General features: G+C 68.5%; 61 protein-coding genes, 4 tRNA genes and 2 pseudogenes (2 of these 67 only partly in view). 27 read left to right on the top strand and 40 right to left on the bottom strand.

Going from position 1 to position 54700, the window contains the following annotated elements:
- Positions 1 to 117 carry the beginning of a helix-turn-helix domain-containing protein gene (locus BW730_RS05400; RefSeq protein ID WP_077685362.1) on the bottom strand. 1425 nt of this gene lie to the left of the window's left edge, so 117 of the gene's 1542 nt are visible here — the first part of the coding sequence; the start codon lies at positions 115 to 117; the stop codon falls past the left edge of the window.
- A gap of 91 nt (positions 118 to 208) precedes the next feature.
- Here BW730_RS05400 and lpdA point away from each other — a divergent pair, with 91 nt between their 5' ends.
- Together lpdA and BW730_RS05390 are read left to right on the top strand one after the other, a co-directional pair.
- Positions 209 to 1609: a dihydrolipoyl dehydrogenase gene (gene lpdA / locus BW730_RS05395; protein ID WP_077685361.1), complete on the top strand. Its 1401-nt coding sequence runs from the start codon at positions 209 to 211 to the stop codon at positions 1607 to 1609.
- 97 nt (positions 1610 to 1706) lie between these two features.
- A complete protein-coding gene (locus BW730_RS05390; RefSeq protein WP_077685360.1) occupies positions 1707 to 2060 on the top strand; it encodes a Cif family virulence factor in 354 nt (117 codons plus the stop codon).
- Here BW730_RS05390 and BW730_RS05385 read toward each other — a convergent pair.
- Positions 2057 to 2698, bottom strand: a complete 642-nt coding sequence (locus tag BW730_RS05385) for a DUF1801 domain-containing protein (protein WP_077685359.1) — start codon at positions 2696 to 2698, stop codon at positions 2057 to 2059. The two genes, BW730_RS05390 and BW730_RS05385, sit on opposite strands and share 4 nt — an antisense overlap.
- A 47-nt stretch (positions 2699 to 2745) precedes the next feature.
- Between BW730_RS05385 and BW730_RS05380 the strand changes: the two genes are divergently transcribed.
- Positions 2746 to 3699, top strand: coding sequence for an aldo/keto reductase (locus BW730_RS05380; RefSeq protein WP_077685358.1), 954 nt, complete (start codon positions 2746 to 2748; stop codon positions 3697 to 3699).
- Positions 3696 to 4397, top strand: coding sequence for a tetratricopeptide repeat protein (locus BW730_RS05375; RefSeq protein WP_077685357.1), 702 nt, complete (start codon positions 3696 to 3698; stop codon positions 4395 to 4397). Before BW730_RS05380 ends, BW730_RS05375 begins: the two co-directional genes overlap by 4 nt.
- Before the next feature lie 463 nt (positions 4398 to 4860).
- On the opposite strand, the gene BW730_RS05370 is transcribed toward BW730_RS05375, so the two are convergent.
- Entirely contained in the window at positions 4861 to 5304 is a 444-nt protein-coding gene (locus BW730_RS05370; RefSeq protein WP_077685356.1) for a PTS sugar transporter subunit IIA, read from the bottom strand.
- A gap of 35 nt (positions 5305 to 5339) precedes the next feature.
- A complete protein-coding gene (locus BW730_RS05365; RefSeq protein ID WP_077685355.1) occupies positions 5340 to 5543 on the bottom strand; it encodes a hypothetical protein in 204 nt (67 codons plus the stop codon).
- A 203-nt stretch (positions 5544 to 5746) separates the two neighbouring features.
- On the opposite strand from BW730_RS05365, the gene BW730_RS05360 reads away from it, so the two are divergent.
- From BW730_RS05360 to BW730_RS05345, 5 genes are all read left to right on the top strand, one after another.
- Positions 5747 to 6406: a tyrosine-protein phosphatase gene (locus BW730_RS05360; protein WP_077685354.1), complete on the top strand. Its 660-nt coding sequence runs from the start codon at positions 5747 to 5749 to the stop codon at positions 6404 to 6406.
- Between the two features lie 41 nt (positions 6407 to 6447).
- A complete protein-coding gene (locus BW730_RS05355) occupies positions 6448 to 7428 on the top strand; it encodes a class I adenylate-forming enzyme family protein (RefSeq protein ID WP_158522481.1) in 981 nt (326 codons plus the stop codon).
- Positions 7428 to 7577 (top strand): hypothetical protein, encoded by a 150-nt coding sequence (locus BW730_RS18435; protein ID WP_158522480.1) that lies wholly within the window; start codon positions 7428 to 7430, stop codon positions 7575 to 7577. The genes BW730_RS05355 and BW730_RS18435 overlap by 1 nt, the downstream gene beginning before the upstream one ends.
- 175 nt (positions 7578 to 7752) lie before the next feature.
- A complete protein-coding gene (locus tag BW730_RS05350; RefSeq protein WP_077685352.1) occupies positions 7753 to 8445 on the top strand; it encodes a DUF937 domain-containing protein in 693 nt (230 codons plus the stop codon).
- A gap of 96 nt (positions 8446 to 8541) precedes the next feature.
- Positions 8542 to 9744, top strand: a complete 1203-nt coding sequence (locus tag BW730_RS05345) for a hypothetical protein (protein ID WP_077685351.1) — start codon at positions 8542 to 8544, stop codon at positions 9742 to 9744.
- Positions 9745 to 9760: 16 nt separating this feature from the next.
- Here the strand turns inward: BW730_RS05345 and BW730_RS05340 are convergent, their stop codons facing one another.
- The 4 genes from BW730_RS05340 to BW730_RS05325 all read right to left on the bottom strand — a co-directional run bounded on the left by BW730_RS05340 (position 9761) and on the right by BW730_RS05325 (position 12109).
- Positions 9761 to 10381, bottom strand: a complete 621-nt coding sequence (locus BW730_RS05340; protein ID WP_077685350.1) for an L-threonylcarbamoyladenylate synthase — start codon at positions 10379 to 10381, stop codon at positions 9761 to 9763.
- Between the two features lie 30 nt (positions 10382 to 10411).
- The gene (locus BW730_RS05335) at positions 10412 to 11299 is read right to left on the bottom strand and encodes an aldo/keto reductase (RefSeq protein ID WP_077685349.1); all 888 of its coding nucleotides are present in this window, start codon (positions 11297 to 11299) and stop codon (positions 10412 to 10414) included.
- An 11-nt stretch (positions 11300 to 11310) separates the two neighbouring features.
- Positions 11311 to 11754 (bottom strand): TadE/TadG family type IV pilus assembly protein, encoded by a 444-nt coding sequence (locus BW730_RS18430; protein WP_077685348.1) that lies wholly within the window; start codon positions 11752 to 11754, stop codon positions 11311 to 11313.
- A gap of 85 nt (positions 11755 to 11839) precedes the next feature.
- On the bottom strand, positions 11840 to 12109 hold the full coding sequence (locus BW730_RS05325) for a hypothetical protein (RefSeq protein ID WP_077685347.1): 270 nt from the start codon (positions 12107 to 12109) through the stop codon (positions 11840 to 11842).
- Between the two features lie 154 nt (positions 12110 to 12263).
- On the opposite strand from BW730_RS05325, the gene BW730_RS05320 reads away from it, so the two are divergent.
- Entirely contained in the window at positions 12264 to 13484 is a 1221-nt protein-coding gene (locus tag BW730_RS05320; RefSeq protein WP_077685346.1) for a pyrophosphate--fructose-6-phosphate 1-phosphotransferase, read from the top strand.
- Between the two features lie 751 nt (positions 13485 to 14235).
- Here the strand turns inward: BW730_RS05320 and BW730_RS05315 are convergent.
- The 13 genes and pseudogenes from BW730_RS05315 to thrS form a co-directional block, all read right to left on the bottom strand.
- Positions 14236 to 15435 carry a YhjD/YihY/BrkB family envelope integrity protein gene (locus BW730_RS05315; RefSeq protein WP_077685345.1) on the bottom strand — a complete coding sequence of 400 codons (1200 nt, stop codon included), beginning with the start codon at positions 15433 to 15435 and terminating at the stop codon, positions 14236 to 14238.
- 27 nt (positions 15436 to 15462) lie between these two features.
- A pseudogene (locus BW730_RS05310) lies at positions 15463 to 16004 on the bottom strand (MerR family transcriptional regulator).
- 165 nt (positions 16005 to 16169) lie between these two features.
- Entirely contained in the window at positions 16170 to 16640 is a 471-nt protein-coding gene (locus tag BW730_RS05305; RefSeq protein ID WP_077685343.1) for a bifunctional nuclease family protein, read from the bottom strand.
- 15 nt (positions 16641 to 16655) lie between these two features.
- Complete coding sequence (gene ftsR / locus BW730_RS05300) at positions 16656 to 17333, bottom strand: transcriptional regulator FtsR (RefSeq protein ID WP_077685342.1); 678 nt, start codon at positions 17331 to 17333, stop codon at positions 16656 to 16658.
- Positions 17333 to 17824: an FHA domain-containing protein gene (locus BW730_RS05295; RefSeq protein WP_077687534.1), complete on the bottom strand. Its 492-nt coding sequence runs from the start codon at positions 17822 to 17824 to the stop codon at positions 17333 to 17335. Before BW730_RS05295 ends, ftsR begins: the two co-directional genes overlap by 1 nt.
- Positions 17825 to 17913: 89 nt before the next feature.
- Complete coding sequence (locus tag BW730_RS05290; protein ID WP_077685341.1) at positions 17914 to 18717, bottom strand: DUF881 domain-containing protein; 804 nt, start codon at positions 18715 to 18717, stop codon at positions 17914 to 17916.
- Complete coding sequence (locus BW730_RS05285; RefSeq protein ID WP_077685340.1) at positions 18710 to 19042, bottom strand: small basic family protein; 333 nt, start codon at positions 19040 to 19042, stop codon at positions 18710 to 18712. Before BW730_RS05285 ends, BW730_RS05290 begins: the two co-directional genes overlap by 8 nt.
- Before the next feature lie 10 nt (positions 19043 to 19052).
- Positions 19053 to 19823 (bottom strand): DUF881 domain-containing protein, encoded by a 771-nt coding sequence (locus tag BW730_RS05280; RefSeq protein WP_145952735.1) that lies wholly within the window; start codon positions 19821 to 19823, stop codon positions 19053 to 19055.
- Positions 19807 to 20400 carry a CDP-alcohol phosphatidyltransferase family protein gene (locus BW730_RS05275; protein WP_077685338.1) on the bottom strand — a complete coding sequence of 198 codons (594 nt, stop codon included), beginning with the start codon at positions 20398 to 20400 and terminating at the stop codon, positions 19807 to 19809. The genes BW730_RS05280 and BW730_RS05275 overlap by 17 nt, the downstream gene beginning before the upstream one ends.
- Before the next feature lie 9 nt (positions 20401 to 20409).
- Complete coding sequence (locus tag BW730_RS05270) at positions 20410 to 21456, bottom strand: glycosyltransferase family 4 protein (RefSeq protein ID WP_158522479.1); 1047 nt, start codon at positions 21454 to 21456, stop codon at positions 20410 to 20412.
- Positions 21453 to 22274, bottom strand: a complete 822-nt coding sequence (locus BW730_RS05265) for an LpxL/LpxP family acyltransferase (protein WP_077685336.1) — start codon at positions 22272 to 22274, stop codon at positions 21453 to 21455. Before BW730_RS05265 ends, BW730_RS05270 begins: the two co-directional genes overlap by 4 nt.
- A gap of 1 nt (position 22275) precedes the next feature.
- Positions 22276 to 22821 (bottom strand): HIT family protein, encoded by a 546-nt coding sequence (locus BW730_RS05260; protein ID WP_077685335.1) that lies wholly within the window; start codon positions 22819 to 22821, stop codon positions 22276 to 22278.
- Positions 22814 to 24850 (bottom strand): threonine--tRNA ligase, encoded by a 2037-nt coding sequence (thrS, locus tag BW730_RS05255; RefSeq protein ID WP_077685334.1) that lies wholly within the window; start codon positions 24848 to 24850, stop codon positions 22814 to 22816. Before thrS ends, BW730_RS05260 begins: the two co-directional genes overlap by 8 nt.
- A 134-nt stretch (positions 24851 to 24984) precedes the next feature.
- Between thrS and BW730_RS05250 the strand changes: the two genes are divergently transcribed.
- Entirely contained in the window at positions 24985 to 25767 is a 783-nt protein-coding gene (locus tag BW730_RS05250; RefSeq protein ID WP_077685333.1) for an enoyl-CoA hydratase/isomerase family protein, read from the top strand.
- Positions 25764 to 26597: an SDR family oxidoreductase gene (locus BW730_RS05245; protein WP_077685332.1), complete on the top strand. Its 834-nt coding sequence runs from the start codon at positions 25764 to 25766 to the stop codon at positions 26595 to 26597. The genes BW730_RS05250 and BW730_RS05245 overlap by 4 nt, the downstream gene beginning before the upstream one ends.
- Positions 26598 to 26632: 35 nt before the next feature.
- Here BW730_RS05245 and BW730_RS05240 read toward each other — a convergent pair whose 3' ends face one another.
- The 5 genes from BW730_RS05240 to BW730_RS05220 form a co-directional block, all read right to left on the bottom strand.
- The gene (locus BW730_RS05240; RefSeq protein WP_077685331.1) at positions 26633 to 26917 is read right to left on the bottom strand and encodes a GNAT family N-acetyltransferase; all 285 of its coding nucleotides are present in this window, start codon (positions 26915 to 26917) and stop codon (positions 26633 to 26635) included.
- A gap of 9 nt (positions 26918 to 26926) precedes the next feature.
- Positions 26927 to 27412, bottom strand: a complete 486-nt coding sequence (gene ybaK / locus BW730_RS05235) for a Cys-tRNA(Pro) deacylase (RefSeq protein WP_077685330.1) — start codon at positions 27410 to 27412, stop codon at positions 26927 to 26929.
- A gap of 10 nt (positions 27413 to 27422) precedes the next feature.
- Positions 27423 to 28268 carry an EamA family transporter gene (locus BW730_RS05230; RefSeq protein WP_226997082.1) on the bottom strand — a complete coding sequence of 282 codons (846 nt, stop codon included), beginning with the start codon at positions 28266 to 28268 and terminating at the stop codon, positions 27423 to 27425.
- Between the two features lie 130 nt (positions 28269 to 28398).
- Positions 28399 to 30405 (bottom strand): DUF5979 domain-containing protein, encoded by a 2007-nt coding sequence (locus BW730_RS05225; RefSeq protein WP_158522478.1) that lies wholly within the window; start codon positions 30403 to 30405, stop codon positions 28399 to 28401.
- Positions 30406 to 30719: 314 nt separating this feature from the next.
- Positions 30720 to 31508 (bottom strand): hypothetical protein, encoded by a 789-nt coding sequence (locus BW730_RS05220; protein ID WP_145952734.1) that lies wholly within the window; start codon positions 31506 to 31508, stop codon positions 30720 to 30722.
- A gap of 414 nt (positions 31509 to 31922) precedes the next feature.
- Here BW730_RS05220 and BW730_RS05215 point away from each other — a divergent pair, with 414 nt between their 5' ends.
- The 4 genes from BW730_RS05215 to BW730_RS05200 all read left to right on the top strand — a co-directional run bounded on the left by BW730_RS05215 (position 31923) and on the right by BW730_RS05200 (position 34047).
- On the top strand, positions 31923 to 32204 hold the full coding sequence (locus tag BW730_RS05215) for a hypothetical protein (RefSeq protein WP_077685327.1): 282 nt from the start codon (positions 31923 to 31925) through the stop codon (positions 32202 to 32204).
- Between the two features lie 73 nt (positions 32205 to 32277).
- Entirely contained in the window at positions 32278 to 32712 is a 435-nt protein-coding gene (locus BW730_RS05210; protein WP_077685326.1) for a hypothetical protein, read from the top strand.
- A 246-nt stretch (positions 32713 to 32958) separates the two neighbouring features.
- Positions 32959 to 33384, top strand: coding sequence for an SRPBCC family protein (locus tag BW730_RS05205; protein ID WP_077685325.1), 426 nt, complete (start codon positions 32959 to 32961; stop codon positions 33382 to 33384).
- A gap of 18 nt (positions 33385 to 33402) precedes the next feature.
- Positions 33403 to 34047, top strand: a complete 645-nt coding sequence (locus BW730_RS05200; RefSeq protein ID WP_077685324.1) for a TetR/AcrR family transcriptional regulator — start codon at positions 33403 to 33405, stop codon at positions 34045 to 34047.
- 345 nt (positions 34048 to 34392) lie between these two features.
- Here the strand turns inward: BW730_RS05200 and BW730_RS05195 are convergent.
- From BW730_RS05195 to BW730_RS05185, 3 genes are all read right to left on the bottom strand, one after another.
- Positions 34393 to 34464: transfer RNA gene (locus BW730_RS05195), tRNA-Val, on the bottom strand.
- Position 34465: 1 nt separating this feature from the next.
- Positions 34466 to 34536: transfer RNA gene (locus tag BW730_RS05190), tRNA-Cys, on the bottom strand.
- A gap of 48 nt (positions 34537 to 34584) precedes the next feature.
- Positions 34585 to 34657: transfer RNA gene (locus BW730_RS05185), tRNA-Gly, on the bottom strand.
- Between the two features lie 270 nt (positions 34658 to 34927).
- Here BW730_RS05185 and BW730_RS05180 point away from each other — a divergent pair.
- The 6 genes from BW730_RS05180 to pdxY all read left to right on the top strand — a co-directional run bounded on the left by BW730_RS05180 (position 34928) and on the right by pdxY (position 39105).
- A tRNA-Val gene (locus BW730_RS05180) sits at positions 34928 to 34999 on the top strand.
- Between the two features lie 100 nt (positions 35000 to 35099).
- Positions 35100 to 35873: a sirohydrochlorin chelatase gene (locus BW730_RS05175; RefSeq protein WP_077685323.1), complete on the top strand. Its 774-nt coding sequence runs from the start codon at positions 35100 to 35102 to the stop codon at positions 35871 to 35873.
- 35 nt (positions 35874 to 35908) lie between these two features.
- Positions 35909 to 36328 (top strand): peptide-methionine (R)-S-oxide reductase MsrB, encoded by a 420-nt coding sequence (gene msrB / locus BW730_RS05170; RefSeq protein WP_077685322.1) that lies wholly within the window; start codon positions 35909 to 35911, stop codon positions 36326 to 36328.
- Between the two features lie 56 nt (positions 36329 to 36384).
- Positions 36385 to 36963, top strand: a complete 579-nt coding sequence (locus tag BW730_RS05165; RefSeq protein ID WP_226997081.1) for a DUF3000 domain-containing protein — start codon at positions 36385 to 36387, stop codon at positions 36961 to 36963.
- Entirely contained in the window at positions 36963 to 38174 is a 1212-nt protein-coding gene (locus tag BW730_RS05160) for an HRDC domain-containing protein (RefSeq protein WP_077685321.1), read from the top strand. The genes BW730_RS05165 and BW730_RS05160 overlap by 1 nt, the downstream gene beginning before the upstream one ends.
- 79 nt (positions 38175 to 38253) lie before the next feature.
- The gene (gene pdxY / locus BW730_RS05155) at positions 38254 to 39105 is read left to right on the top strand and encodes a pyridoxal kinase PdxY (protein ID WP_077685320.1); all 852 of its coding nucleotides are present in this window, start codon (positions 38254 to 38256) and stop codon (positions 39103 to 39105) included.
- A gap of 1 nt (position 39106) precedes the next feature.
- Here pdxY and dxs read toward each other — a convergent pair whose 3' ends face one another.
- Both dxs and BW730_RS05145 read right to left on the bottom strand, forming a co-directional pair.
- Positions 39107 to 41023, bottom strand: a complete 1917-nt coding sequence (gene dxs / locus BW730_RS05150) for a 1-deoxy-D-xylulose-5-phosphate synthase (RefSeq protein ID WP_077685319.1) — start codon at positions 41021 to 41023, stop codon at positions 39107 to 39109.
- Between the two features lie 60 nt (positions 41024 to 41083).
- A complete protein-coding gene (locus tag BW730_RS05145; RefSeq protein ID WP_077685318.1) occupies positions 41084 to 41473 on the bottom strand; it encodes a hypothetical protein in 390 nt (129 codons plus the stop codon).
- Between the two features lie 207 nt (positions 41474 to 41680).
- Here BW730_RS05145 and BW730_RS05140 point away from each other — a divergent pair, with 207 nt between their 5' ends.
- Positions 41681 to 43033: an MFS transporter gene (locus tag BW730_RS05140; RefSeq protein WP_077685317.1), complete on the top strand. Its 1353-nt coding sequence runs from the start codon at positions 41681 to 41683 to the stop codon at positions 43031 to 43033.
- An 83-nt stretch (positions 43034 to 43116) separates the two neighbouring features.
- Here BW730_RS05140 and acnA read toward each other — a convergent pair.
- From acnA to BW730_RS05125, 3 genes and pseudogenes are all read right to left on the bottom strand, one after another.
- Positions 43117 to 45791 (bottom strand): annotated as a pseudogene (gene acnA, locus BW730_RS05135) (aconitate hydratase AcnA).
- A gap of 112 nt (positions 45792 to 45903) precedes the next feature.
- Positions 45904 to 47031, bottom strand: a complete 1128-nt coding sequence (locus tag BW730_RS05130) for a class I SAM-dependent RNA methyltransferase (RefSeq protein ID WP_077685316.1) — start codon at positions 47029 to 47031, stop codon at positions 45904 to 45906.
- Positions 47028 to 49022 (bottom strand): APC family permease, encoded by a 1995-nt coding sequence (locus BW730_RS05125; protein WP_077685315.1) that lies wholly within the window; start codon positions 49020 to 49022, stop codon positions 47028 to 47030. Before BW730_RS05125 ends, BW730_RS05130 begins: the two co-directional genes overlap by 4 nt.
- Before the next feature lie 50 nt (positions 49023 to 49072).
- Here BW730_RS05125 and BW730_RS05120 point away from each other — a divergent pair, with 50 nt between their 5' ends.
- Positions 49073 to 49765: a potassium channel family protein gene (locus BW730_RS05120; RefSeq protein WP_193432363.1), complete on the top strand. Its 693-nt coding sequence runs from the start codon at positions 49073 to 49075 to the stop codon at positions 49763 to 49765.
- A 10-nt stretch (positions 49766 to 49775) separates the two neighbouring features.
- On the top strand, positions 49776 to 50459 hold the full coding sequence (locus BW730_RS05115; RefSeq protein ID WP_077685313.1) for a potassium channel family protein: 684 nt from the start codon (positions 49776 to 49778) through the stop codon (positions 50457 to 50459).
- A 26-nt stretch (positions 50460 to 50485) separates the two neighbouring features.
- Here BW730_RS05115 and BW730_RS05110 read toward each other — a convergent pair whose 3' ends face one another.
- Genes BW730_RS05110 through BW730_RS05095 form a run of 4 tightly spaced genes read right to left on the bottom strand, consistent with a single transcriptional unit; the run spans position 50486 to position 52460 of the window.
- Complete coding sequence (locus tag BW730_RS05110; protein WP_077685312.1) at positions 50486 to 50839, bottom strand: OB-fold nucleic acid binding domain-containing protein; 354 nt, start codon at positions 50837 to 50839, stop codon at positions 50486 to 50488.
- Between the two features lie 3 nt (positions 50840 to 50842).
- Positions 50843 to 51565: a DUF3710 domain-containing protein gene (locus BW730_RS05105; protein ID WP_226997080.1), complete on the bottom strand. Its 723-nt coding sequence runs from the start codon at positions 51563 to 51565 to the stop codon at positions 50843 to 50845.
- On the bottom strand, positions 51562 to 52017 hold the full coding sequence (dut, locus tag BW730_RS05100) for a dUTP diphosphatase (protein ID WP_077685311.1): 456 nt from the start codon (positions 52015 to 52017) through the stop codon (positions 51562 to 51564). Before dut ends, BW730_RS05105 begins: the two co-directional genes overlap by 4 nt.
- Complete coding sequence (locus BW730_RS05095) at positions 52014 to 52460, bottom strand: DUF3093 domain-containing protein (RefSeq protein ID WP_077685310.1); 447 nt, start codon at positions 52458 to 52460, stop codon at positions 52014 to 52016. Before BW730_RS05095 ends, dut begins: the two co-directional genes overlap by 4 nt.
- 62 nt (positions 52461 to 52522) lie before the next feature.
- On the opposite strand from BW730_RS05095, the gene BW730_RS05090 reads away from it, so the two are divergent.
- A complete protein-coding gene (locus BW730_RS05090; RefSeq protein ID WP_077685309.1) occupies positions 52523 to 52816 on the top strand; it encodes a DUF4235 domain-containing protein in 294 nt (97 codons plus the stop codon).
- 65 nt (positions 52817 to 52881) lie between these two features.
- On the opposite strand, the gene BW730_RS05085 is transcribed toward BW730_RS05090, so the two are convergent.
- Entirely contained in the window at positions 52882 to 53178 is a 297-nt protein-coding gene (locus BW730_RS05085) for a DUF4193 domain-containing protein (protein WP_077685308.1), read from the bottom strand.
- A gap of 178 nt (positions 53179 to 53356) precedes the next feature.
- Here BW730_RS05085 and sepH point away from each other — a divergent pair, with 178 nt between their 5' ends.
- On the top strand, positions 53357 to 54307 hold the full coding sequence (sepH, locus tag BW730_RS05080) for a septation protein SepH (RefSeq protein ID WP_077685307.1): 951 nt from the start codon (positions 53357 to 53359) through the stop codon (positions 54305 to 54307).
- A gap of 154 nt (positions 54308 to 54461) precedes the next feature.
- On the opposite strand, the gene BW730_RS05075 is transcribed toward sepH, so the two are convergent.
- On the bottom strand, positions 54462 to 54700 hold the final stretch of the coding sequence (locus tag BW730_RS05075; protein WP_237268021.1) for a thymidine kinase. 382 nt of this gene lie beyond the right edge of the window; only the last 239 of its 621 coding nucleotides appear in the window; its start codon lies off the right edge, out of view; its stop codon occupies positions 54462 to 54464.

Below are 54700 nucleotides of genomic sequence, written 5' to 3'. Positions count from 1 at the left end.
CCGGTGCACCGCGCTCTGGGCAGTGCCCAACTCCTCAGCCAGCCTCTTCTGCGACCAGTCCCGCGAGGTGCGGGCGTCGCGAATCATCCGTCCGATGGACTCACTTGTAGCACTCATCCGGTAAGCCTATCTCATGTGTGAGATGAACCAACCATTCTTGCCCTCTTCGTGTGTCGTCAGGGGGGAGTTGGGGGATAGAGTGTGAGCCATGAGCTCAGAATTTGACGTCGTTGTTCTCGGCGCCGGTCCTGGTGGCTATGTCGCCGCCATCCGCGCCGCCCAACTCGGCCTGAAGGTCGGGATCATCGAGAAGCGGTACTGGGGAGGTGTCTGCCTGAACGTGGGCTGCATCCCGACCAAGTCGCTGCTGCGCAACGCGGAACTGGCCCACATCTTCAACCACGAGGCCGACACCTTCGGCATCGAGGGCGACGTGACCTTCAACTACGGCAAGGCGTTCAGCCGCAGCCGCACCGTCTCGGACCGGATGACCAAGGGCATCCACTTCCTGATGAAGAAGAACAAGATCACCGAACTCGACGGGTGGGGCACATTCATCGATGCCAACACCATCGAGGTCGAGTCCGATTCGGGCGAGAAGCAGCAGGTGCGCTTCACCAACGCGATCGTCGCGGCCGGCGCCACGACCAAGATGCTGCCCGGCACGCAGCGCTCCGCCAACGTCGTCACCTATGAGGAGCAGATCCTCTCCGACGCCGTCCCCGGCTCCATCATCATCGGCGGCTCCGGCGCGATCGGCACCGAGTTCGCCTACGTGCTCAGCCAGTTCGGCGCCGACGTCACCATCGTCGAGTACCTCGATCGGATGGTCCCGACGGAGGACGCCGAGATCTCCGCGGAGCTCGCGAAGGCCTACAAGAAGCTCGGCATCAAGGTGCTGACCTCGACGAAGGTCGAGTCGATCGAGGACACCGGATCGGGCGTGCGCGTCACCGTCAGCCCCGCCAAGGGCGGCGACCAGCAGGTCCTCGAGGCCGACCGGTTCCTGTCCGCCGTCGGCTTCGCGCCGCGCGTCGAGGGCTACGGCCTTGAGAAGACCGGAGTCGCGCTGACCGAGCGCGGCGCCGTCGCCATCGATGACTTCATGCGCACCAACGTCGGCAACATCTACGCGATCGGTGACTGCACCGGCAAGATGATGCTGGCCCACACCGCGGAGGCGCAGGGCGTCGTCGCGGCCGAGGCCATCGCGGGCGTCGAGACGCACCCGATCAACTACGACATGATCCCGCGCGCCACCTACTGCCAGCCGCAGGTCGCCTCGTTCGGCTACACCGAGCAGCAGGCCAAGGACAAGGGCTACGAGGTCAAGGTCTCCAAGTTCCCCTTCGCCGCGAACGGCAAGGCCTGGGGCCTCGGCGAGGGCGTCGGCTTCGTCAAGATCGTCGCCGATGCGCGCTACAACGAACTGCTCGGCGCCCACATGATCGGCCCCGACGTCACCGAACTGCTGCCCGAGCTCACCCTGGCGCAGGCCTACGACCTGACGGCAGAGGAGGTCGGCCACAACATCCACGCGCACCCGACCCTCTCCGAGGCCATCAAGGAGGCCGCCGAGGGCATCGGCGGCAAGATGATCAACTTCTGACCCGGCTCTTCGCGGACGGCACGGCTCCCTCGGGGCCGTGCCGTCGTCGTTTCCCCGAAACCCGATCTCCGGCATCGGCCGGGGTTAGCGTGGGGTGATGAGCACCGCAGCCCACGAGTTCTTCGAAAGTTACGCCAAGTCGCTGCTGGCCCGGGACGCCGACGCCATCGCCGACAGCTACGCCGTCCCGGCCCTGATCCTGTTCCCGGGCCGCTCGATCGCCGTGTCGGACAGGGCCCAGACCCGCGACTTCTTCACCGCCGCGTTCGCGCAGTACGCAGGGGTCTCGGAGGCACGCCCCGAGGTGGAGTCTGTGGCGGCCACAGATCACAGCATCTGGGCCGACGTCACCTGGCATTACGACACGCAGCCGCCTGAGCGGAACATGTACCAGTTGATCGCCGACGGCGACACCTGGAAGATCGCGGTCCTGACGCCGCTGACGCTCTAGGACTCCCAGGCGTTGCGCACCAGGTCGCGCAGAACGTCCTGGTCGAGACGGTCGAGTCGCGTGAGGTAGAGGCAACTGACGCCACGCTTGTGCGGGCCGAGTCGCTTCAGCAGGTCCTCGACGCCGGGCGAGATCACGTACAGGACGAGGTTTGCCGCGCGCGGGCTGAAGCCGGTGCGCATCGAGTCGCCCTCCCGGCCCGACTCGTAGACGTAGTGCTGGTGGCCGTAGCCGACCATGCTCGGCCCCCACATGGCGGGCCTCTCGCCGGTCACCTCGCCGAAGAGTTTCAGCATCGCGCGGCCCTGCTCAACCTGGCGCGGCGTCGGCAGCGACTCGACCCAGGCCTCGGGTGAGACGTCGGTGACGGTGGTGGCGTTGTCGTTGCGGCCCGTGCCGCGGGCACCCTCGACGACCCCGCCTGGTGCGGCGCCGACAGTCGGGTCGTCGTCGGCCAACGCCCACCCGTGCTCGGTCATCGCGAGGCGCAGCGCCCGGATCGCGCGGGGGCCGACGCCGTGCAGCGCCAGAAGCTCCGGCATCGAGACGCCGTCCAGTGCCGAGAGGTCGTGGTATCCGGCGGCCCGCAGCGCCGCGAGCGCAGGCGCGGACGTGCGGGGAAGGGGGACAGACTGCATGGGCAGAACCTACCGCCTGCGTGGGCTTGTCGCACTAGGGTTTGGGCATGGAATCTCGCATGGTCGGCACCTCCGATCTCGTCGTCAGCGTCGTGGGCATGGGCTGCAACAACTTCTCTCGGCCGCGCACCGACACGGAGACGCAGCAGGGCAGCACCGCGGTGATCCGCGCCGCCGTCGACGCCGGAATCACCTTCTTCGACGGTGCCGACATCTACGGGTCGGAGCCGGGTCGCAGCGAGGAGTTCATGGGCGTCGCGCTGGAGGGCATCCGCGACCAGGTGGTGCTTGCCACCAAGTTCGGCCATCGGGGCGTCACGTTTCCTGGGTCTGATGGTTGGGGCGCGAAGGGCGGGGACCGCTACATCCGTTCCAGCGTCGAGGGCTCGCTGCGGCGGCTCCGCACGGACCGGATCGACCTGCTCCAGATGCACACCCCGGACGAGGCGACCCCGATCGAGGAGACCCTGGCGGCCCTGACGCGCCTGGTCGACGAGGGGAAGGTGCGCCACATCGGGCACTCCAACTTCGACGCGGCGCAGGCAACGGAGGCCGCGGCCGTCGCCGAGCGGGATGGGCTGGCGCGCTTCGTTTCTGCCCAGAACGAGTACTCGCTGATCTCCCGCGGCGTCGAGTCGGACCTGCTGCCGGTCGCGCAAGACCTTGGGCTCGGCGTCTTCCCGTACTTTCCGCTCGCCAACGGCCTGCTGACGGGCAAGTACACCCGCGGCGGCGGGGGAGAGGGGCGGCTCAGCAAGCTGAAGCCGGCGCTGCTGGACGCCACCGACTGGGATCGGCTCGAGGCGTACCAGCGGATCTGCGACGGTGCTGGCGTCACGATGCTTGAGGCGACTCTCCAGTGGCTGCTTGCTCAGCGGCCCGTCTCCTCGGTGATCGCCGGGGCGACGACCATCGCGCAGGTCGCACAGAACGCGGCAGCGGGCGCGGCACCGGTGCCCGCAGAGGTGATCGCCGCAGTGGACGAGTTGTTCCGGCCGTGACCAGCCGGATCCCGGCGGGGGAGTTGCAGCCCTACTGGGGCGATCCCGCGACGTTCGAGGCGACGCTGCGCGCCAGGCGCGACGAGTCGTCGGGGCCGCTGCGCGACGAGTTCACGACCCAGGTGGCCCGCGCCCTCGGGCTGCAGGGACGCTTCGACGAGGCGTCGGCAGAACTCGATTCCGTCTCCTCGGACGATCCGGTGGTTGCTCAGCGGGTGGCGCTCGAGCGGGGCAGGATCCTCAACTCCTCGGGCGACGCGGAGGCGGCGGTCGCCCCGTTCACCGCCGCCTTCGAACTGGGCGCCGACGAGTTCCTTACGGTGGACGCGCTGCACATGCTGGCGATCACCGACCGGGACAACTCGGAGGAGTGGACCCGCCGCGGGCTGCGGATCGCGATGACAAGCCACGACGCCGACGTGGAGAGGTGGCAGGGGAGCCTGCTCAACAACCACGCCTGGAACCTGGCCGACGCGGGCCGCGAGTCGGAGGCTCTGACGGTGTTCGAGCGGGCCGACGAGTGGTTCGCCGAGCGCGGCACCCCGGTACAGCGGTCGCGGGCACGGTGGGCGGTGGCGCACCTGCTGCGCCGCACCGGCGACAACGCGGGCGCCAGGGAGATCCTGGGGGCACTGCTCGCGCAGGACCCCGGTGACACGGCGGCGGCCGCCGAACTGGCCCTCCTGCCGCGTTCCTGAGCCACGCGTCACACTGCCGTTCCTGAGCCGGCTGCCTGCGCCGTTCCCTGAGCCGGGCGCCTGCGCCCCAGTCGAAGGGTCCGATACCAAGAACTCACCGGCCGGTGCCCGACCGTGCAACCACGGAGGCTTCGACAAGCTCAGCCAACGTCGCCGACGCGCACGCGACCCTCGGAGGCTTCGACAATCTCAGCCAACAGTTCACGCCGTTCCCTGAGCCGGGCGCCTGCGCCCGAGTCGAAGGGTCCGCAACCAAGAACTCACCGACCGGTGCCAGACCGTGCACCCTCGGAGGCTTCGACAAGCTCAGCCAACGTCGCCGATGCGCAACGCGACCCTCGGAGGCATCGACAAGCCCAGCCAACGGTTCGGCGCCGTTCCCTGAGCCGGGCGCCTGCGCCCGAGTCGAAGGGTCCGCAACCGTCGTCACACGCCGCAGAAGAGCATCGCCCGCCAGCGCGGCCTAGTTGCTGAACAGTGCGGCCCCGGTCGACACGTCGGCGCCGATCACGTCAGAGGTGATGGTGTCGGGCGCCTGGTCCATCAGGACGACGATCACGGTGCGATCCATGGCGGGATCGGTCAGCGTCGCGGGATCCCACGACACGATGGGCGTGCCTTCGGTCACGTCCTGGCCCTGTTCGGCGAGCACCTCGAACAGGCGTCCCTCGAGGCGGACGGTGTTGATGCCGACGTGCACGAGCACCCCGACCGCGCCGTCGACCAGCAGGATGAAGGCGTGCGGGTCGACCTTCAGGAGTTTGCCGTCGGCCGGCGCGACCACGGTCTGCATGCCGTCGGGTGGCACGATTCCGACGCCTGGACCCACCAACTGCCCGGAGAACGTCGGGTCGTCGACGTCTGCCAAGGCGATGACCCGACCGTCGCACGGAGCGTAAACCTGCATCTGTTCTCCCAACCTCATCGTTGTGTTTTCAGACCTTATCGTGCCGCTATCAAGCGGCGCACACCGCCGGCACCGTCCTCGGTCGGCCACAGCCCGATCAGGTCGGCGAAGCTGTCCACATCGACGGGCACGACGCCACCGTGGCCGAGGGCTAGCTTGACGTCTCGACGCGACGGCGCGGCGGTCACGCCGGTGCGTATCGTCCCATCGGGTGCGACGCCTTCGAGGGGATCGGGCATCGACGTCCACCACCTAGACAAGGAGTTCAGAACACGTGAGGGGCAAACCCACCCAAACGCCACTCGCCTCCCGCCTGATGCCATGTCCGATAAGCAACATTATGTCATTATGCGAACCGGTTGTGTGTCAGGGTGCGCCTCTCCCGCTTCCAGGCCGAGTCCGTCGCCAAGGACCAACCGTGGCCCCTCCTAGACTCTCGCCCATGCGCAACCTTGCTTGGGACGGTTACCGCAACGCCCGCGACCTCGGAGGGCTACCGACACCGGCGTCGAAGACCGGCGCCACGGTCTTTGGCCGGGTCGCACGCGGACCTCGTCGCGAACTGTTGACCGAGACGGGATGGCAGGACGCCCAGCGCTGGGGCCTCGCCACGGTTGTCGACCTGCGATGTGCCCACGAGATCGGTCCTCGGGCGGGAGATCCTGTCGTCGACGCCAGAGCATCCGCTGCCGTATCCATCGTGAATGCCCCGACCGAGGACCAGGACAACCCGGAGTTTCGCGAGACCTGCTTCCCGATCCTGGACTCGCCTGAGTACTGGCGGCATAACTGGCGAATCCTGCCGGACCTCGTTCTCGGCGCGTTGAGCGCGATCGCCGCAGCCCCCACGGGAATCCTCGTTCAGTGCAGCGCAGGACGTGACCGGACCGGCATGATCAGCACGCTTCTTCTGAGCAATGCGGGTGTCGACCCGGCAGATGTCGCCGACGACTACGCCGAGTCGGTCAGGGCCATGGCAGGCACGCTGACCCACTCCCCAACGGCAGACCGGCAGTCCACCTGGGGGCCGGATGACGTGACCGCAAGATCGCCCCCGTACCAACCGATGATCCAAGGATCCTGCGCTGGTCCGAGTTCATGAAGGCCGGCGCGCGGCCGCGTCCGTACGAACGCTCGACAGGCGTGGACGACAGCGCGGTGGTCCTCTTCAGCGGCGGCACGAGCAGCCTGCCGAAGGGCATCGAGCTGTCGAGCGCCAACTTCAACGCGCTCGCCGTCTCGATGGGTGCCATCACGGGATTCTCGGCAGGCGAGTCGGTCCTGGCGATCCTTCCCGTCTTCCACGGCTTCGGGCTCGGACTCTGCGTCCACACGGCGCTCACGGTCGGGGCCCACTCGATCCTGGTTCCTGAGTTCAGCGCCGCCATCTACATCGACAACCTCCTCAAGTACTCGCCGTCGTTCATCGCGGGAGTGCCGACGCTCTTCCAGGCGTTGCTGCAGCACCCCAAGTTCGCGAAGGTGCGCTTCGACACCCTGCGTGGCGCCTACTGCGGTGGCGACAGCCTGACCAGCAGCCTGAAGCATCGTTTCGACGCCGCCATGCAGTCGCAGGGCGGAACCGTCGAACTGATGGAGGGCTACGGGTTGACCGAGTGCGTCACGGCCTGCACCGTGTCCCCCGCCGACAACTACCGGGAGGACTCGATCGGCATCCCGATCCCCGGCATGCGGCTCAAGGTCGTCGACGCTGACACCGCCGAAGACCTGCCCCCGGGCGGCGAGGGCGAGCTGTGCGTCACCGGTCCCACCCTGATGCTCGGGTACCTGAACGATCCCGAGGCGACAGAGGTGACGCTGCGCACCCACCGGGACGGGTTGCTGTGGCTCCACACCGGAGACATCGGGACGATGGACGAGGACGGCTTCTTCTACTTCAAGGGCCGCCAGAAGCGCATCATCAAGGTCTCCGGCGTCTCGGTCTTCCCCGCGCAGGTCGAGCAGGTGCTCGAGGCACACCCGGGTGTCCACAGGGCGTGCGTGATCGGCACCCCCGACGAGTACCAGATGACCTCCGTCAAGGCCTTCGTCGTACCGGGCGGCGGCCAGACCGACACCCCGAGTTCCGCGCAGACCTGGCGGCTCACTGCCGCAGGCACCTGATGAAGTGGGCCGTGCCGAGGGGGGTCGAGTTCCGCACCGAGCTGCCCACCACCCTGGTCGGCAAGATCGCCTACACCCAACTCGAGCAGGAGGAGTCGGCCAGCCTGTCCGGGGCGGCCTCCGACGAAGGGCGTCCCGGTCCCGGTTGAGGCGTCCCGCCCCACTCCCCGATACGGCGTCCAGGGCCGGCTCTCCACACCGCCTCGCGGGCGGACAGCGCCTCCCGCCCGCAATTAGGCATTCGGCCCCACATGTCGCCGGCCGGCGCTAGCGTTGTCCCGTGCGCCGACCGGCGCTAGTGATTTCGTGAAGGAGTTCACATCCATGTCTGAGATTCAGGACATCCTCAACCAGCTTCCCATCGACCAGCTCGCGCAGCAGGTCGGCGCGAGCCCCGACGAGGTCGAGAGTGCCGTGCGTCAGGCCGTCCCGGCGCTGCTGATGGGCATGGACGCCAACGTCCAGGACCCCGCCGGAGCCGACTCGCTGCTCGGCGCCCTCGGGCAGCACTCCCCCGGCCTCATCGCCGACGGCGTTGACGTCTCGCAGATCGACCAGGCCGACGGCCAGAAGATCACCGCCAACATCTTCGGCTCCAACGAGGACGCTGTCGTCAGCCAGCTCGGCGGCGCGGGCGGCGGCGGCGCGCTCATCAAGAAGCTGATGCCGATCCTGGCCCCCATCGTGATGGCCTGGCTCGCCAATAAGCTCATGAAGGTCGACCAGGGACAGGGCCAGCCGCAGACGCAGTCCGCCGGCGGCGGTGGCATCCTCGGCGACATCCTGGGCCAGGTGCTCGGCGGCGGCTCAAGCGCCCCCGCGACCCCCACCTCGACGACACAGTCGGGCGGCGTGTTCAAGGACCAGGCGGGCCCGGCGGCCGACTCGTCCACTCCCCAGATGCAGTTCCCCGACCAGTCGCAGCAGACCCAGCAGCAGGAGTCGTCCGACCCGGGTCTGGGCGGCGGCATCCTCGGCCAGATCCTCGGCGGCCTGCTCGGCGGCGGAAAGCGCTAGTCACAGCCCAAGTCGACGGAGGGCGTCCCGCATCGCGGGGCGCCCTTCTTCGCGCCCCGAGGGCGCTAGCCTTGACCGGGTCCGATGGAGGTGACAGTGGCGCGAGGAACCGACACCCAACTGCTCGAGCAGGAGCAGTGGCTGCGCGCCAACGGGCTGCCGCTGGTCGTGCCGCCCGCCAGGCGCCTGCGTGGCCTGATTCCCCGGACGGTTCCGCTGCTGGTCACGTTCGCGTTCCTGGCGATCGGGCTGGTGATGGTCGATGCGGCGGTGGCCGATGAGGGGAGCGTCGAACTCCTGGACGTCCTGCGACGACCGGCGCAGCGCACCACCCTGATCGTCGCGGGCATCGTGTTCCTGCTCGCCATCCCGCTCGGCATGGGTTACGCCTGGCTGCAGCGGCGCATGACTCCCCTGCTCCGGCTGATCGTCGGGGTCGTCATCATCGTCTTCTGGCTCGGCGGCCTGAGCCTCATCGCGGCCCTCACGCACGCCACCGGCGGCCTGCACATCGACATCGTCAGCCGCCTGCTGCTGCTCCTGCTCGCCGCGCTGATCGGCTTCTACGGGTTGGGCAACATGCTCCGTTGGGCGGGAAAGCGGGGCGCCAAGGAGTTGACGGTGACCGTTCCGGCTGTCGCACGGATCCTGCCGCTGCTGCTGCTGACCGTCCTGCTGGTGTTCTTCACCAACGAGTTGTGGCAGTTGGCCGGCACCATGACGCAGCCGCGCATGACGCTCCTCGCCGCGTTCCTGATCCTGATGATCGTGCTGATCGTGCTGCCCGCCACGTTTGACATGATCGACGACGAGAAGGACGACGACACGGAGGAACCGCTGCTTGAGGCGACCCCGTTCAGCGGCCTGCAGGCGCGCCGTTCGAAGCTGTCCTCTGGTGAGAGGTTCAACCTGATCGCCGTGTCCATGACGGTGCAGTTCGTGCAGATCACCATGTTTGTCGCCGTCACGTTCGCCGTCTTCGCGGTCTTCGGGGCGATCTCGCTGACCGACGAGTTGATCGCCACCTGGACGGGCGAGGCGGCGCGCGACCTGGTCATCCTTGGCGTCAGGATGCCGATGGAGGCACACATGTTCCGGGTGTGCATGATCCTGGCGCTGTTCAGCGGCATCTCGTTCGCCGCGTCGACGCTGCAGGACTCCATGTACCGGACGCTGTTCCTCGACCGGGTCGCCGAGGATGTGCACCGCAACCTGGCGGCGCGGCACCGCTACCGCGCGACCCTGGTCGCGCACGGCACCGCGCCGCAGCGCTGGTTGAGCCTGGCCGACGACGACTGACGCGTCTGCCCGCGGCCTACTCGAACGGGGTCGGGTCGCCAGCGCCGAGCCGCTCGATGACGGGCTCGTCGCCGGTCAGGTCGACGACCGTTGTCAGCTCGGTTCCCGCGTCCCCGGAGTCGAGGACCGCGTCGATCTGGTTGTCGAGTTCCTCCTTGATGGCCCACCCGTCGGTGAGCGGCTCGTCGACGCCGGGCAAAAGCAGCGTCGACGACATCAGCGGGGCACCGATGGTCTCCAACAGCGCGAGCGTCGTGCGGTGATCGGGAATCCGGACGCCGACCGTGCGCTTCTTCGGGTGCTGCATCACCTTCGGCACCTCGCGGGTCGCCTTGAGGATGAACGTGTACGGCCCCGGCGTGGCCGCCTTCACTGCACGGAAGATCCAGTTGTCCATCTCGACGAACTGGCCGAGCTTGGCGAACTCGTCGACGACGAGCGTGAAGTGGTGTTTGTCGCTCAACTGGCGGATCTTGCGGATCCTCTCCAGCGCCTCGCCGTTGCCGAGCATGCAGCCGAACGCGAAGCCGAGGTCGGTCGGGTACGCGATCAGTCCGCCGCCCTCCAGGATCCGGGCGACCTGGTTCAGGGCGCGGGGCTGCGGGTTGACGGGATGGACATCGAAGTATTGAGCCATCGCTCAAGGCTAGTCCAGCCCGGCCCCCAGTTACAGGAGCGCGCTCGACAAGGCCGCGACCTCGTCGTCGGAGAGCGCCAGCGACATGGCCAGCGCCGAGTCGGTGATCGACTCCGGCCTGGACGCGCCGGGGATCGGGATGACGTGGCTTCCGAGCGCCAACTCCCAGGCAAGGGTGACCTGCTGGACGCTGACGCCATGCGCCTCGGCGACGCTCAGGATCGCCGGGAACCTCTCCCCCAACCGCTTCGCGCCGCCGCCGGTGCCGCCGAGCGGCGACCAGGGCAGGAACGCGACCCGGTTCTTACCGCAGTACTCCAGTTCGTCCTTGGAGGTGTGGTTGAACCTGGGCGAGAACTCGTTCTGCACTGCGGCGAGGCCCGATTCCCCCAGCACGTCGACGGCGATCTCGATTTCTTCGACGTTCGCGTTGGAGACGCCGATCTCCGCGACGAGGCCCTCCTGCTTCAGCACGGCGAGGTTCTCGATCGCCTGCGAGTAGAGGATGGAACGGTCGGGACGGTGCAGGTAGAGCAGGTCGAGGGTGTCGACGCGGAGGTTCCGCAGCGAGGCCTCGACGCGGCCGCGGAGGTAGTCGAGCGTGGCGTTGCGGCCCCAGGTCTCGCCCGCTCCGCGTGTGATGCCCGCCTTGGTGGCGATCACGATCGGCTCCCTGTCGCCTGACCAGCCCGCAAGCGCCTCGCCGACAAGCGCCTCGTTGTGCCCCATGGCGTCCCAGGACGGCGCGTAGATGTCGGCCGTGTCGATCAGGGTGATGCCCGCGTCGAGGGCCGCGTGCACCGTCGCGATGCCCTGCTCGCGCTCGGGGACCGGCGAGTCGCTCATGGACACGGGCATGGCGCCGTAGCCGATCGCGGAGACGGTGAACTGGCCGAGCCTGCGCTGTGGTGTGGTCATGAAACCCCACCCTACTTGCCCCGCAGCGGGTCCACGGGCGAGGTTCGCTCAGCGGTGACGTCGAGGCTGCCAGGGATGAACGGCAGCGTCACGTCCGAGAGCCGAACGGCGCAGGTGAGCCGAACCGACACGACCCCGTACTGCCCGACGGGCCGCGACGCCTGCGCGGCGTCGATTTCGACGGTGGTGGCGTCGCATGCCAGGCCGCGGCGCTGCATGGCCGCGTCGACCGCGTCTGAGGCGGCCGCCCGCGCCCGCGTGCTCGAGCGCTCCAGGGAGGCGGCGCGTGCACCTGCCGCGGCGGCCGCGCCGATGTGCTGGTCGGCCAGGGCGAGCCGGGCGAGGCTGATCAGCAGGCCGATGAACAACACGATGGCGGGCAGCACGACGGCGGCCTCGACGGAGATCGCGAGGCCGCGTTGGTCGCGCCTGGTTCGCCTCGGCCGCCGTGTCACGATCCCGTCAGCCTCTCGTTGGGAACCACGACGGTCCTGCTGATCCGTCCGGGCCATAGAACCGCGTTGCTGGTGCCGGACACCGTCACCGTCGAACCGCCCGCCCGGCGCTCGACCGAGACCCACACGTCGGACAGCGCCCCTCCCCAGCGGCCTCCTGCGCCGCTAGCCTGCCGTCCGACTCGGTGCCACCATGGACCGCGGTGACGGCCGCCCCGTGTTCTGCTGCTGCGAGCGCGACGGCGTCGGCCCAGGCGAGCATCGACCACTGGACAAGCAGCAGGAAGATCCCGAGCGCCGCGGGCAGCAGGATCACCGCCTGCACCGATCCGCTCATCCCCCGTTGCCGCCCCATCGCGCCATCTTCGCAACCAAACGGCCTCGCCGGAGCGATTTGGTCAGGTCTGTGGACAGCCACTGCCTCGGCCCCCCATGGGCCCAGGGCGGCGCGGTGCAATAGGCTGGGGCCGACGCGCGTCCCGCGTCGGAGAATTCATGAAAGGACACTCATGGTCAAGAAGGTAGCCATCCTCACGGCCGGCGGCTTCGCCCCCTGCCTTTCCGCCGCGATCGGTGGGCTCATCGAGCGCTACACCCAGGTCGCTCCGGAAGTAGAGATCATTGCCTACCGCCACGGGTACCAGGGCCTGCTGAAGGGCGACTTCCTCGTCGTCGACGACACCGTCCGCGCCAACGCCGGCCTGCTCGACAAGTTCGGTGGCTCGCCCATCGGCAACTCGCGCGTCAAGCTCACCAACGCCAAGGACCTCGTCAAGCGGGGCCTGGTCGCCGAGGGTGACAACCCGCTCAAGGTCGCCGCGGACCGCCTCGTCGCCGACGGCGTCGACGTTCTACACACCATCGGTGGCGACGACACCAACACCACCGCCGCCGACCTCGCCGCCTACCTGGCCGAGCACGACTACGGCCTGACCGTGGTGGGGCTGCCGAAGACGATCGACAACGACGTGATCCCGATCCGTCAGTCGCTGGGCGCCTGGACCGCCGCCGAGCAGGGCGCGATCTTCGCCGAGAACGTCGTGGCAGAGCACAACTCCGGCTCCCGGATGCTGATCGTGCACGAGGTCATGGGTCGCCACTGCGGTTGGCTAACCGCAGCCACGGCCCAGAAGTACCGCGAGTGGGTCGAGGGTCAGCAGTGGCTGCCCGAGATCGGCCTCTCCAAGGCCGCGTGGGACATCCACGGCGTCTACGTGCCCGAGGGCGAGATCAACCTCGCCAAGGAGTCGGAGCGCCTCAACGCGATCATGGACGAGGTCGGCAACGTGACGATCTTCCTGTCCGAGGGCGCAGGCCTCGACGCGATCGTCGCTGAGATGGAGGCCGCGGGCGAAGAGGTCCCCCGCGATCCGTTCGGCCACGTCCGCATCGACCAGATCAACCCCGGCAAGTGGTTCGGCTCGAAGTTCGCCGAGAAGCTCAACGCCGAGAAGGTGCTGATCCAGAAGTCGGGCTACTTCGCCCGCTCCGCCGCGGCCAACGACGCCGACCTGGCGCTCATCAAGCAGTGCACCGACCTCGCGGTCGACTCGGCCCTGCGCGGCGAGCCCGGCGTGATCGGCCAGGACGAGGAGAACGGCGACGTGCTCACGGCCATCGCTTTCGACCGGATCAAGGGCGGCAAGCCGTTCGACATCGATCAGCAGTGGTACAAGGACCTGCTGGCCTCCATCGGCCAGGAGTTCCCGAACAGGATCGCCGCTCACTGACCTGAGCAACCGACGCCGGTCGCCCCGTAGGGGGGCGGCCGGCGTCGCTGCGTTCGCGCTGGTTGAGCCGAGGCGACGCTGGTTGAGCCGACGGCCGGGCCCCGCTGGTTGAGCCGACCGTCGGGGCGTAGCCCCGCGCGCGTCGCGTCGAAACCTCCCGCACCCGAACGCAGTCCCTGCCCCGCTGGTTGAGCCGACCGTCGGGGCGAAGCCCCGCGCGCGTCGCGTCGAAACCTCCCGCACCCGAACGCAGTCCCTGCCCCACCCCACGAAGATTTCGACGCAGCGGCGGGCGACTGCGTCGCCGCGGCTCGCTCAATCAACGGGTCCGTCGCCGCGGCTGGCCCGCTGGTTGAGCCGACCGTCGGGGCGAAGCCCCTCGCGCGTCGCGTCGAAACCTCCCGCACCCGAACGCAGTCCCTGCCCCACCCCACGAGGATTTCGACGCAGCAGCGGGCGACTGCGTCGCCGCGGCTGGCTCAATCAACGGATCCGTCGCCGCGGCTGGTCCCAATCAACCGGGCCGTCGCCGCGGCTGGCCCGCTGGTTGAGCCGACCGTCGGGGCGAAGCCCCGCGCGTCGCGTCGAAACCTCCGGCACCCGAACGCAGTCCCTTGCCCCATCTCACGAGGATTTCGACGCAGCAGCGGGCGACTACATCGCCGCGGCTGGCTCAATCAGCAGCTTCCTGCCCCATCTCACGAGGATTTCGACGCAGCAGCGGGCGACTACGTCGCCGCGGCTGGCTCGATCAGCGGCGGGTGAAGATCTTCTTGGCGATCGCGACGATCAGCGCGCCGACGCCGAGGCCGGTTGCCGCTCCGACGCCGTAGCCGAGGCCCAGGTTGATCCGCATCCCTCGGGCCGCGACCTTCTGGCGCACGAACTCCCCCTCGGGTTCCGGCAGCGTCTGGTCGGCGCCCCGCAGGTCGTCGAGCGACTTCGTCGCGGCCCACCGGCCAGGCACGACCGGCTGAGGCTTCGGCGCCACCACTACCGGCGGCTCGACCTCCCCCGCGGCCTTCTTCGCCTCGGCGTCCAGCCGCTCCTGCTTCTCAGCGATCCGCTTCGCCCGCTCCTCGCGCCACTCGTCCGAGGAGCCGACCCATGCCGCCGCCATCAGGATGATGGTCGCGATGATGTTGAACAGCAGCATCAACACGATGGCCGAGCCGAAGATCCCTGCCGCCCGGTTTCCAGACAGCAGCCCGACCAGCCGGCCCGCCAACTGCTGGATCGCCGTCAGCGCGACCGCGCCGATCAGCGTCCCCACCAGCCACGGCCGGGGCCGCGCTGGCTGGTTCGGCATCACGATGAACAGGAAGGCCATCAGGATCCAGCTCGCCACGAACGACAACCCGATGGCGAGCAGCGCGAACAGGAAGCCGATGCCTGGCACCTCCGACCAGCCGAGCCAGTCGAGCACGGTGCGGGAGAAGGTGCTGCCGATCGTCGCGACGCCGACGCTGAAGACGATGCACACCAGCAGCCCCACGAAGGTCAGCAGGTTGAGGCCCAACTCGACGAAGAAGTTCTTCTTCTCCGCGGCGTCCTCGAAGTCCTTTGACCACATCACGCGGATCGCCCGCTTGAGGTTGCCGACCCAGTTGGAGCCGGAGTAGGCCGCCGTCAACAGGGCGACGACGCCGACAGAGGCCCAGCCTTGGAACAGGCCGACGACGGCGTCCTTGATCTCCTTCGACATCTTCGCGTCGGTGAGGCCCTTCTCGATGTAGTCGAGCACGACGTCCATCAGTTCGGGGCGGATCACCGTCAGGGTCATGCCGAGGGCCGCGAACGAGAACATCAGGATCGGCACCATGGAAAGCACCGAGAAGTAGGTGATGCCCGCCGCGAACTGCGGGCCGAGGCGCGAGTTGTAGCGGTCGTTGGCCGCCAGCGCGTGCGCGACGGCTGGCTTGTTCATCACCCGGTCGATCCAGTCCTTCACGACCCCGACCCTACCGGGAGAGATGTGTCAGACGGCGCGGGCGCGGCGACGCGCGGCGAGCTCGTCGCCAGGATGGGGCTCCTCGACGGCGGTGCGCTCCCCGGCAGCGAAGACAGCGTGCCCTCAAGCTCGCGCCAGACGCTGCTGACGGAGATCATGAACATGCCCTGGCCGCCGCGGGTCAGGTCGAACAGTTCGTTCGCGGAGGTGACCTCATAGACGCTGAAACCGTCGCTGACCAGCGTCAGCTCGGTGAGGTCGTCGACGCCGCGGGCGTTGAGGTGGTCGATGGCGACGCGGATCTGCTGCAGCGAGATGCCGACGTCGAGGAAGCGCTTCACGACCCGCAGCAGCAGGATGTCGCGGAAGGAGTAGAGGCGTTGGGTTCCGGATCCCTCGGCGTTGCGGATCGACGGAACCACGAGCCCCGTGCGGGCCCAGTAGTCGAGTTGGCGGTAGGTGATGCCCGCGACGCGGTGCGCGATGGGGCCGCGGTAGCCGGTGTCGCTGGGCACGGGCGCGAAGTCACCGTCAAAGAGCACCTCTTGCAGCGCTGGCTTTTCGGACACTGTGCCTCACTTCATCTCTACTCGCCGGGGAAGCCGACCCCCTGACGCTAACCTCCGGCGTGCTTCAGGGTCAACGACACGCCCAAGCCAAACCCGAAACGCGGGCCGCCATTTCACCCGATGGGGCGTTGGGTACCCGAACTCCCGACGGCCATTCGCGGTTGACTACGGGTTATCATCCTCGAAGTCGTCCGCGTTCACGCTGTCGAGGAACGCCCTGAAAGCCTCAACCTCGTCGGTCGACGCCGCCTCAACCTCAACCCCGACTTGATCCATCAGTTCCTTGGGGCACTGGATCGGCCACCCGAGACGCAGGGCCACGGCCACGCAGTCGCTGGGCCGGGCGTCGATGATGTTGCCTCCGGCGTGCAGTTCGGCCTCGTAGACGCCCTCGTCCATCCCGGAGATGAGCACGAGGCCCATGTCGGGCTCGACAAGGGTCAGCACGGCGGCCAGCAGGTCGTGCGTCATCGGGCGCTCCGGCACCTCGTCCTCCAGCGCGGCGGCGATCGCGGCCGCCTCCTGGTTGCCGATCCAGATGGGCAGGCAGCGGGTTCCGTCCTGCTCGCGCAGCAGCAGCACGGGTGGGTCCTCAGGGGTCAGCAGCCTGATGCCGATGACGTCGAGTCCGATCATGAATCCAAACTTAGCTCAGTGGATCTGGCCGTGCAGCAGCCCGGCGTGCGCCTGCATGACGACGCGGTACAGGTCCGCCACGACCTCGGGCGGCGGGCCGGTGCGGCGCCGGTACTGTTCGAGCGCCTGTTCGACCAGGGCGGCCTCCATGGTGGCGGCCTGCTGCAGCACGCGCATCTGCCGAAGGTCGACGCCGTAACTGGCGAGCCGGCGCGCGGCGGCGGCGATCGCAACGGCCTCCTGGCCGTACAACTGGGAGCCTCGACGCGGCTGGATGATGCGCAGCCGCTCGAGTTGGATCAGCGCGGCCTCCCCCAGCCCCGAATCGTCGAGGACCTGACGGCGGGTCATCAGGGACTGTCCGCCGCCGTGCCCCCTCGGCGCCTGGCGGGGCTCCGGGGCAGGTTCCTCTTCGGTGGGGGTGTGCGCGGGGAGCTGTTCGCCGCGGTCGAGGGCCTCGAGTTCCTCGCGGATGACCTTCAGAGGCAGGTAGCGGTCGCGTTGCGCACGCAGCACGTACAGCAGTCGGTCGACGTCCTCCTGGCTGAACCGGCGGTAGCCGGACGGCTGCTGCCGATCGGGGGCGATGAGCCCTTCGGTCTCGAGATACCTCAGCTTTGATACGGAGATGTCGGGAAACTCTGGGCGGATCATCTCCAGTACGCGGCCGATGGTGCGCGCCGCGCCCGGCATCAGTTCGTTCCGGGCTCGCTCAGCGAGATGGTGGCGCGGTACTTGCCGATCTGAATCTCGTCGCCCTCCCGCAGCACCGTCCGGCCGTCGAGCAGCGTGCGGTTGACGTAGGTGCCGTTGAGGCTGCCGAGATCCTCGAGGTACAGCTTGCCCGCGCTGCGCACGAACTTGGCGTGGTGGCGGCTGACGGTGATGTCGTCGAGGAAGATGTCGGACTCCGGGTGGCGACCGCCATTCGTGATATCGGCGTCGATCAGGAAGCGGTTCGAGTCGCCGGGGCCACGGTTGACGATCAACAGCGCGTTGCCTGGGGCGAGTTCCTTGACGGCCTCGAGTTCCTGGTCGGTGAGTTCGACGGACTCCCGCTCGTCGGAGGCGACCGGGATCATCGTGGTGGTGTCGCCGGTCGGGTCAGTGAGCGAAGTCCCGCACACACTGCAGAAGCGCGCCTCGGCAGGGCTCTCGGATCCACACTTGGGACACTTCATCATCTTCACTTCCTGGTCGGCATCGGCTGGAAATCGCGGTCCGCGTGCGGACAACGCTACCTGAGAGAACTTATCACCCGCCATCAAGCGGGCTAACGCGGACGGGCGAACTCGTTTTCGGGTGGCGTGACGGTGGTGGAGATCTCCACTGACTGGACCTGTTCGATGGTGACTGTTCCGCCGACCCGCTCGCCCTCGACCTCGCTGACGAGGCCGCCACGGAACCGCGCGCCCGCCTCGAGCGTCGCGGGGTCGCCGATGGCGTCGATCACGTAGGGGGCCTCAAGGACGGTGCCGTCGGCGGTGATCCGGCCCTGCTCGTCGGTCGAGAAGTAGGAGCGCATCACGAGTCGCACGGAGTCGTTGAGTTCGATCACCTCGGCGCCGGCGTCGCGCAGTTCCTCGATCGCGTCGAGGAGCAGTTCCGCGCTCACCCGGCCCTCAGGGTCGTTGATCTGGATCCGCACACCCGGCCCGACCGCAGGGACGGTGCCCGCGATGATCTGGGCCTGCTGTAGTCGACGCTCGGCCTCCTCGCGGGCTGCCTGGTCGCGATCCGCGCCGCTGATCAGCTCGTTGCGGGCATTCTCGAGGTCGCTGACCTCCCCCTCGAGTCGGCGGGTCTCCGCCGTCACGCTGTCGAGCAGTTGGATCAGGTCGGCCTGGCGGACGTTGGCGAACTCGGGCTGCGCGGCCTGCGAGCGGAGCGTCATCACGACGATCAGCGCGGTGAGGAACAACGCGACGCCGATGACGAACTGGCCTCGACTCGGCCTGAAGAAGGCCCGCAGCAGGCTCCCCTTCGGCGCGTCGACCGCGCGACGCGGCGCGTCCTCGTCCGCCTCGACCCCTGCGATGTCGGGCGTCTCGGGGGTCTCCCGCTCCGGCTCAGGCATGCAGCAGCGCCCTCCGGATGGCGGCGGCGTTGGTGAAGATGCGGATGCCGAGCACGACGACCACACCGGTCGACAGTTGCGAGCCGACCCCGATCTGGTCGCCGACGAAGACGATGAGGCCTGCGATGATGACGTTCGACAGGAACGAGACCAGGAATACCCGGTCGGAGAAGATGCCCTCAAGGTAGGCGCGGGTGCCGCCGAGGATGGCGTCGAAGGCCGCGACGATCGCGATGGGAAGGTAGGGGGCGAGCACGGGCGGCAGCGTCGGCTGCAGGATGATTCCGGCCACGATCCCCAGGATCAGGCCAAGCACGGCGAACACCGGTTCCCTCCTATCCTGGTTGCGCGTAGCGCAGGGTCATGCCCGCGTCGGAGGGAAGGTTGAGGTCCTTCTCAGCCTGCGAGATCGACATGGTCACACCGTAGTTCTGCGCCAGGAAGTGCCACCAGACGGCGCCCGGCGTCTCGTTGAATCTTGCCTGAAGGTTACTCGCATCCCCGATGACCTCAAGCCGGTAGGGCGGCGACAGCGACACGTAGTCGACGGTGATGGCTGCCCCTGCGGAGCGGATCGGTGTCAGCGTGGTGAGGCGCCGTCCGTTGATGGAGATCGCCTCGGCGCCGGCCTGCCACAGCCCGTTGACGAGCCTGGTGATGTCCCCGTCGAGGATCAGCCCCGTGGTGTTCTTCGCATCGGGCGCGTCGTTGACCACCACGACGATGCCCGGCCCGCTGACGGCCGAGGCGCCCGTTGCTGTCTCCAACTGTCGCAGTTGCTCGCGCTGGGCCGGATCGCCGAGGGCGTCCTGCCCCAGCGCTCGCACCTCGTCGTCGAGGCTGGCCGCACGGTCGGCCAGCTCGCCCTGCCTCTCCCGTGCCGCGCCGATCCGGTCGAGGAGTTCCTGGCGTTGGGTTGCGGCGGTGCCCGCCCCGCGGGTGGTTTGGAGCACGGCAAAGGTGAGCAGGATCGCCAGCAGCGCGACCGCCACCACGAGCACAGGTCGACTGGTGCGGCGATGCGTCGTCGAGCGGTACTCCGGTTCGAGCGCCCCCTCCGTCAAGTCGGTGAGGATGCTCATGCTCGCGTCAGGTCGCCTCGCCACGCCCAAGCCTCACAGCCTCGCGCACGTAGAGCAGGCCAGCCACCCAGTAGGCGACGGCGCCGACGCCGCCGAAGATCCAGCCGGCCCAATGCGCCCACACCCAGCCGAGCGAACTCGGTGAGCCGAGCAGGATCAGCGGCAGCGCGAGCAGGATCAGGAAAGTCCCCGTCTTGCCGATCCAGTTGACCGGGAGGGCAACCATGCCGTGCCTTTTCAACTGCGGCAAGGTGAGCGCGAGCATCACGTCGCGCGCGAGCAGCACGACCACGAACCAGATGGGCACGATGCCGCGCACCAGGAGCGCGACGACGGCCGCGAGGATGTAGAGGCGGTCGGCCACCGGGTCGAGCTTGGCGCCGAGCGCGGTGCGCTGCTTGAGGCGGCGCGCCAGGAAGCCGTCGACCCAGTCGGTCGCGCCGAACGCGGCGAGCAGGATCACGGCGGCCACGTCATGGCCGAGGATGATCAGGACGCTGAATGCGGGCACGGCAAGGAGCCGCACGAATGACACGACATTGGGGATGGTGAGCACGGCATCGGTGTCATACTCCTGCGGGGGTACGAGTTGGGCGTGCACATCACCAGACTAGGACATGTACGAAGTCCGGTGCCGCATCTGGGCCGCGCGTCGGTACGCGTCGATGACCCGAGGACCCACCACGTCCCAGCCGAACCGGGCGACGCTCCCCCATGCCACGGCAGCGTCGACCGGAGCGGCGAGGCGCCTCGCGACCAGGGTCGCAGCAGTCACCGGGTCTCCGACCGGGAAGAACGCGGCGACGTCGTCGCGGTCGGCGACCGCACGGAAGGAGGGCAGGTCGCTCGCCACGACGGCGGCCCCTCGGCTGAGCGCCTCGATCAGCACCATCCCGAACGACTCCCCGAACCGGTTTGGCGCCACCAGCACCGACGCAGCGGCGAGCCACTCCCCGACCGCGGCGTCGCTGAGGGCGCCGAGTTCACGCACGCCGTGGGCTCCACTTCCGCCGGGGCCGATGGCAACGAAGTCCGCGCCGTCGACGCGGCCGGCGATGTCGACGAACGTGTCGTAGCCCTTGCGTGGCTCGTTGAGCCTGCCGAGGAAGGCGACCACCGGTCGGCCGGCCGGGCGACCTGTCGGGGGCGGGGGCAGCGCGATCGCGTTGGGCACCACGTCCGGGGAGGCCCCGGTGACGCTGGAGACGAGGGCAGCGGCCGCGTCGGAGACGGCGAGCGTGACGCGCGGCGGCAGGGACGAGGCGCGTCGACGCAGCGCGGCGGCGACGAGCGGCGAGGCGGCGAAGGCCGCGTGGTGGGTGACGACAAGGGACTCCGCGCGCCGGGCGGCGGCGTACCCGATGCCGGGCGTCAGGGGTTCGTGGACGTGGACCACGTCGAACCCGCGCACGGCCTCGATGGCACTGCGGGCCTGGAGAGGGCTAAGCGCCAGGTGGGCGACGGAGCCGTTGAACGGCAGCGCCACGGATCCGCCGAGCCGGATGACGGGTACCCCGAGGTCGGCGTCGCCGGTTCCGGGGGCGATGACGGTCGCGTCGTGGCCCTCCTGTCGCAGCCAGCGGGCAAGCCCGAGGGCGTGCGTGGCGACACCGCCTGGCTGGTCGAGCGAGTAGGGGACGACGAGGGCGACCCTCACAGGAACTGCTTCCGAAGCATCAGCCAGTTCGTCGGCGACGCCTCGACGGCGGCGGCGAACTCGGAGACGACGCCCTGCATCATGTCGGCCGGGCGGCCCTGGGCGATCGGGTCGGAGACGGTGATGCGCAGCCTGCTGCCCTCGTAGCGGGCCGTCGCGACCCGCAGGTCGGCACCGGTGCGGCGGGCGAGCAGCGCTGGGCCTGCGGGCACCTTCACCGTCCCTGCCTTCCCCCACTGCGCCTCGATGCCGCGGCTCGACAGGTCGCGGTCGCTCAGCAGGCACACCAGTTTCCCGGCCCGGATGTCGTCGGCGAGGGCGCGCATCAGGTCGGGCTGGTCGACGGGGTAGATGTCCATGCCCATCCCCGCCCGTGCGTCGCGGAACAGGTCGTACAGGCCGGCCGGGAGGCGCTCTGCGACGGAGATGACCTTGATGCCGACCCGGGCGCACCAAGCCCCCGCGAAGTCCCAGGACCCCATGTGCGGCAGCGCGAGCACGAGGCCTGGGCCCGCCAGCGAGGTCCGGAGCTTGCCGAGGTCGGCGTCGGTGATGTCGACAACGCTGAGCACCTCGTCGTCGTCCCAACGCGCAAGGCTGAGCGACCACAGGTTGTTGCGGATCCACACCTCGACCAGCGCCCTGCGCTCGCGCCGCGTGATGGGCCGGCCGACGGCGCGCGCCGCGGTCTCCTCCCATGCCGTGACGGCGGGCAGCGGCAGCAGCGCGACCGCGGGGGCCAGGATTCTGGCGAGCGCGTCACCGACCCGTCGCGGGATGCGCCCGCCGACGGCCCACGCGAGGCCGATCAGCGACATCTCAGTCCTGCCACGCCTCGGCGAGCAGGGCCCGCGCGTCCCCGAGCAGTTGCGGCACCGCCCGAGTCTGGCCGATCACCGGCATGAAGTTCATGTCGCCCGACCATCTGGGCACGATGTGCTGGTGCAGGTGCATCGAGATGCCCGCCCCGGCGACGGCACCCTGGTTCATGCCCAGGTTGAAGCCGTCTGGGTGCGAGACGCGGCGGACGACACGCATCGCCTGCTGGGTCAGTTCCGCCACCTCGCGCGTCTCGTCCGCCGTCAGGTCGGTGTAGTCGGCGACGTGCCGGTACGGGCACACCAGCAGGTGGCCGGGCGAGTACGGGAACAGGTTCATCACGACGTAGGCGTGCTCGCCCCGCGCCACCACCAGGCCGTCCTCGTCGGAGCGGGTGGGCGCGCTGCAGAAGGGGCACTCCCCCGCGTGCTTCGGCTTGCCCTCACCGTTGATGTAGACCATCCGGTGGGGCGTCCACAGACGCTGGAACGCGTCCGGGACGCCCGCGAGGGTGTCGCTCGACTCAGTCTCCTGCGCGTCAGGCATTGGCAGTCGGCGACTCGTTCGAGCGTGACGCGATGAACGCCGCGATCTCCTCGACCGCCTCGTCGACGGGAACGCCGTTGCGCTGCGAGCCGTCGCGGAACCGGAAGGACACGGAGCCCGCGTCCCGGTCGTCGCCTCCGGCGATCAGCACGAACGGCGCCTTGTGCTTGGACGCGTTGCGGATCTTCTTGGCGAACCGGTCGTCCGACTCGTCGAACTCGACGCGCACCCCACGGGAGCGCAGCGCGTCGACGACGCCCCGCAGGTACTCGTCGAACTCGGCGGCGACCGGCACCGCCGTCACCTGGACGGGAGACAGCCACGCAGGGAAGGCGCCCGCGTAGTGCTCGATCAGCACACCCATGAACCGCTCGATGGAGCCGAACTTGGCGGAGTGGATCATGACAGGCTGCTGACGGGTGCCGTCGGGAGCCGTGTACTCGAGGCCGAAGCGCTCGGGCTGGTTGAAGTCGTACTGGATGGTCGACATCTGCCAGGTGCGCCCGATGGCGTCCTTGGCCTGGATCGAGATCTTCGGACCGTAGTAGGCGGCGCCGCCCGGGTCGGCGACCACGGGAAGGCCTGACTCGTCGGCGATCTCCTGCAGGATGGCCGTCGCCTCGGCCCACTGCTCGTCGGAGCCGATGAACTTGTCCTTCTTCTTGCCGTCCTCGTCGCGGGTGGAGACCTCGAGCGCGACGTCGGTCATCCCGAAGTCGGTCAACAGCGACAGGACGAAGCGCAGCAGGTGGCGCACCTCGTCGGGTGCCTGCTCCTTCATGACGTAGCTGTGCGAGTCGTCCTGAGTGATGGAACGCACCCGGGTGAGCCCCTGCACCACGCCGGACTTCTCGTCGCGGTAGACGGTGCCGAACTCGAAGAAGCGCAGCGGCAGTTCGCGGTAGGAGCGGCCACGCGAGGAGAAGATCAGGTTGTGCATCGGGCAGTTCATGGCCTTCAGGCGGTACGCCTGGCCCGCCTTGGTCACGTTGCCCTGCTCGTCGCGTTCCACGTCCTCCAGGAGGGGCGGGAACATGCCCTCGGCGTAGTACGGCAGGTGCCCGGAGGTGTAGAACAACTCCTCCTTGGCGATGTGGGGGGTGCCGACGTAGTCGAAGCCCTCCTCGATGTGGCGGGCGCGGACATAGTCCTCCATGACGCGCTTGATGACGCCACCCTTGGGGTGGAACAGCGGGAGGCCGGAGCCGACCAGTTCGTTGAAGCTGAACAGGTCGAGTTCGGTGCCGAGCCTGCGGTGGTCGCGCTTGGCGGCCTCCTCGAGGCGCGTCTTGTAGGCCTGCAGTTCCTCCTTGGTGGGCCACGCGGTGCCGTAGACGCGCTGCAGGCCGGCCTTGGACTGGTCGCCGCGCCAGTAGGCGGCAGACGTGCGGGTCAGCGCCCAGCCGTTGCCGAGGTAGCCGGTGTTCGGCACGTGCGGGCCGCGGCAGAGGTCCTTCCAGGCGACGCTGTCGTCGCGGCGGAGGTTGTCGTAGATCGTCAGGTCGCCTGTGCCGACCTCGACGGAGGAGCCGTCGTCGTCTGATGCGCTGCCCTTGTCCTGGATCAGTTCGAGCTTGAACGGCTCGCCCGCGAGCTCCGCGCGTGCCTCGTCGTCGGTGACGACGCGGCGCACGAAGCGCTGCTTCTCCTTGACGATCTGACCCATCCGCTTCTCGATGGCCTTGAGGTCCTCGGGTTGAAGCGGTTCGGTCTGGAAGTCGTAGTAGAAGCCGTCGGCGATGGGCGGGCCGATGCCGAGCTTCGCGTCGACGTGCAGGTTCTGCAGTGCCTGCGCGGTCACGTGGGCGGCCGAGTGGCGCAGGATCGACAGGCCCTCCGGCTCGTGGACGGTGATGGGTTCGACGACGTCGCCGTCCTTGACCTCGCGCTGCAGGTCGAGCGACTCGCCGTTCACGCGCATCGCGACGACGGCGCGGTCCTGGCCGAACAGGTCGAGGCCGGTCGTCGTGGTAGTCAGCTCCACCTGTTCCGCGTCGTCGTTTCGGCGGATGGTGATGACTCCACTCATCGGATTCTCCTGTTACTTCAAGGTCGGCTGGATTGCCAGCGTCCATTGTGCCGCGTCGGTGACCGGGGAGCCAGCGCGGACCACCCCAACCTCGGCGGCGCTAGGGTTGTGGCAGCCAGTTCAAGGGAGAACCAATGACGCTCGACGACGCCACCGTCCGGTTCGAGGTGGTTGACGGCCTCGGCCTCATCACCCTCAACCGACCAAACAGGCTCAACGCCTTCGACGCCGACATGGCACATGCCTGGGCACATGCATGCAAGGCCGCCACGACCGATCCACAGGTCCGCGCCATCGTCGTGCAGGCGGAGGGACGGGCCTTCTGCACCGGCGGCGACGTGCAGGCCATGGCCTCGGGCGGGGTCGACGCCGACGGCGGCGTCGCGGGCCTGGCGGGGGTCATCAACGCAGGGATCGTCTCGCTCGTCACCTCGAGCCTCCCCGTCGTGGCGGCCGCGCATGGCACGACCGCGGGCGGCGGGCTCGGCATCCTGCTCAGTTCTGACTACGCGGTGGTCGGCACGGATTCCAGGATCGGCAGCCTGTACGCGGACATGGGCCTGACGCCCGACCTGTCGGTCACCGCTCAACTGGCCCGCGCCGTCGGCGAACGGCGGGCCATGCAACTGGTGCTGAGTTCCCGGCTGCTGAGCGCCGAGGAGGCGCTCGCGTGGGGGCTGGTCGCCGAGGTGGTCGACCCGTCCGATGTCCGGGATCGCGCCATCGCCGTCGCCCGCGGCATCGCGGACGGCGCGGCGGGCGCCTACGGTGAGGCGAAGCGGCTGATCCGCTCACAGCCCACCCGCGGCCTCGAGGAGCAACTCGCCGAGGAGGCCCGCACCATCGGCGAGGCGTTCGGCACGCCCGACGCACAAGCCAGGATCGCCGCCTTCGCCGCCCGGGGAGGTGCCCGATGAGCACGCTGGAGGGTCGCACCATCCTGATGTCCGGGGGCAGCCGCGGCATCGGCCTGGCCATCGCGCTGCGGGCAGCGCGCGACGGGGCAAACGTCACGCTGCTTGCGAAGACGGACACGCCGCACCCGAAGTTGGAGGGCACCATCCACACCGCCGCCGAGCAGATCCGCGCCGCGGGTGGTCAGGCGCTGGCCGTGGTCGGTGACGTGCGCGACGACGCGGACATCGCGCGCGCCGTCGCCGCGACGCTCGACGCGTTCGGCGGCATCGACATCGTCGTCAACAACGCGAGCGTCATCGACGTGTCGGGCAGCCTCGATCTGTCAGAGAAGAAGTACGACCTGATGCAGGACGTCAACGTGCGCGGCACCTTCATGCTGTCGCGCGCCGCGATCCCCGCGCTGCGCGCCTCGTCCAACCCGCACATCCTGTCGCTCTCTCCCCCACTGAACCCGAGCCCCCGTTGGCTCGGCGCGCACACGGGCTACACCATGGCGAAGTTCGGGATGACGATGGCGACGCTCGGGATGGCGTCGGAGTTCGCGCGCGACGGGATCGCCGCGAACACGCTGTGGCCGTCGACGACCATCGCGACGGCGGCCGTCCAGAACATCCTGGGCGGGGACCGGTTGATGGCCGTATCACGCACCCCTGAGATCTACGCCGATGCGGCGCACGCCGTCCTCACCGCGCAGGCCGCCGACCTCTCGGGCCGGTGCCTGATCGTCGAGGACGTGCTGCGCGAGGCTGGCGTGACGGACTTCTCCGGCTACGCGGCCGTGCCTGGCACGCCCGACGAGGCGATGTACCCGGACATCTTCCTGGACTGAAGTTCCTGGACTGAATCGTCAGGGGTGAGCGCGCGTCAGGCGACCAGGTCCTGGTATTCGGGGTGCGCGTCGATGTACTTCGCGATGAAGGGGCAGGTCGGCCGGATCTTGACCTCGGCGTCCTGGCAGTCGCTGAGCGCGTACTCGACGAGCTTGGTGCCGAGGCCGCGTCCGCCGAACTCGGGCTCGATGCCCGTGTGGTAGAGGTCGAGGATGCCGTCCTCGTCGGTGTAGTCGATCACGCCGGCGAGTTCCTCCCCGACGTAGATCTCGAACCGGTCGCGCCCGACGTTGAGGTTGTACTGGATGTCGTCAGCCATGGCCCAAGGCTAGTGCGCCGCGATGGGTGCCACCTGAGCTTCTGCCAGTCGGACAAGGTCGGCCGGTGCCAGTTCGACATCGAGGCCGCGCCTACCGCCTGAGACGAGGATCGTCGGGTGCTCCAGCGCCGAGGCGTCGAGCACGGTCGGAAGGCGCCTCTTCTGTCCAAGTGGGCTGATCCCTCCGACCACCATGCCCGTGACGCGTTCCGCGGTCGCCTGCGGGGCCATCGTCAGCTTCTTGTGGCCGGTGGCGGCGGCGAGGGCCTTGAGGTCGAGGGATCCACTGACCGGCACGATCCCGACGACCAGGTCCTTGTCGTCGGTGGCCAACAGCGTCTTGAAGACCCGGGCCGGGTCGAAGCCGAGGCTCTCTGCGGCCTCAAGCCCGAAACTGGTGGCCCGCGGGTCGTGGTCGTACTCGTGGACGGTGTGGCTCACGTCCGCGTCGGTGAGCGCCTTGAGCGCCGGGGTGCCCGCCTGTCGTTTCGCCATCCTCGCCCCTCTAGGTCGCGGCCTCAGTGCGTCTGCTCGAGCGGATAGCGCCGATGGAGGCGACGATCACGCAGGCCATCGCGGCCCATTCGGCGACGCCGAGCCATTCTGACAGCACGATCCAGGCGAAGATGGCCGCCGCGGCGGGTTCGAGACTCATCAGGATGGAGAAGGTCGAGGCCTTGATGCTTCGACGGGCGTGCAGTTCGAGGCCGTAGGGAATCACGGTGCTGAGCAGAGCCACGGCCGCCATGGTCGCCCACACCTTCGGTTGGGAGAAGGTCTCCCCCGCGACGGCGACGGCGGGACCGGCGAGGAGCAGTGCCCCGAAGGCCGACCCGATGGTCAGGCCGCTGATCCCCTCCCAGCGGCGCCCGACGGGCCCGGCGAGCGCGATGTAGCCGGCCCAGAGTGCGCCGGCCAGGAGCGCGAGGCCCACCCCGATGGGGTCGATGTCGCTTGGCAGGGCGCCGAGCAACACGACGCCTGCGCCGGCGAGGGCCACCCAGGCGAGGTCGACGAGGCGGCGGGAGCCCACGACGGCCAGCAGCAGCGGGCCGATGAACTCCAACGTGACGGCGACGCCGATCGGGATGCGCGCGAAGCTGAGGTAGATCGCGGCGTTCATCCCCGTCAGGCAGGCGCCGTAGGCGCACACGTCGAGCCAGTCCCTGGCCGTGCGGCCAGCGAGTCGCGGCCGAGCGATGAGCAGGAAGATCAGGGTGGCGATGGCCACCCTCAGGAAGGCGAGGGTGAGCGGGGTGGCCTGCGTGAAGATGCCCTTGGCGAGCGCGGCGCCGAACTGGACCGACGCGATGGCGATGAGAACCAGCACCACCGGGTTGATGCGGCTCACCAGCGCCCCTTTCGTCGCCACCGATCCTAGTGCGACCCGAGCGTCACGCGGCTACGCGCCCGGGCATGGAGACGCGCCCGGGCATGGAAAGGGCGGGGAGGGGTGTCGGCCCTCCCCGCCCTCACGTCGATCAGGCCGTGGTCGAGCGGCGCCCGATGCGGAACAGCGCGATGACGCCGGCTCCGATGAGGGCGATCACGCCGGCGATGGCCGTGCCGGTGCCGAGGGCGCCGGTGTCGGGGAGACCAGGCCCCGGCTCCTTCGGCTCGGTGACCTCGGGTTCCGTCACCTCGGGTTCCGTGACCTCGGGCTCGGTCACCTCGGGCTCGGTCACCTCGGGCTCGGTCACCTCGGGCTCGGTCACCTCGGGCTCCGTCACCTCGGGCTCGGTCACCTCAGGCTCGGTCACCTCAGGCTCGGTCACCTCAGGCTCGGTCACCTCAGGCTCCGTCACCTCAGGCTCCGTCACCTTGGCCTCGAGGGTGTTGGTGACGGTGACGGCGACGATCTCGCCGTCGGCGGTGATGGTGAACTCGCTCGGCTCGATGACCGGCTCAAGCCAGGTGCCGCCCTCGGGGTCGACGACGTCATCCTCGGCCACCGTGCAGGTGCTGCCGACCAGCAGTTCCGGCCCGTCGAAGGTCGCGCCGTCGATAAGCGTCCAGGAGCCATCCTGGTGCTCGTCGTTGTACTCACAGGACCAGGTGCCGTGGAACTCGTCGGTGAACTCGAGCATCGACTCGTTGACGACCTTCTTGGTGATGGCGAAGCCGCCGATCTCGGGGGCGTTGGCCTCGAGGGTGTTGGTCACGACGACCTCGACGACGTGGTCGGTCCCGGTAACGTCGAAGTCGGGCGGGGTGATCTCCTTGCTCCAGGTGCCGCCGGCGGGATCGACCAGCTCATCCTCTGAGACCGTGCAACTGGCGCCCACAGGGATATCGGTCACCGTCTGGGTTACCGCATCGCCAAGCGACCACGTGCCGTCCTTGACGACGGCGCCGTCAAGCTCGCAGGACCAGGTGCCGGTGAACATGTCGGTGGCGGAGAGGCCCTCGGGATCGACGACGTTCTTCGTGATGGAGAAGCTACCGGTGGGTCGCTCGTCGCACTCGAAGCCCCAGGTCCAGCCGAAATTGTGCAGTTCGGTGCCCTCGCCGCGCATGGTGAGGTCCCCGTCGACGTAGAGGCGGCCGTTGTGGCTGAAGAGTGTCTCGACATTGGCTTCAGGGCCGGTCACGATCGAGCCGATCCACTGGGTGCCCTTGACTTCGCTCCCGAACCGGATGTCGGTCGCGTCCACGAAGTTCCACAGCACGCGCGCGGATGCCTCACCGAACTCGGGCTCCCCGAAGCCGTGAAGCTCGCCCTCGATGAGGATGCTCGCGACCTCCAGGTCGACGGAGCCGCCTGTGACGTTGATCACCACGTGCCCGTCGGGGTCAATCCCGCTGAGGTCGATCTCTCTGGCATCACTGAGGTCATCGGCTCCAACCGTGGCCACTTGGAGGCCGTGGAGCAGGCCAGTTCCGAGCTCGATGGTCGCCCGACCCCATTGACTCGTGATGGTCGCATGCCCCTCGAGGTCCGACAGGAAGCGTTGGGTCGCGGCGATGTCCCGGTCGAAGCCACGGAACTCCTCCGGGAGGGCCTCCCCGCCAAGGCCGGTCTGCGTGTCAAACGAGGTCACCTGGCCCTGGTCGGCGTCGAGTTGGCCACCGACGCGGAGCTTGCCCTGCGGCCTGGGAGCGTCGGTTCCCTCGCCGACCGCCACGCGGGTGCCCTCGCTGAGGCCCATGTCGCCCTCGATGGCCAGCATCGTGGACTTCAGCGGCGGCTTGACGTGTGATCCCTCTCCGACGATCCCAACGTTCACCGTGCCCCCGGGCGTCCGGTCGAAGATGGCTTCGCCGCGCACCAGCGTGAGGCCCTCGAGCTCCGCCGCCTTCTCAAGCACCCGCAGGTCCCCGCCGACGTACGTCGCGACCCCAAGATCCGCGGCGTCACTGCCATCGAGGTCCACGAGTCCCGGCCAGGGGTTCAGGTCCCAGCACGTCTCGCCCGCGAAGGTGTCGCGAGGCGCGACCTCCTGCGCGTCCGCCACCAGGACTCCCGGAATGGATAATGCCGCTGCCATGAGTGCGAGGGCGGCTCCTCCAATCGACCTTTTCAGGGGGTTTTGCTGTTTGCGGCGTGAGGGTTCAGTCACGGGCAGGAGTCTTTCCTTTGGCATACTCGTGCCCCGCGTGGACACGACGCCTTTACGCTAGCAATCTGACCGGACCACGAATTCCTCGCCCCTAGGAAAATAACGCGTAGATAACACCCGTTGTTAATGCCGCCATTTGAGGCAACCCTTAGCGCAGATTGGCGACAAATGGTCGATGGCGGACAGGGCAGGAGCCCCGCATCGAGATACTCGGGTGCGGGGCTCCGTCTGCTCGTCTCTCGTCAGGCGCGCTTGACGACGATGATGTGACTCGAGTCGCGATGGATCGAGTCCCTCCAGGAGGTCTGCAGGCTGAAGTAGCCCGCGCCGGCCGGAGGCATGTCATCCCACCGACCGCCGTAGCGGATGGTCAGGTCATAGGCGACAAGTCCCGTGACGACCTGCCCCGACGGGAGGGTGAGCGTCACGCGATCGCCCCGCCGCATCCCGTGCCACGCGTCAGCGGCCCAGCCGTTGCAGTAGTTGTGCGCCACGACGTGCCAGTATCCGTGCCAGGTGGCAGGCGTGTTGGCGCAGCGGTCGACCTGCGCCTGGGTGGTGATGTTCTTGCGTGCGACGACCTTCCAGGACTTCCCTGTCGCTTTGGGAGTAGTGCGCAACTTGGCCGGGAGCGGCGCAGGGGCGCTCTTGGCCTTGACGACATAGGTCTTGATGGGCGCGGCCTTCGCCGTGGGCTTCGAAGCGGGGTTCGCGGCGGGCGCCGACACCTTCGTCGGAGCCACCTTCTTCGCCGCCTTGGGCGTGACCTTGGGCGCCGTCTTCTTCGACGTCGCCTTCTTCGGGGCCGTCTTCGTCGCCTTCTTTGTCACCTTCTTCTTGGTGACCTTCCTTGTCACCTTTTCCTTGGCGGGCATCTTCGCCGAGACCACCTGGGTCGACGGCGAGGCCGCGGCCGTCGATATCGGAAGAGCGCCCGCGCCAGCCAGGACGCACATCGAGGCAACGACGCAGATCATGCGACGTATTTGCAGCGCCGGGACGCCTCGTTTCCCGGCCTTATTGTTCTCCATGCGAAGAATTATGAACCACCCATTATGGGTAACTCCTTCAGGGTGAGGTAACGATTCCAATTATGCAAACAACGAAGCGAGAGACGCTTTTCCCCGACCGAAAACGCAGCCACCATCGCCCCCGCCGATTGACCCACGAACTGATGCTGTTCCCCGCTGATTGAGCCACGAAGGGACGCGGAGCGTCGCTTCGTCGGTCGAAATCCCGTGAGAACGGGCAGAGACCCGCGCTCGGCTTCTGCACTCGATGCTGGAGGACCTCGATGCAATAGCGGCCGTGACCCCGTCAACGCCCGGTCTCTCTGGCATGAGCGGGCGAGGGCTTCTGCGGCCGGCGCGGTCCCGGGGTGTCGCTCCTGGACTCGCTAAGCCGATCCGACATGAGCCCTCGACAGGCAAGTGCGACGATTGGACATGGGTTTCGATGAAGCGACGCAACAGGGCATGGCGAACCGGCAGGCCGAGGAGAAGGGGCAACTCCTGGCGCTGGTGCCGCGAGTGATCCTGGGCTTGGCGGGAGCGGTGCTCGGCCTCTATCTGATCGCGATCGGGGCTGCCGCAATGGCCTACAACCCCTACACGCTCACGACTCCGCCGCCCTTGGCTGGCACTCCAGCGGTTCTGCTGGTGCTCGGCGGCATGCTGCTTGCTGTCGGGTCTGCTTGGCTGCCCTTCGCGGAGCGTCACCGTGACTGACGACACGCGGACGACAGAGCCCGCTGCTCACCATCGACTGGCTGCAACGCCACGCCTGAGGAACTGGGGAATCATGAGGCACCGGAAACTGTCTGCCGCGCTGCTCGCTGCGCTTGCCTTCACGGGGTGCTCGTCGGCGCTCGAGAAGGACGCCAGTTACGAGAGCGCGAAGGACCTCGCGGCAGCCCTGCGTTCGGCTGGGCACTCGTGCAAGGACTTCACCGACGAGGACACCTCCGATGACTTCGACGCCGGCGAGTGCGACGGCATGCAGATCAGGGTCTATCCCAGCGAGGAAGCACTCGCGGCGGACGCCAAGGGCATCCTGATCGGATCGGCGCTCGCGATCGTGACCGCGAACAGGGAGTTGATGATCGTGAGCACGAAGAACTGGACTGCTCTCGTACCGTCCGACCATGCCAGTCGCATCGCCGACAACCTCGGCGCCGAAGTACTCGATCCGGCGGATTACGACCTGGCCGAGGCGTTGGGCATCCCAGGCAAGTAGCTGCGAGTCGGGCTCCCCAGACAGACGGTCGCCCGGAACCTGTCGAACGGCGCCCACAGCCAGCCGATCATTCTTGGGCTAGCGCGGACGTTCCTTGGCCGAGGCCCTCTGAGCCGCCCAGGACCCCACGCCCCGTTGCGTGCTCGCATCTCTGGCAGGACCCCGCCCCGACGGTGACGGCGGACGGATGGCGCCCCTTTGGCGCCCTGCCTGGCCCCGACACCGCGGGGATGTATCATTTGATACATGTTTGAGATCACGAGGTCGTCGTCCGCATCACCAGCCGACCTGTGGCGGGTCGTATCCGAGGTGACGGGGTGGCCGAACCACCTGGATACCTTTGACTCCGTCGCTCCCGCGCCGAACTCGCCCGCCAGAAGCGGGGTCGGCGCCCGGTACCTGGTGCGGCAGCCCGGACTGCCCGCGGCGACCTATCAAGTGACGCAGTGGGACCCAGGCGTGTCGTTCACATGGATCGCCCGCTCCCCTGGCGTCAGCACGGTCGCGACGCATCGGGTGACGGGACGTACGGGTGGCTCGGAACTCACGCTCACCCTCGACTGGCGCGGCCCGCTGGCACCAGCTTTGCGGCTCTTCGTGGGGCGACGGGTCGCCTCCATGGTCACGCTGGAGGCCGAGACCTTCGCCCGCATCGCCGCCGACCACGCGTAGCGGCGGGAGGGACGAGCGATGAGCAGGGAACGCGGCGCCTTGTTGGCACGGGTGCTCGCCTACTACGCCGACAACGGCGTGCACGACACCAGCCTACGCACGCTCGCCGCGGCGATCGGCACCAGCCAACGGATGATCCACCACCACCTGGGATCGCGCAGCGACGTGCTGGCCGCGGTGATCGACTCCGTCGCAGGCAGCCAGGCCGACCAGATTGCCGCCTTGTTCGCCGAGGGCACCGACCCGATCGCGGCAGGCCGACGCAACTGGGCGGCGACCGCCGACGGTGCCGAGCGCTTCGGAGCGCTGTGGTTCGAGTTGGCGACGCACGCGATGCGCGGTCGGCCATACGCGGCCGACCTCGGCAGGGTCATGGTCGAGGCCCAGCTTCGGGGCTTCCGCGGGATCTACGAGGGTGCGACCGACGCGGCCACGGCCGAACGCTTGGCGCGGCTGACCCTTGCGGTGGGGCAGGGTCTGCTTTTCGACCTCTTGATCGACGGTGACCGGACGGGGGCCGACGCCGCCGTCGAACAGTTCACCTCGATGATCCGCCGCGAACTGGGATCCTCGCAGGGCTCGGGCGAGCCGACCCGGTCGCCGTCGGCGCCGGGCCCACGCGCATCTGTTGAATCGGGAACCCGGCATCGTCAACCTGGATGACCTCACGCTCGACGAGGCTGCGGACGCGAGAGGCGTGTTCTGTCGTCGTCTCGGTGCCGTTCCAGTTGAGGGAACTTCTGGAACCTCAGAGCGACTGAGTCGGCAACTCCAGGGCTGGTCCAGGCGCCGACGCAGATCCCGTCGAAGTCACCGTGGCACGTCGCATGAGGGCGTCGACGGGACGGGTTGACGGTGAACGCGGCGCCGCCAAAGGAGTGCACATCCTGGTGACGAGGACCAACCCGTTTCAGGGGCCTCACCTTGGTTTGGGGAGCCAAAAGCAGGCTCAACCATCGCGCCCCTCGGACAAGCACAAAACCCCTAGCTGAGCTAGGGGTTTCTCTGTGGGCGATGCCAGGTTTGAACTGGCGACCTCTTCCGTGTCAGGGAAGCGCGCTACCACTGCGCCAACCGCCCGAGGTGGAGACGGGATTTGAACCCGTGTACACGGATTTGCAGTCCGTTGCCTCGCCTCTCGGCCACTCCACCGGATGGAGGTTTGACCCTCCCCAAATGGGTTGGAGAGACTTTTCTCCGAGCGGACGACGAGATTCGAACTCGCGACCCTCACCTTGGCAAGGTGATGCTCTACCAACTGAGCCACGTCCGCATTGCGCTTGCTGCTTCCGGGTTGTCCCCGTGGCGTTCGGCGCGTTGAAAACTCTAGCCTACCTTTTCGACGGGTGCCAAATCGGCCAGCAATCACGCTCAGGGACCCTCCCAAGGAGGCGTCTGCATGGCGTCTCGGTCGGTCGCACCGCCAGCCCTCCGGGGGCGTCGCCTCAGGCGCCGCCACCCGTGTCCACCCGCCAGGGGCGACCCGCCTGACAGGGTCGGGTTCGCAATCCGGCGCGAGTTCTACTAAACTCCTGCATCGCCGGGGCGATTGGCGCAGTGGTAGCGCGCTTCGTTCACACCGAAGAGGTCGGCGGTTCGAAACCGCCATCGCCCACCCGTCGAAAGTGAGTGCAACTCACCAGGACCCGTGAGATCCCTGCGGGGAGAGCCCTCCCGAAACCGTTGCAGGAGCGACGAGCAGAAAGGATGAGGCGGTGACAGCACCCGCGATCGTTCTCGTGGCCGATGGCCCCGACGACCCGGCCGTCGCCACCACCCTCCAGGCCATTGCGCGCGGACTTCAGGGTGCCCGCAAGGACCTGAGGATCCACCTGGCTCGGCTGGAGGGCGTCAAGCCCCCACTCCAGAAGGTGATCGCCTCCCTCGTCGCGGAGGATGTCGCGGAGGCCGTGCTGGTTCCGCTCGACCTCGTCTCGGCGGCCGACCACGCGGAGGAGCTCGACACGTTCCACCACTCCCCCGACATCCACGTCGTCGTCAGCCGCCCCGTCGGGCCGGCGAGCGAACTGCTCAACATCCTCGACGAACGCGTCCGCGAGGCGCTGCACCGCGGCGGTGCCCTTGAGATCGACGGCCTCGTGCTGGGGGCACCCGCGGGTGCCGACGTGCGGGGCAACTCCCTGCTCGCCCGGCGTGCGCGCCAGTGGTCGACGCATCACCGGCTTCCCGTCCAGCTCGCCGTCGACGAGGGCGATGGGCGGGTGACCGCGGCGGCGGTCGCGTCGCTGCGCGCCCAGGGACGCAGGCACATCGCGGTGGGCAGCCTCTTCCTCACCCCGACCCCGGCGTACCAGTCGCACGCCCAGGCGGCGCTGCGCGCAGGCGCCATCGCCGTCACGGCCCCACTGGGGGACAGCGACCACCTGCGCCACCTGATCCTGGCTCGCTACGCCTTCGGAGCGATGGAACTGCTCGACGGCATCCCGACGCAACTCTCCGTCGAGGACCTGGACGGCGAGGAGTCCTGACCCCGCCCGCTTGGTCAGACGCCTAGTATCGATTCATGACCGAGCAGTACCAGCCCAAGCTCATCAAGCCCGATGCCCAGTGGCGCGAACAGCTCAACGACCTTGAGTACCGCGTGCTGCGCCAGAGCGGCACGGAGGCGCCCTTCACCGGGGAGTACACCGACACCGAGACCGAGGGTGTCTACGAGTGCCGCGGCTGTGGCGCCGAACTGTTCCGCAGCAATCAGAAGTTCCATTCCCACTGCGGGTGGCCGAGCTTCTTCGCGCCGCTGGCCGAGGAGCGCGTCCGCTACATCGAGGACCGGTCGCTGCCGGGCAGGCCGCGCGTCGAGGTGCGCTGCGCCAACTGCGACGGGCACCTGGGGCACGTCTTTGAGGGCGAGGGCTACGACACGCCCACCGATCTGCGCTACTGCATCAACTCGGTGAGCATGCGGCTCCGCCCGACCACCTGAGGCCCGCCCGGCGCGTCAGACACACGCACCGCCGGTCGCCCGCTTAGGCTGGCGGCGTGCCAGCAAACGTGAAGAGCCTCGCTCCGGAGGCATTCGCCCGTGCCCTCCGCGAGTTGGACGCGATGACATGGCGTCCCGGGCTCACCACCGAGGAGATCGGCTCCCCGCAGCGGATCGCGCCCCACGCCATCGCTATCTCGGCCGATCTGGAGGGCGGTGACGAGTCGCTTGCCACCGGCCGGCTGATCCTGCTCCATGACCCCGCAGGCAACATCGCATGGGGTGGGACGTTCCGGATCGTCAGTTACGTCCGCGCCGAGGTCGATGCCGACATGGTCACCGACTCGCTGCTGCCGGAGGTCGCCTGGTCCTGGCTGACCGACGCCCTCGCGAACCACGGGTGCGTCGCCGGAGAACTGGCCGGCACCGTGACCGCCTCCTACAGCGTCGGCTTCGGCGAGATGACCGACTCCGACCGCGCCGACGTCGAGGTGCGCTCGTCGTGGACGCCGACGCTCGACGAGGCCCACCCCCTCACGCCCCACCTGGCGGCGTGGCAGGAACTGATGGGCATGGTCGCAGGGCAGCCCGCCTTGCCTCCCGGCGTCACCACGCTGCCGACCGGCCTGGCCTGATGAGCTACGTCGAGACGAGCCGCGAACCACTGCGCCCGGTGATTGAGACTCCCGGTTCGCTGAACGAGGCGCTCGACGCGCTGCGGGGCGGCACCGGCCCGGTCGCCTTCGACACCGAACGCGCACACGGTCACCGGTACTGGCCAAAGGCCTACCTGCTGCAGATCCGACGCGAGGGCGCAGGCACGTGGCTGATCGACCCGATCGCGTTCGAGAACACCGACGTCAGCCTCTCCGGCCTCGTCGACGCCACCGAGGGCGCCGCCTGGATCATCCACGCCGCGAGCCAGGACCTGCCATGCATGCAGGAGATCGGGATCGTGCCGCACGAGATCTTCGACACCGAGATGGCCGCCCGGCTGCTCGGCAAGCCCGCGGCGAGCCTCGGCGCCCTCTTGCAGTCCGAGGTGGGCATCCGGCTCCGCAAGGCGCACTCCGCCGACAACTGGTCCAAGCGCCCGCTGCCCGAGAGTTGGCTCACCTACGCGGCGCTCGACGTCGACTATCTGGTCGAACTCGCGGACGCGCTGCATGACGAACTCGACCGGGTCGGCAGGGCCGAGTGGTCCGCGCAGGAGGACGCCACGACGCTCACCCGGTTCTCTGCGCCGCCGACACCGCGTCAAGACCCGTGGCGCCGACTCAGCGGCCTGACGTCGCTGCGCACCCCACTGCAGTTCGCGATCGCCCGGGAACTGTGGCTGGAGCGCGACGCGATCGGCCAGCGCCGCGACCGGCCGCCGACGTGGATCCTGCCGGACGCCGCCATCATGGAGGTCGCGGGCCTGCTCCGTGACCAGGTGCCTGCCCGGGGCCAGGTGCAGAACCTGCGCGCCTTCCACAGCAACCCCGGCCAGCGCTACCTCAACAACTGGCTGGCGGCTCTGGACCGCGTCCGCGAGTTGCCCGAGAAGGGCTACCCGCCGAAGCGGCCTCCGCACACCGGAATCCCCCAGCCCCGCAACTGGGACCGCACCAACCCGGAGGCGGCCGCTCGCTGGGCGGCGATCAAGCCGACGGTCGATGGGCTCGCCTGCGACCTCGGCGGCCTGCAGGCGTCGCTCGTGGCGCCCCCGCAGGCGCTCCAGGAGGCCGTCTACCGGCATCCGGTGGTCGACCGCGACGTGCTGCTCGACCTCGGCGTGCGGCCCTGGCAGGCCGACTTCCTCGTGCCAGCCATCGCGGAGGCCCTCGGAGCCGCCGAGGAGTGAGCGGCGCCCGGGGCGACCGGATGCTGACCCGTCGTGGCCGAGTTGTCGCAGCGTCCGCGAGACGTGGCAGGATTCCCCTATGCGAGTCCTGTCGATCCAGTCCTGCGTTTCCTACGGCCACGTGGGCAACTCCGCCGCCGTCTTCCCGATGCAGCGCATCGGGCATGAGGTGATGCCGGTGCACACCGTCGTCTTCTCCAACCACACCGGCTACGGCGCCTGGGGCGGCCAACTGCTCAGCGGCGACGTGGTGCGCGACATCGTTCGCGGCATCGACGAGCGCGGTGGCCTGAACGACGTCGACCTGGTGGTCAGCGGCTACCAGGGAGGAAACGACATCGGCGACGCGATCCTCGACGCCGTCGCACTCGTCAAGGAGCGCAACCCGCAGGCCATCTACGCCTGTGACCCTGTGCTCGGCAGCGCCAAGTCTGGCTGCTTCGTCGCCCCCGAGGTCCAGACCCTGATCCGCGACCGCGTCGTGCCGAAGGCCGACCTGATCTCGCCGAACCAGTTCGAACTGGGCTTCATCACCGGCACCGATCCCCACACGCTCGAGGAGACCCTTGCCTCCGTCGACCAGGTGCGCGAGGTCGGCCCCTCGACGGTGCTCGTGACTAGCGTCTTCCGCCCCGACCGTCCTGCCGACACCATCGAGATGCTCGCGGTGACCGGCGAGGGTGCGTGGATCGTGCAGACCCCGCAACTTCCGTTCAAGCGCAACGGCTCCGGAGACGTCGCCTCGGCCCTGTTCTCCTCACACTTCCGCTCGTCCGGCGATGCGGCGTCGGCGCTCGCCCTGACGGCGGCAAGCGTCTACGAGTTGCTCGTCAAGACCTACGAGGCCGACTCGCCAGAGTTGTTGATCGTCGAGGCTCAGGACGCCTTCGTGGCGCCGACGCAGACCTTCGAGGTCCGGCAGGTCCGCTGACTCAGGCCTGGCGGTCGGCCTGAGGCACGTCCACGGGCCGCGCCAGGATGGCGCCCAGCGCCTCCAGCGAGATCTTTGCGGCGGTGAGGCCGATCTCGTCGAGCACCTCGTCGCGCGCGCCCTGCGAAAGGAAGCGTTGCGGGATCCCGAACGTCAGCACCTGCGATGATGCGCCGACCTCGGCGAGTCGGGACCGGAGGCGCTGGCCGACTCCGCCCTCCTCAAGGTTGTCCTCCAACGTGATGACCATGTCGTAGCCGGCTGCGACGTCGACGAGGGTGGGGCTGACGGGCAGCGCCCAGAGCGGGTCCACCACGGTCGCGGCGACGCCCTGGTCGCCCAGTCGCTCCGCCACCGACATGGCCATCCCGACGAACTGCCCGTAGCCGACGACCAGCACCTTCGCCTCCGGGTCGCGGCGCAACACGTCGACGCGGTCGAAGCCGTCGCCGACGTGGGCGATCTCGTCGATCTCGTCCGGGATGCGTTCCTTCGAATAGCGGACCACCGTGAGGGCATCGTCGACGTCGACCGCGCGGTCGAGCGCGGCGACCAGCCGTGCCTGATCGCGTGGGGCGGCGAGCCGCAGCCCGGGCACGATGCCCATCAGCGTCATGTCCCACATGCCGTTGTGGCTGGGGCCGTCGTTTCCGGTGACGCCGGCCCTGTCGAGCAGGATCGTGACGCCAGCCTTGTGCAGCGCCGCGTCCATCAGCACCTGGTCGAAGGCGCGGTTCAGGAAGGTCGCGTAGAGGGCGAGCACCGGGTGCAGCCCCGATTTCGCCAGCCCCGCCGCTGAGACGACCGCGTGCTGCTCTGCGATGCCGACGTCGAAGATCCGGTCGGGGAAGGCGGCGGCGAAGCGACCGAGGCCCACCGGGTTGAGCATGGCGGCCGTGATCGCCACCACATCGGGGCGACGCTGGCCGAGTTGCACCATGGCCTCGGCGACGGCGTCGGTCCAGGTCGCCTGCACCGAGGCCGAGAGCGGCTCGCCCGTGAACTCATTGATCTTGCCGATCGCGTGGAAGCGGTCCTCCTCGTTCTCCTCCGCGGCCTGGAAGCCGCGGCCCTTGCGGGTGACGCAGTGCACGATGACCGGGCCACCGAACTGCTTCGCCTGCTCGAGATGGTTGGTCAGCGCCGTGATGTCGTGACCGTCGATCGGGCCCGTGTACTTGATGCCGAGGTCGGAGAACATCGACTGCGGCGCGAGGACATCCTTGACGCCCGTCTTGAAGCCGTGCATCAGGTCGTAGACGGGCCGACCGATCACCGGGAGCCGCATCACGGTGCGCTTGATGAGGCTCAGCGTCTTCTCGTAGCGGTGGTCGGTGCGCAGGCCCGCGAGGTGGTTGGCGACGCCCCCCACCGTCGGGGTGTAGGAGCGGCCGTTGTCGTTGACGATCACCACGAGGCGCAGGTCGTCGTTGTCAGCGATGTTGTTGAGGGCCTCCCAGGCCATCCCGCCGGTGAGGGCGCCGTCGCCGATCACCGCCACGACGGTGCGCTTCTCCCCCGTCAGGCGGAAACCCTTCGCAAGGCCCTCCGCCCAGGACAGGGACGCCGAGGCGTGCGAGTTCGCGACCCAGTCGTGCTCGGACTCGCGGGGCTCCGGGTAGCCGGACAGGCCACCGCGCTGCCGCAGCGAGTCGAAGCCGTCGCGGCGCCCCGTCAGCATCTTGTGGACGTAGCTCTGGTGGCCCGTGTCGAAGATGATCGGGTCGGTCGGAGAGTCGAAGACCTTGTGGATCGCAAGCGTGAGCTCGACGACACCGAGGTTGGGGCCGAGGTGGCCGCCGGTTCGGCTCACCTTGGTGATCAGGAAGGATCGGATCTCCGTCGCGAGCTGGTTGAGCTGCCTGCGCGACAGCGCACGCAGGTCGCGCGGGCTGTTGATCGAATCCAACAAAGACATGGGGTCCATAGTACGACCAATCGCCGAGCCGCCAGGGAGGTTAGGCGGCCCGGCACCCGGTCAGAGCTTCTTCACGAAGCGAACGTCACGCAGCGCCTGGTCGACCAGGTCGACGCCGCGCGCGACCCGCGTCAGCCTCGCCTCCTCCTGCTGCAGCACGCCCGCCGTCTGGTCGACCGTCGCCGTGTCGACGAAGCCGGACAGCGAGGTGCGTACGTCGGACAGACCCGAGCGGGTGGCCATCAACTGCGACGCCACGAACTCCTGCGCCAGCTTCGCGAGCACCACAGGATGACGCCTCAGCACCTGGTAGCCGCGGTACTCGGAGGGACACACGTCGAGCAGGAACGCCTCCGCGGAGGCGAGCCAGCCGGGCGACCCGGGCGGCCGCACCGAGCCGGGCCAGCCTGGCGGAACGTAGACCCGGATCACTTCATCATCGTCGAACATGTGTTCTATTACAGGCCAGGGGTCCGACAAAGTAAAGCCGTCGCCGCGGCCAGGACCCCGCCCTTGAGCATGTTTGGTAACTCGTTCCTGCTGCAAGCGCTAACAGGGGTCGATTTCGGCAACGAGCAACCAAACATGCTCATGCAACCACCCGACCGACAGGCGGGCGATGCGGGGACCTGGACCACTTATCGTTAATATGACGACATGACTGCGACAGCCGGTACCCCGGAGACCCGCTCCGAGCGACTCGACCGCCTCCCCTTCACCCGACGTCACCTCAAGGTGCTCACCGGGTCAGGGGTCGGCTGGGCACTCGATGCCATGGACGTCGGCCTCATCTCGTTCATCATCGCGGCCCTCGCCACCCAATGGGACCTCACCACCACCGAGAAGTCCTGGATCGCCTCGATCGGCTTCGTCGGCATGGCCATCGGCGCAAGCGTCGGCGGCCTGCTCGCCGACCGCTTCGGCAGGCGCCACATCTTCGCCGTGACCCTGCTGATCTACGGCCTGGCGACCGGCGCGAGCGCGCTCGTTGGCGGCCTCGCGCTGTTGCTGGTGCTGCGCTTCTTCGTCGGCCTCGGCCTCGGCGCCGAACTGCCGGTCGCCTCGACCTACGTCAGCGAGTTCGCCCCCGCCCGGATGCGCGGCCGCATCATCGTCATCCTCGAGGCGTTCTGGGCGGTCGGCTGGACCGCCGCCGCGCTGATCGGCTACTTCGTGATCCCCACCTCGGACAACGGGTGGCGGTGGGCCTTCGCGATCGGTGCGATCCCGGCTGCCTACGCGCTCGCCGTGCGGTGGGGCCTTCCCGAGTCGGCCCGCTGGCTCGAGCGCCGCGGCCGCCACGCCGAGGCGGAGACCATCGTGCGGCAGTTCGAGGCCTCCGCGGGGGTCGCGAGCCCAGACGTCGTCGACGACACCTCGGCACAGGCTCCCCCGGTGGTCGCACAGACGGCGACGCAGCGGCTCGGCGCCCTGTGGAGCCCGGAGTTCCGGCTGCGCACCCTCAGCCTGTGGCTGGCCTGGTTCTGCGTGAACTTCGGCTACTACGGCGCCTTCATCTGGATCCCCACCATCCTCGTCGGTAAGGGCTACCCGCTCGTCCAGTCCTTCGGCTTCACCTTGATCATCACGCTCGCCCAACTGCCCGGCTACGCGCTTGCCGCCTGGCTGATCGAGGCCTGGGGGCGCCGTCCGACCCTCTCGCTGTTCCTGGTCGGCTCCGCGGCCTCCGCCGTCGCGTTCGGGTCCGCCTCCGGCGAGGCGGCCATCATCGGCACCGGCATGGCCCTGTCGTTCTTCAACCTGGGCGCCTGGGGCGCGCTGTACGCCGTCTCCCCGGAGATGTACCCCACCTCGCTGCGCGGCACTGGCTCGGGCTGGTCCGCGGGTGTCGGCCGGATCGCCTCGATCATCGCCCCGCTCTGCGTGCCCGCGCTGCTGGCGCTCGGCGTCTCGACGATGTTCATCGTGTTCGCCGCCTTCTTCGTCATCGCTGCTGTCGCCGCCTGGGGCCTCGTCGACAAGCGAGGCACCGCCCTCGACGACCGCTGACCCGGCGGGAGCCCCAGCACTCCCCGACAACGACGAACCGGCCGCGCCCCGAGAAGAGCGCGGCCGGTTCTGTCTGCGGAGGATCAGGCCTTGGCCAGGTTCCTCAGCACGTACTGCATGATGCCGCCGTTGACGTAGTACGCACGCTCCCCGGGGGTGTCGATGCGCACGATGGCGTCGAAGGTCACCTCGGAGCCGTCGGGCTTGACAGCGATCACCTTCATGGTCTTCGGGGTCACGCCGTCGTTGAGCGCCGTGACGCCCTGGACCGCGAAGCTCTCCTCGCCCGTCAGGCCGAGCGAGTCGGCCGTCTGGCCGTCGGGGAACTGCAGCGGAAGCACGCCCATGCCGATCAGGTTCGAGCGGTGGATGCGCTCGTAGCTCTCGGCTATCACGACGCGCACGCCGAGCAGCGCAGTCCCCTTGGCCGCCCAGTCACGCGACGAGCCGGAGCCGTACTCCTTGCCAGCGAGCACGACGAGCGGGGTGCCCTCCTCCTCGTAGCTCACCGACGCGTCGAAGACGGTGGTGATGGGCGCGTCGGGCAGCGTGAAGTCGCGGGTGAAGCCGCCCTCGGTGCCAGGCGCGATCTGGTTGCGGAGCCGGATGTTGGCGAACGTGCCGCGGATCATGACCTCGTGGTTGCCACGGCGCGAGCCGTAGGAGTTGAAGTCGCGACGCTCGACACCGTGCTCGGCCAGGTACAGGCCGGCGGGCGAGTCGGCCTTGATGTTGCCGGCAGGCGAGATGTGGTCGGTGGTGACCGAGTCGCCCAGCTTGAGCAGCACGCGGGCGCCGACGACGTCGGTGACCGGCTCGGGCTCGACCGGCATCCCGTCGAAGTACGGGCCCTTACGCACGTAGGTCGACGCGTCGTCCCACTCGAAGGTGTTGCCCTCCGGGGTGGGGAGCGAGCGCCAGCGCTCGTCTCCTGTGAACACGTCCGCGTAACGCTCCGTGAACATGTCGGAGGAGATCGACGAGCCGACGACCTGCTCAATCTCGGCCTGCGACGGCCAGATGTCCTTGAGGTAGACGTCCTCGCCAGCCTCGTTCGTCGCGAGCGGGTCGTTGAGGATGTCGATGTCCATGGTGCCCGCCAGCGCGTAGGCGATGACCAGCATCGGCGAGGCGAGGTAGTTCATCTTCACGTCGGGGCTGATGCGACCCTCGAAGTTGCGGTTGCCTGACAGCACGGCGGTGACCGCCATGTCCTCGTCGTTGACGGCCTTGGAGATCTCGGGGATCAGCGGGCCGGTGTTGCCGATGCAGGTGACACAGCCGTAGCCGACCAGGTTGAAGCCGATCTTGTCGAGGTACTCCGTCAGGCCGGCCTTCTCGTAGTAGTCGGTGACGACCTGCGAGCCGGGGGCGAGCGACGTCTTGACCCACGGCTTGCGGTTGAGGCCCTTCTCGACCGCCTTCTTCGCCAGCAGCGCTGCGCCGATCATGACGCTCGGGTTCGACGTGTTGGTGCACGACGTGATCGAGGCCACCGTGACGGCGCCGTTGGTCAGGTCGAACGAGGTGCCGTCGGCGAGCGTGACGGGCACGACCTTCGCGGGGTCGGCCGCATAGGCCGGCACGTTCTCCTCGAAGTTCGTCTTGGCCTCGCTCAGCTTGATCCGGTCCTGCGGACGCTTCGGGCCGGCGATCGACGGCACGACCGTCGACAGGTCCAGTTCGATGTACTCGGAGAAGGTGGGCTCGTGCGCGGCGTCGTGCCACATGCCCTGCGCCTTGGCGTAGGCCTCCACGAGGGCGATCTGCTCCTCGTCGCGGCCGGTCAGGCGCAGGTAGTCGCTTGTCTTGTCGTCGATCGGGAAGATCGCGATGGTCGAGCCGTACTCGGGGCTCATGTTGCCGATGGTCGCGCGGTTGGCCAACGGGACCTCCGCGACGCCCTCTCCGTAGAACTCGACGAACTTGCCGACCACCTTGTGCTGGCGCAGCATCTCGGTGATGGTGAGGACGAGGTCGGTTGCGGTGGTGCCCTCGTTGAGCTTGCCCTTGAGCTTGAAGCCGACCACGCGCGGGATCAGCATCGACACGGGCTGGCCGAGCATGGCCGCCTCTGCCTCGATGCCGCCGACGCCCCAGCCGACCACGCCGAGGCCGTTGACCATCGTGGTGTGCGAGTCGGTGCCGACGCAGGTGTCCGGGTAGGCCTGCAGCACGCCGTCGACGGTGCGCGGGAAGATCACGCGCGCCAGGTGCTCGATGTTGACCTGGTGCACGATGCCGGTGCCCGGGGGACGACCTTGAAGTTGTCGAACGCCGTCTGGCCCCAGCGGAGGAACTGGTAGCGCTCGCGGTTGCGCTGGTACTCGATGTCGGTGTTCTGCTGGAACGCGCTCGCGGTGCCGAAGACCTCCGCGATCACGGAGTGGTCGATGACCATCTCGGCGGGCGAGAGCGGGTTGACCTTGTCCGGGTCGCCGCCGAGCCCGATGACGGCCTCACGCATGGTGGCCAGGTCGACAACACACGGGACGCCGGTGAAGTCCTGCATGATCACGCGAGCGGGCGTGAACTGGATCTCGTGGTCGGGCTCCGCGTTCGGATCCCAGTTACCGAGGAACTCGATGTCCTCCTTGGTGATGTTGGCGCCGTCTTCGGTGCGCAGCAGGTTCTCGAGCAGAACCTTCAGGCTGAAGGGCAACTTCTCGGACCCCGGCACGGCGTCGAGCCGGAAGATCTCGTACTCGGTGCCCTGGACGTCGAGGCTGGACTTGGCCCCGAAACTGTTGACGCTCATCAATACTCCTTCTCGTTGACGACCCGCGAAGTCTCTTGACATCAAGATACCACGTTGAGGCGCGGAGGGCGGCATCGCCGGACAAGGCCCATCCTAGGGCCAACGAGGGGGTCTATCCCTGGGGCATCAGGATCGCGACGCACTCGATGTGCTGGGTCATCGGGAACAGGTCGAAGCCCCTGATCGACGTCGGCGCGTAGCCCTGCTCGGCGAAATAGGCCAGGTCACGGGCAAGTGCCGACGGGTCGCAGGCGACGTAGGCGACCGCGCGCGGGCCGGCGGCGGCGACAGCGCGGACCACGGAGGCTCCAGCGCCCTTGCGCGGCGGGTCGAGCACGACCAGGTCAACCGAGCCGGGCAGGTCGTGCAGCGCGCGCTCAAGCGGGGCCGCGCTGAACCTCGCCTGGGGCACGTTGCGGCGCGCCTGGGCGACCGCGCGTCGCCCGGACTCCACGCCGAGCACGTCGCAGCCGGCGTCGACGAGCGCGCCTGCGAACAGCCCGACGCCGCAGTACAGGTCGAGCGCCGACTCGCCCCGACGCGGATCCAGCCCGTCGAGGACGGCGCGGGTCAGCGTCTCCGGGGCCTCGCGGTGGACCTGCCAGAAGCCGTCCGCGTCGACATCGAAGTCGCGACCCAGCACCCGTTCGTGCACCGGGTCGTCGCCGATGCCGAGCCTCGGGCCGAGGCTGGTGGCCGAGTCGGTGCCGATCGCGACGATCACCTCCTGGCCGGGCTCGGCGACCTCGCGGGCCTCGTCGTATGGCGGATCGGCCGCGATCAGGCAGCCCTGCTCGGGAAGCGGGATCACCTGGTGCGACCTGCGGGCACGGAAGCCGAGCCGTCCCCTGCCGTCGACGGCGAACCTGAGCCGCGTCCGCCATCCGGTCAACCCGCCGGGGACCGCCTCGACGCGGCCATCCCACTCGATGCCCGCGAGGCGCCGCAACTGTTCGGCGACCACGGCGGTCTTGAGGTCGAGTTGGGTCTCCTGGTCGGCAAACTGCCAGTCGCAGCCGCCGCACTCCCCCGCGATCGGGCACGGCGGCTCGATCCGGCCTGCGGCGGGCTCGAGCACCTCGACGACGCGGCCCCGGTCGAAGCGCTTGCCGCGCTCTGTGATCTCGACGGTGGCCAACTCCCCCGGCAGGCCGCCGGTGACGAAGACGACCTTCTCCTCGTCGCGCGCGACCACGAAGCCCCCGTGCGCGACCCCTCCGAGCCTCAGTGCCCTGGTCATCCGCGCACCTGGCGGCGGGCCGCCTCCTTGGCCCGCTCCTTGCGCGCGTCGGAACTCTTGAGCTGGTACGGAACCGAGGTCACCATGACTCCCTGCATGAAGTGGAGCCGGGTCCGGATCACCAGCGCCGTCTGGTTGTGCAGCAACTGCTCCCACCAATGGCCGACGACGAACTCGGGGATGTAGACGCTCACCACGTCGCGCGGGTTCTCGGTGCGCAGCTTCGCGACGTACTTGATGAACGGTCCGGTGATCTCGCGGTACGGGGAGGCGATCACCTTCAGCGGGATGCCGAAGTCCTCCGCCTCCCACTGGTCGATGATCTGTTCGACCTGGTCGTCGTCGATGGCGACCGTGACGGCCGTCAGGGTGGTGGGTCGGGTGGCCCGTGCGAACGCGATGGCCTTGACCGTCGGCAGGTTCACCTGCTGCACCAGGATCACCGAGCGCACCCGGCTCGGCAGCGCCCGGTCGGAGTCCGGCGTCAGCGCGACCTCGCGCTCGACGGCCAGGTAGTGGTTGGAGATCGCAAGCATCAGCGCGAAGGTGACACCCATCGCGACGATCGCGAGGTAGGCGCCGTGGGTGAACTTCGAGATCAGGACGATGACAAGGACGATGCCGGTCAGGGTGGCGCCGACGAAGTTGATCACCCGCGAGCGCTTCATCTTGGTGCGCTTCTCGGGCTCCTGTTCGGTCTTCAGCGCCGTGGTCCAGTGCTTGACCATGCCGATCTGGCCGAGGGTGAAGGAGATGAACACGCCGACGACGTACAGCTGGATCAGTGCGGTGACCGAGGCGTTGAAGATCAGCACCAGCGCGATGGCGGCGGCCGCGAGCATCACGATGCCGTTGGAGAACGCCAAGCGGTCGCCGCGGGTGTGCAACTGGCGGGGCAGGTAGCCGTCGCGCGCCAGGATCGACGCGAGCGAGGGGAAGCCGTTGAATGCGGTGTTGGCGGCCAGGAACAGGATCAGCATCGTGGCGGTGACCACGACGTAGAAGCCCGGCTCGAACCAGTCCATGAACACCACGCGGGCGAGCTGTCCGGTGACGGTGGTGGCCGCCGAGTGGATGGTGTTGCCCACCTCGTCGACATAGTGCGTGCCGGTCAGCTCATCGATCAGGTGCACCTTCGTCAGGTTCGCCAGCGCGATGATGCCGAGCAGCATGGTGATCGCGAGCACGCCGAGCATGCCGAGCACCCGGGAGGCGTTGCGGCTCTTCGGCGGCTTGAACGCGGGCACGCCGTTGCTGATGGCCTCGACGCCGGTGAGCGCCGCACAGCCGGACGAGAAGGCGCGCGCGAGGATCGCAACCAGCGCCCAGCCCGCGATGTTCTCGACCCCGTCCTCCCGCACCACCGTCAGGTTCGCCGTCTCGCTGAGCAGCGTCTGGTCGAGCGCGAAGATGCGGAAAAGGCCGATGGCGACCATCACGATCATCGAGGCCATGAACACGTAGGTGGGGATCGCGAACGCGGCGCCCGATTCGCGGACGCCGCGCAGGTTCATGATGGTCAGGAACACGATCACGACGACCGCCGTCCAGGCCTCATGGTCCTGCAGGAAGGGCAGCATCGCCTTGGCGTTGATGACGCCCGCGGAGACCGACACCGCCACCGTCAGCACATAGTCGACCATCAGCGACGACGCGACCGTGAGGCCCGCGAACCGGCCGAGGTTCTCCTTGGCCACCTCATAGTCGCCGCCGCCGCTCGGATAGGCGTAGACCGTCTGCCGGTAGGACATGACCACCACGGCCACGACCACGCCCACGGCCAGGCCGATCTCCCACGAGAAGATGAAGCCGGCCATGCCCGCAAGGGACAAGGTGATCAGGATCTCGTCAGGGGCGTAGGCGACCGAGCTGAGAGCGTCCGAAGCGAACACGGGCAGCGCGATGCGCTTGGGCAGCAGCGTCTCCCCCATTTGGGCGTTGGCGAGCCGACGCCCGAACAGGAGACGCTTGATCCCCGAGAAGATTTTCACGCGCCCACGGTAGACCTTGCCGGGGCGAAAGTCATGGCCGCATCGATGCTATGTTCGGCAGACATCGAAGGAGGAGCCTGGTGCACATCGTCATCATGGGCTGCGGGCGCGTCGGCGCCATGCTCGCGAAGGGGCTGGAGAAGCGGGGCCACAGCGTCGCCGTCATCGACGTCAACGTCGATGCCTTCCGCCGCCTCGGCAACGATTTCCACGGCACCACCGTCAAGGGGGTCGGCTTCGACAGGCAGGTGCTCGAGGAGGCAGGCATCCGCCGCGCCGACGCGTTCGCCGCCGTCTCCTCCGGTGACAACTCCAACATCCTCGCCGCCCGCGTGGTGCGCGAGATCTACCACATCGAGAACGTGGTCGCCCGGATCTACGACCAGGGCCGCGCCGCCGTCTACGAGCGGCTCGGCATCCCGACGGTCGCCACGGTGCGCTGGACGGTGATGCAGGTGCTGCGACGGCTGCTGCCCCAGGGGAGCGAGCCTGTCTGGCGCGACCCGACCGGCGACGCCCGCCTGCTGCAGGTCCATGTGCACAGCGGCTGGGTCGGCAGGAAGATCCGCGACCTCTCGCGCGACGCCGACGCCCCCATCCCGTTCGTGTTGCGGGTCGGCCGTGGCATCGTCCCCGACCGCGAGACGATCTACCAGGACGGCGACCTCATCTACGTCGCGTGCATGACGGATCGCACCGACGAGATCGAGACGCTGTTCGCCAACCCGCCAGAGAAGCAGTAAGGACACCGGGATGCGCGTGTGCATCGCAGGGGCAGGCAACGTCGGACGCTCGATCGCCCGCGAGTTGATCGCCAACGGGCATCAGGCCCTGCTCATCGACAAGGACAGGGCCGCCATCAAGCCCGACTCGGTGCCGGGTGCTCAGTGGCTCGAGGCCGACGCCTGCGAACTGCAGAGCCTCGAGGACGCCGAGCTCGAGAACTACGACGTGTCGATCGCCGCCACCGGTGACGACAAGGCCAACCTGGTCTACTCGCTGCTCGCCAAGACGGAGTTCGGGGTCCCCCGCACCGTCGCGCGCGTCAACCACCCGGGCAACGAGTGGATGTTCGACGCGCAGTGGGGCGTCGACGTGTCGGTGTCGACGCCGAGGCTGATGTCGGCGCTCGTCGAGGAGGCGGTCTCCACCGGCGACCTGGTGCGGCTGCTGACGTTCAAGAAGTCGACGGCGCACCTATCGGAGGTGACGCTCCCCGACGAGGGCTGGATGGTCGGACGACGGGTGCGCGACATCGCTTTCCCGGTGGACGCGGTGCTGGTGGCGATCATCCGCGACTCCATTCCGCTCACGCCGGAGCGGGACCGCGCGTTCGAGGCGGACGACGAACTGCTGTTCGTTGTGACGCAGGAGGCCGAGCCCGAGCTTGCCGCGATGCTCAACCCCGACGAGGACGACGGGCCCGCCAGCTTCTGAGCCCTGGCGCTGATGCCGGGCGGGCGTCAGAGCAGCTCGAAGTCCGGGTTGTAGATGACGGGCTTACCGTCCTCGGACGCGAGCCGCCCAACGATCCGCACGTGTCGTCCGGGGATGAGGCACTGGATGTGGTCGCGACCCATCCAGACCAGCCGGACGGTGCCCGTCCCGTCGGTCACCTCGGCCTCGAGCCAGCCGTTCTTGGCGTCAGAGGTCAGGGACGTGATGGTGCCGCGCAGCGTCACCCGTGAGCGGGGCTTGGCGGAGGCCAGTGTCTCAGCACCGCAGTCGACCGACTGCTCCCGCAACTCCGCGGCCTCCAACTCCTCGTGCGAGGCGAAGAACCGACGCAGCCGGGAACCGAGCGATCCATCGGACACCGCTCAGCCCTCCGCCTCTGGAACCTTCATGGGAAGCAGGCTTCCCGGTGCGACAGGGGCGGTGCCGCGGCGCACCACGATGTTGCTGAAGAACTCGAACAGCGCGACCTGCGCGTCCTCGTTCTCGGGCTCGAACGTGGCCTTGCCGAGCAGCACACCCCGCAGCAGCCAGCCGGGGCCGGACACCATCCAGGTGCGCGACAGGTGGGTTGCGGCGTTGCCGTTGGGGTCCTTCACGGGAAGCGCCCGGCGCAGTTCGGAGCCGAACGGGCCCTGGGACACGGCGATCTGCCCCTGCTGCTGCGCGGTCGCCTTGATGATCTCCTCGCGGATCTCGGGGATCATCGACGACTTGGTGGGGCCGGCGAAGGCCGCGACCTCGAGGCCGGACTCGCCGTCGCCGACCAGGATCGACTGGACGACGTTGGTGTCCCTGTTGACCTGAAGCTGGATCGTCATCCCCTCGAATGGCGTGACGATGATGCTGCCGAGGTCGAGCCTCGTGACGTCGTCCTCGTCGGCCTCGAGATCCACCTCGGCGATGTCGAAGGGGCCCTCCTCACGGTCGAACTCGTCGTCCCAGGCACGTGCCTGCGCCTCCGGTTCGCTCAGTTCGGGAGCCTCCTCGGCCTTCGGGGCCTCTTCGTCGACGCTCGCCTCCTCGGCGACCTCGACCGTCTCGACGGCCTCTTCCTTGGCGTTTTGCTTCTTGCGTCCGAAAATCACTGCGCTTCCTCCACGATGTGGCGGGTGAAACCGCCGGTAGAACCATAGCCACCCGCACCGCGCACCGTCGCATCGAGCGACGCCACGGGGGTGAACGTGGCCGTCACGAACGGCACGATCAGCAGTTGCGCGATCCGGTCGCCCGCCGCCAACGTGATCGGCGTGTGCGGGTCGAGGTTGATCAGGCAGACCTTGATCTCGCCGCGATAACCGGAGTCGATGACCCCGGGAGAGTTGACGATGCTGAGGCCAGCCTTCGCTGCGAGGCCCGAGCGGGGCGTGACGAGCCCGACGTGGCCCGCGGGGATCGCGAGGGCGACACCGGTGCCGACCAGGCGACGCTGGCCGGGTTCGAGCACCACGTCCTCGGTGCTGCGCAGGTCGGCCCCCGCGTCGCCGGGCTGTGCGTACCCGGGCAGATGGGCGTCGGCGGCGAGCGTGTCGATGATCATGACGTGGCCTCCTGGCGCAGCGCGTCGGCCAGCCGTTCCGGGTGGCGGGTGCTGACGAGCCAGTACGGGTGCGGATCGGCCGGATCGTCAAGGTCGACGCGCACAAGCGAAGACAGGAACGGCCGGGTGAACAGGAAGGCGCGGTGATCGGCGTCGGGGCCGAGAGCGGCCCGCGCCTGCTCACCATCCAGGGCGGTGGCCGCCGCGATGTAGGGGTGTCCGAGGCGGTACCGGCCGGCCGTCAGGCCGTCGGCGTCGACCGTGACGCGGGTGCGGGAGTAGGCGACCAGCGTCAGCAGCACCGCCAGCATGATCAGGACGCTGACGGCGATCCCGATCTGCAGGTGGACGTAGGCCAGCACGGCAACCGCGAGGCTGCCCGCGAACAGCAGGCCGATCAGCATCCACCACCAGGGAATGTGCAGCCGTTCCGAGTAGGTCACTAATGCACCTTAGCCCGTTGGGCATAATGTTCTTCAGACGGGTAACGGTGAGAGGAACATCGATGGCAGCCAGCGAAAAGCTGATGTGGAAGATCTACGCGGGCGCGATCGGCGCCGTCACCACGATTGTGGCGCAGAAACTCGTGACCAAGCTGTGGGAGGTGTCCACGGGTGACGCCCCACCGGATCCCAACGACCCGGAGACCCCGCTCAAGCAGGCCCTGATCTGGGCGGCGGCCAGTGGTCTCGGCGTCGGGATGACCCAGCTCATGATGAACCGGCTGGTGCAGAACCGCTGGCTGAAGAACTTCGAGCACACCGCGCCCGGCAAGCTGCGCAACAAGCTCGACTTCTGAGCCGCCCATGAGGCAACGAAAAACCGGCGGGAAGTTTCCCGCCGGTTTTTCCGTGTGCTGTGGCTCTAGACGCAGTCGACGCAGTACTGCAGTTTGCCGCGCGTCTCGGCCAGTTGGCTCATCGACTTCACGAGGAAGCACGATGCGCAGGTGAACTCGTTCGCCTGACGAGGCAGGACCCGTACGGTGAGTTCCTCATGCGACAGGTCCGCTCCTGGAAGCTCGAAGGATTCGGCCGCCTCGACCTCGTCCTCGTCGACCTTGCCGGAGTTCTTGTCGTTTCGGCGCGACTTGAGTTCTTCGAGCGAATCCTCGCTCATCTCCTCGTCGGTCTTGCGGGGTGCATCGTAGTCAGTTGCCATCCGTTTCGTCCTTTCTTCGCCGCGACGGGCACATGTGTATCACATCTCGGGCCAACCTGACGCACCGGCCCGTCGCTGAACCAGGCCATTGTGCGTCGGCCCGCAAGCGCCTCCGGCATCGTTGTACCTAGCGCTGGTAGGTTGTGCCCATTCAGCCAGCGCACACGGACGAGGAATCATGGACAACGCTCTGAGCCCACGCGAGATCCAGTCACGGATCCGTGCCGGTGCCTCCGTTGACGACGTCGCGAGCGAATCGGGGATGGATCTCGATCGGATCGAGGCCTTCGCCGGCCCCGTCCTGGCCGAACGCGAACACATCGCAGGGGCCGCCCAGACCGCCACGATCCGCAGGCGCGGCGAGGCGGGCAGCCACCGTCGGCTCGGCGACCTGATCACGCAACGGCTCCGCTCGCGCGGCATCGACTCCGAGGGCGTCACGTGGGACGCCTGGCGGCAGGCCGACCTGAAGTGGCGAGTTGTCGCGACGCTCGGTGGGGAGATCGAGGCCCGGGAGGCCGAGTTCGTCTACGACCCCAAGGCGCGCTTCTCGCTCGCCGACAACGCCGACGCCCGCTGGATGATCGGCGAGGAGGCCCCCGGCGCGCGGCCCGAGGAGGAGAACACCGTCGACTTCGACGACGAACTCGCCCTCGTGCGGGCCGTCAGTCGCCCCGAGACGGAGAAGCCGGGCGACGACGTCCCTGTCTCCAACCTGATGCATGAGGGCAACGAGGACACGTCGCAACTGGACCGGCTCTACGACATGTTGAGCGGGATCAGCGAGGACTCGGTCCGGATCTACACCGGCATCCTCGACCCGGTGCTGTACGAGGCCCGCGAGGCGATCGTCGAGGCTCCCGACCCGGAGGCCGACGAACCGACCCGTGAGGTGTCGCTGACCGACCCCGACGAGGTCGACGACCTCGACGACGAGCACACCATCGTGCGCGAGGAGACCGCTCAGCCGGCAGAGCAGGCACCGGTCGTCGACGAGACGCCAGAGGAGCCGACGCAGGACGCCCTGGTCGAGAGCGACGACGAGCCGAAGAAGCCCGCCAAGCCGCGCAAGCGGCGCGCGAAGGTCCCCTCGTGGGACGAGATCATGTTCGGCGGCCCCACCAAGTAGCCGTCCGATCCAGGCCGCACGTGGCCTCGTCTGGCGTTGAGCAGCAGTCGCAACTCGACCGTGCTGTGAACGCTCAGCGCAAGCGTCAACGAGCATCAAATGCTGCTCAACGCCAACCCCGCGCCGCGCCCCACAGGGACCCCGGCGCGGCGCCTCAGAAGTTCTCGGGGTCGAACGGCAGCGGGTCGGGCGACAGGGTCGCCTTTGCCCTCGTGGCCGTCATCCTGCGGCGGTGGTGCGCCCTGCACAACACCTCGTAGCGCACCTCTCCCCCGGTGACGGTGTCGCCGACCACCACCCTGCTGCCCTCGGTCACCATGATCCCGTCGAGCGTGCGGGCGTTGTGCGTGCCGCGGGCGCCGCACCAGCACAGCGGCCCAAGCGGCAGGCTCT

Source organism: Tessaracoccus aquimaris (assembly GCF_001997345.1).
GTDB lineage: Bacteria > Actinomycetota > Actinomycetes > Propionibacteriales > Propionibacteriaceae > Arachnia > Arachnia aquimaris.
The sequence above is the reverse complement of the archived record's forward strand: the minus strand, read 5'-3'. Positions and strand labels throughout refer to the sequence as shown.

Bases quoted from the DNA above. Each gene is read 5' to 3' on its own strand.
- BW730_RS05385 (WP_077685359.1), bottom strand. From the start codon at position 2,698: ATGCAGTCTGTCCCCCTTCCCCGCACGTCCGCGCCTGCGCTCGCGGCG.
- BW730_RS05350 (WP_077685352.1), top strand. From the start codon at position 7,753: ATGTCTGAGATTCAGGACATCCTCAACCAGCTTCCCATCGACCAGCTC.
- lpdA (WP_077685361.1), top strand. From the start codon at position 209: ATGAGCTCAGAATTTGACGTCGTTGTTCTCGGCGCCGGTCCTGGTGGC.
- BW730_RS05250 (WP_077685333.1), top strand. From the start codon at position 24,985: ATGACGCTCGACGACGCCACCGTCCGGTTCGAGGTGGTTGACGGCCTC.
- BW730_RS05370 (WP_077685356.1), bottom strand. From the start codon at position 5,304: ATGCAGGTTTACGCTCCGTGCGACGGTCGGGTCATCGCCTTGGCAGAC.
- BW730_RS05200 (WP_077685324.1), top strand. From the start codon at position 33,403: ATGAGCAGGGAACGCGGCGCCTTGTTGGCACGGGTGCTCGCCTACTAC.
- BW730_RS05260 (WP_077685335.1), bottom strand. From the start codon at position 22,821: ATGCCTGACGCGCAGGAGACTGAGTCGAGCGACACCCTCGCGGGCGTC.
- BW730_RS05360 (WP_077685354.1), top strand. From the start codon at position 5,747: ATGCGCAACCTTGCTTGGGACGGTTACCGCAACGCCCGCGACCTCGGA.
- BW730_RS05245 (WP_077685332.1), top strand. From the start codon at position 25,764: ATGAGCACGCTGGAGGGTCGCACCATCCTGATGTCCGGGGGCAGCCGC.
- ftsR (WP_077685342.1), bottom strand. From the start codon at position 17,333: ATGCCGGGCGCGGCGCGCACCATCGGCCGCGTACTGGAGATGATCCGC.
- BW730_RS05220 (WP_145952734.1), bottom strand. From the start codon at position 31,508: ATGGAGAACAATAAGGCCGGGAAACGAGGCGTCCCGGCGCTGCAAATA.
- BW730_RS05130 (WP_077685316.1), bottom strand. From the start codon at position 47,031: ATGACCAGGGCACTGAGGCTCGGAGGGGTCGCGCACGGGGGCTTCGTG.
- BW730_RS05320 (WP_077685346.1), top strand. From the start codon at position 12,264: ATGGTCAAGAAGGTAGCCATCCTCACGGCCGGCGGCTTCGCCCCCTGC.
- BW730_RS05390 (WP_077685360.1), top strand. From the start codon at position 1,707: ATGAGCACCGCAGCCCACGAGTTCTTCGAAAGTTACGCCAAGTCGCTG.
- BW730_RS05205 (WP_077685325.1), top strand. From the start codon at position 32,959: ATGTTTGAGATCACGAGGTCGTCGTCCGCATCACCAGCCGACCTGTGG.
- BW730_RS05365 (WP_077685355.1), bottom strand. From the start codon at position 5,543: ATGCCCGATCCCCTCGAAGGCGTCGCACCCGATGGGACGATACGCACC.
- BW730_RS05240 (WP_077685331.1), bottom strand. From the start codon at position 26,917: ATGGCTGACGACATCCAGTACAACCTCAACGTCGGGCGCGACCGGTTC.
- BW730_RS05290 (WP_077685341.1), bottom strand. From the start codon at position 18,717: ATGCCTGAGCCGGAGCGGGAGACCCCCGAGACGCCCGACATCGCAGGG.
- BW730_RS05085 (WP_077685308.1), bottom strand. From the start codon at position 53,178: ATGGCAACTGACTACGATGCACCCCGCAAGACCGACGAGGAGATGAGC.
- BW730_RS05265 (WP_077685336.1), bottom strand. From the start codon at position 22,274: ATGTCGCTGATCGGCCTCGCGTGGGCCGTCGGCGGGCGCATCCCGCGA.
- BW730_RS05140 (WP_077685317.1), top strand. From the start codon at position 41,681: ATGACTGCGACAGCCGGTACCCCGGAGACCCGCTCCGAGCGACTCGAC.
- BW730_RS05115 (WP_077685313.1), top strand. From the start codon at position 49,776: ATGCGCGTGTGCATCGCAGGGGCAGGCAACGTCGGACGCTCGATCGCC.
- BW730_RS05225 (WP_158522478.1), bottom strand. From the start codon at position 30,405: ATGGCAGCGGCATTATCCATTCCGGGAGTCCTGGTGGCGGACGCGCAG.
- dut (WP_077685311.1), bottom strand. From the start codon at position 52,017: ATGATCATCGACACGCTCGCCGCCGACGCCCATCTGCCCGGGTACGCA.
- BW730_RS05325 (WP_077685347.1), bottom strand. From the start codon at position 12,109: ATGGGGCGGCAACGGGGGATGAGCGGATCGGTGCAGGCGGTGATCCTG.
- BW730_RS05215 (WP_077685327.1), top strand. From the start codon at position 31,923: ATGGGTTTCGATGAAGCGACGCAACAGGGCATGGCGAACCGGCAGGCC.
- BW730_RS18435 (WP_158522480.1), top strand. From the start codon at position 7,428: ATGAAGTGGGCCGTGCCGAGGGGGGTCGAGTTCCGCACCGAGCTGCCC.
- BW730_RS05210 (WP_077685326.1), top strand. From the start codon at position 32,278: ATGAGGCACCGGAAACTGTCTGCCGCGCTGCTCGCTGCGCTTGCCTTC.
- BW730_RS05305 (WP_077685343.1), bottom strand. From the start codon at position 16,640: ATGATCGGACTCGACGTCATCGGCATCAGGCTGCTGACCCCTGAGGAC.
- sepH (WP_077685307.1), top strand. From the start codon at position 53,357: ATGGACAACGCTCTGAGCCCACGCGAGATCCAGTCACGGATCCGTGCC.
- BW730_RS05090 (WP_077685309.1), top strand. From the start codon at position 52,523: ATGGCAGCCAGCGAAAAGCTGATGTGGAAGATCTACGCGGGCGCGATC.
- BW730_RS05340 (WP_077685350.1), bottom strand. From the start codon at position 10,381: ATGGCTCAATACTTCGATGTCCATCCCGTCAACCCGCAGCCCCGCGCC.
- dxs (WP_077685319.1), bottom strand. From the start codon at position 41,023: ATGTCTTTGTTGGATTCGATCAACAGCCCGCGCGACCTGCGTGCGCTG.
- pdxY (WP_077685320.1), top strand. From the start codon at position 38,254: ATGCGAGTCCTGTCGATCCAGTCCTGCGTTTCCTACGGCCACGTGGGC.
- ybaK (WP_077685330.1), bottom strand. From the start codon at position 27,412: ATGGCGAAACGACAGGCGGGCACCCCGGCGCTCAAGGCGCTCACCGAC.
- BW730_RS05380 (WP_077685358.1), top strand. From the start codon at position 2,746: ATGGAATCTCGCATGGTCGGCACCTCCGATCTCGTCGTCAGCGTCGTG.
- msrB (WP_077685322.1), top strand. From the start codon at position 35,909: ATGACCGAGCAGTACCAGCCCAAGCTCATCAAGCCCGATGCCCAGTGG.
- BW730_RS05160 (WP_077685321.1), top strand. From the start codon at position 36,963: ATGAGCTACGTCGAGACGAGCCGCGAACCACTGCGCCCGGTGATTGAG.
- thrS (WP_077685334.1), bottom strand. From the start codon at position 24,850: ATGAGTGGAGTCATCACCATCCGCCGAAACGACGACGCGGAACAGGTG.
- BW730_RS05120 (WP_193432363.1), top strand. From the start codon at position 49,073: ATGTTCGGCAGACATCGAAGGAGGAGCCTGGTGCACATCGTCATCATG.
- BW730_RS05295 (WP_077687534.1), bottom strand. From the start codon at position 17,824: ATGATGAAGTGTCCCAAGTGTGGATCCGAGAGCCCTGCCGAGGCGCGC.
- BW730_RS05335 (WP_077685349.1), bottom strand. From the start codon at position 11,299: ATGACCACACCACAGCGCAGGCTCGGCCAGTTCACCGTCTCCGCGATC.
- BW730_RS05145 (WP_077685318.1), bottom strand. From the start codon at position 41,473: ATGTTCGACGATGATGAAGTGATCCGGGTCTACGTTCCGCCAGGCTGG.